Here is a 44,886-nt window from a genome sequence, read left to right as displayed (position 1 = left end):
TCACCGAGCTGCCTGTCCAGCTCCCGCTGCGGAACCGACAGATACTCCAGCATCAGCTTCGGATCCAGATTCGGCATCTCCGAACCCGTCAGCACGAGGAACAGACCATTCAGCTCATCCGAAACCATGCGAAAACCGCGCCCCATCCTCTCGAAGCACCCGCGTCAGGACCTCCGCCGTCACCGGCCCGTACCGACCGACCGGACACGGCCCGTGCCCGGACAGCTCTCAGTCCCGCGGACACGGGGGAGTTGCCGGAACAGTTGCAGACGGATGCTCCGCTCTCTGCCTGCCAGCCCTCCAAGGCTAGTTCCGTGACCAACCGGCACAGGCCACGACCGCGGTGTCGGTGACAACGGGCAGCGTCTCTGCATTTCCGGGTAGTTCCCATGTGCACATCTATGAAGCAACTATGTTCAGAGACAGCAAAGTTGATGGGGTGTCATCGGCGGGCAGTCCAGCCGCACCACAGTCCCGGAGCCAGCGGCACCGCGTCCGCCGGACCTGGTGGGCCGACGGTTCGCCGCGCCCGTCCGAAGTCTCTTGTGAATATGGGTAGTTGGTGGATCAGTCGATGTGGTGGTTTGAGGTCTGCTGCTCTGCCTGTGGGCGGATTGGGGCGTGATTCTGGGGCGGGGCGGCGTATCCGTCGTCCTGCGCGCAGTGCGGGCGATCCCGCAACCTGTGAAGGAGTAGACATGGCGACGTACAACACGGAGTTCCACACCGGTGGGGGCGGATGGCAGGCGGACCGGCCGCTGACCCTCTCGATCGCCAATCGCGGCGATGTCGTTCCCGTCCACGGGGCTCCCTCGACCGGCACGACGGTGACCTGGTCCGGCGAGGAGGGCAAGGGCAGCGTGACGTTCTTCGACGACGGCAACTCGTTCTCGGGGACGGCCCAGTTCCCGGGTGAGGGGCCGGTCGAATACCGGGGGACGCTGGCTTCCTGATCCGCTGACACGGGCCGTGCGCGGCGGACCGCTCCACCGAGGGCGGGGCGCCGGTCTCGCGCGGGCCTTTCGTCATGGCGAAGCCCCGGCCGGTGTCCCGGTCCGGGGCTTCGCGCGTGTCTGGTGTGCGCCCCCGACCGCCAGAGGCGCCGGCAGCCCAATCCCGCTGCCCCGGCAGGACGCCTCCGAAGAACCGCGCGAAGAAAGTCGACGACCGCTCGGGCGACATTCTCCGCCACGTACAGCCCAGTCCACATACGAACGGCCGGACCACACCCCAGCCCTCCCCAGCCCTCCCCTGCGAGGCCAGGGCGGCGCGCCCGCCCGACGCCCCGCGACGGCCGCCGACATTTCAGGACACGAAGGCAGACAGGTCGACCCCATCCGATTTCGGCAGGGACTGATCAGCGCAACTCCGGGAAAGACTGGTCGAGATACCTGAGGCCGAGCGGCCGGCGACCCTGATCCCGCTCTCAGGAAGCAAAGGGACCACGCGTTGCCCGACGGCACCCGGCGACCGACAACGCCCGGTTCCTGAACCCTCCGTACGCGCTCGAAGTGAAGGAGCCAGGATGACCACCTCAGAGGAAACGTCCTTACCGGCGGCGGATCACGCGACAGACGAGGAGCGCGTCGAGGTGGACGCCGTCATTCTCGGCGCCGGCGTCGCCGGGCTCCACCAACTGCACCTGCTGCGCCGCCGGGGACTGCGCGTGCTGGTCTTCGACAAGGCCGGTGACGTGGGCGGGACCTGGTGGTGGAACCGCTATCCCGGTGCCCGCTTCGACAGCGAGTCCCACGTCTACCAGTACATGTTCGACGAGGAGCTCTACAAGGGCTGGAACTGGACCGAGAGGTTCCCCGGACAGCCCGAGATCCAACGCTGGACCCGGTACGTCGCGGACCGGCTGGACCTGCGGGGCCACATCCGGTTCTCGACGACGATCACCAGCGCGGTGTTCGACGAGGACCGCAGCCGCTGGACGGTGCGCACCGACCGCGGTGACATCGTCGACACGCAGTTCTTCGTCAGTTGCGCCGGACCGCTCTCCGCACCCCTGGACCATGTCTTCGAGGGACAGAACAGCTTCTCCGGCGACATCCTGCACACCGCGAAATGGCCGGCCGAGGGCGCCGACCTGACCGGCAAACGCATCGGAGTCGTCGGCACCGGCGCCACCGGCATCCAGGTGATCCAGACCATCGCCGGAAGGGGCCGGCACCTCACCGTCTTCGCACGTACGCCGCAGTACGTGATCCCGATGAAGAACCGCGTCTACGGCGAGGAGCAGCAGACCGCCTACAAGGCCCGCTTCGACGAAGTCAGCTCGGCCGTCCGGCAGACCTTCGCCGGATTCGACTTCGACTTCGCACACGTCTGGGCCGAGTACACCCCGCAACGGCGCCGCGAGGTGCTGGAAGAGCTCTACGCGGACGGCTCGCTGAGGCTCTGGGTGGGCGGATTCGCCGACCTCTTCTTCCAGCGCGAGGTCAACGACGAGATCTCGGAGTTCGTCCGCAACAAGATGCGCGCCCGCCTCGGAGACGACCGGCTCGCCGACATCCTGGTCCCCTCCGACTACGGCTTCGGCACCCGCCGGGTCCCCCTCGAGGACAACTACCTCGAGGTCTACCACCGCCCGGACGTCGAACTGGTCAGCATCCGGGACAACCCGATCGCACGCATCGTCCCGGAGGGCATCGTCCTCAGCGACGGCACCGTCCACGAACTCGACATCATCGTGCTGGCCACGGGCTTCGACGCCGCCACCGGCTCGCTGACCCGCATCGACGTGCGGGGACGGGACAACCGCAGCCTCGCCGAGGACTGGGGCCGCGACATCCACACCCTGATGGGCCTGGGCATTCACGGCTACCCGAACCTGTTCACCATCGGAGCCCCCCTGGCACCGTCGGCCGCGCTGTGCAACATGCCGACCTGCACACAGCAACAGGCCGAATGGATCAGCGACGCCATCACACACGTCAGAACCCAGGGCGCCGCCACGATCGAGGCCACCAAGGAAGCCGAGGACGCCTGGATCGAACATCACGAGCAGACCGCCGCCGCGACACTCATCCCCAGCACCGATAGCTGGTACACGGGATCCAACGTGACCGGCAAACCACGGCGCTTCCTCTCCTACACCGGCGGCGCGGGGGCCTATCGGCAGAAGTGCCACGAGGTCGCCACCAGCGGCTACCCCGGATTCACCATCACCTGACCGGCAACCGAAGCACCGAAGCACCGGAACCCGCTCACTCACCCGCTCGCCCACCGGCCGTCCGGTTGCGTTACCCACCCAGCCCCCACCGGCCGTCCGGTTGCGCTTCCCACCCGGCCGACGGCCGACCCTCCCCATCGCGGCCCGGTACCGGCTCCTCCACCGAGGCCGCGTGACCGTCAGACAGAACGAACCCAGATTCACCGCCCGCCCCCAGCAGCGCCGTGCGCGCCCGGACCGGGGGCGGGCCGCGTCGTCGCTATCCCCTTCAGGGATCTCGCACCAGAGCTGTCAGACATGGCCGAGGGGTGCTTCCACGCACTCTCACGAGGAAGCGTTCGCCGTCCGGGCCGTGATCAGGTCGGCCAGCCGCAGCCCGTGCTCGTCGGCCAGGACCACCGTGGTCATCTCGGGTCCTGCCTCGACCGTGCGGACCCGGATGCGGTGAACGGCACGCAGGCTCACGTCGATCGCCCGGGGGTCCACTCCCAGCAGCGCCGCCAGACCCGCGGCCGAGCCAGGGTCCATCCGCACCCGGACAGCACGCCGCGGAGCCTGGTCCACCACCGCCGCCAGACCGGCCTCGCCGAGCGCCCATCGCAGCATGATCACCGGCTCGTTCGTCATACCGGCTGTCCCTTCCTGGGTTCCCCGACCGCCGAAGCCGAGGACCGCACCCGCTGTACGTCCCTCCGAGTGGCTCTCCGGCCCGGATGTCGCTCCACCGAGCCTACCGGCCTCAGCCAAGGGACCGACTGGCGGATCGATCATCGATCCCAGGGCGCGTTCCAGATTGCCACGATGAAATGCACCGCGAACTCCGCCAGAAGCAGCCCCAGTTGGAGCACGATCTTCTGCTCAGGTTGCCGGTGGGGAAGCACCAGGTGCTCGCACATAAACACCGCTTCCAGGGAGGGCATCTGATGACCCGTCAGTGGCAGTAACACGCCCGGCTCCGGATGGGCGGCCTTGCCCGTGCCGCGCACCGCTCAGAGGGCGGCGGGCGCCTGGGTGCGCGCCGGGTTCCCCTCGTAGGGCACTTCGCAGCTCAGCCGCCAGGGCTTGTGGCCGGACGCCTCGCAGGTCGCCCACAGCCGCAGGGGTCTGCCCTCGTGCTCGGTCCGCCAGCGTCGTTCGCCGTCCGCGCCCTCGTACCATTCGGGCCTCATGCTGGGATCGATCGCCAGCCGGGTCCGGTCGTCGGCGTCGAAGGTGACCGGGCCGGCGTCCCGGCCGTGCCGGAACTGGAACGGGCCCCAGATGACCCGGTCCCGCATCTCGCGCGTGTAGCTTCCCGCCAGGATGGCGTCCTGGGAGCGGTCGCGGTCGTCGCGGACCGTCAGCCGCACCTGGAGCAGGCCCAGTTCGGCGGGTCCCAGGAACCGGGCGTGGAGAATCTGGTTGTCCGCGTCGACCCGGAATTCCAGACGTGGTGTCAGCTCGCGGTGCCAGCGGTCGCGTTCGATCTGGGCGACGGAGGCCGCCGTCCGGTTGGCGTCCCGCGAGGAGCGCCACGACGCGACGGCCGCAGCGCCACTGAGGGCCGCCGCGATGGCTGCTATGGATGTGTCTGCGATACCCATGCCCGACTGTAGCGGGCGAGGGCGAGGGCGAGGCGGAGCTTGCCCCGGACGATGTTCGGGAGCCGCGCCCTGGACCGGCGCAGCACCGACGCGGCACCGATGCAGCGCATGGCCTGCCACTCGCTTCCGGTCACTCATATCCAACTGACCCGTCACCCACCGTCAACGACATCCGCCGTCCGGCTCGGGATGCTTGGCACAAGCGAACGCCCTTGACCGGCGAACCGGACTGGTCAGGATCTGGGCGGCTCACTCGGACCACAGCCAAGGAGAATCGATGCGTACACGAAGCCGGCTCGCCAGTGTTCTTCTGGGAACCGCGCTGCTGGTCGGTGGCGTTGTCACCACCTCGCAGGCGGCACCCGGAACGACGGCGCGCACCACAGGGGTCCAGGCGTGGATTCCCTTCGCGACCTACCGTACCTGGGCCGCCTGCCAGGCGGCCGGCAGCGGCTCCGCCAACGAGTGGAAGTGCGAGCAGAACCCCAATGGCCGGTGGACCCTCTACCTGTGGGTCTAGGGGCGTGTCCGACGCCCTAGTCCGATGCCGAGCGCCTCGGCCCGTGCCGCGGTGCTCGGACCGGCCACCCGACCGGGACGCCTCGGTGAACCGCTGACCGACCGCCGAGGAAACACGCCGCGGGTTGGGGACTACTCGCGCCCGGTACGCGCGGATCGGCGTGTGCCGGGTGCGAGCGCGCAGCGCCGGTAGTCCCTGGGCGGCAGCCCGTAGGTGACACGGAACAGGCGGCTGAAGTGTGCCTGGTCCGTGAAGCCCCAGCGTCGTGCGATATCGCGGATCGTCTCGTTCCACAGGTAGGGATTGGCCAGGTCGACGCGGCACCTCTCCAGCCGCTGCCGACGAATCCACTCGGCGATACCGATGCCGTCGGCCGAGAACAGGCGGTGCAGGGAGCGGAGGGAGATGTGATGGGCATCGGCAACAGTCCGGGGAGTGAGCAAAGGGTCGCCGATGTGACGGGCCGTGAATTCGTAGACGGCGGTCCTCAGCGCCGCCTGCGCGGCATGGGGTGACAGCGAGTCGCAGGTGTCCGTCACCTGGCTGAGAACCGACGAGAGAAGGCTGACGGTGACCTCGGCGAGCGCCGGTGTGTCCGCGGGGGCGAATTCATCGCCACGGGCCATGACATCCCCCAGCCAGCGCGTGAGCGTCCCTCCCATGCCCTGGTCGACGGGGATCGCCGTGGCGAGCGTGCGCCGGACGACCTGCGTGGACAAGGGGATCAGACTGCGAGGTACCTGCACCACGAGGGGCTTGTGCACCTGGGCGGCGTCGGCGAAGACTCCCTGGAAGGGGACCGAACTGTCCACCAGCACCAGCTCTCCGGCACGTATGCGGGTGTCGTGTTTCCCGGAGGAAACACCCCCTTCGCCGCGGGTCATCAGCAGGGCGTAGAGAACCTCGGGGTCGTGCTGCCGGACGAGCCTCGCGGTGCGGGCGACCTCCAGGTGAGGGAACGTCAGCGCGGAGATCTGAAGGCTGCCGAGGTCGAGCGCACGCATCCTCGCGCTGAACGACTCCTCCTGATCACTGCGGAACTGATTGGGCACATGCCACTGACCGGCCACTTCCTGGAACTGGGCACGCCGCTCCCGGGGGTCGACGGCATCGGTGCTGAACTCGGTCACCAGGCGGCTCATCACACCGCCTCGTGATGAGCCAGCCTGATACAGAAACGATCGGTCACGGTGTCGTCCATGGATGACTCGGGCAGGCGGGGCAGTCCGTTCCTGGCGCCGCCGATGGGGCTCCCCACGGCCGACTGCGCCGTCACCGCCCCCGGGACGCGGACACGCGACCAGTGCCGTACGTCGCGGTGCCGGGTGCCAGTACCGGGTGCCAGTATCGGAAGGCGGGTGGGGCGCCACAAGATGCGCGCAGCAGGGTTGGCCGACATCGGACCGGGCATTCGAGCCATCCGCCACCAGCCCACCCCGATGCCGGCCCGTTCGCGTCAGCCGGGCCCGGGAGCCGGATCGCCGTGCCGAGGTCGGCTCGCCGGCGGCGGCCGGTCCTCCGCTAGAAGAAGTCGCAGCGGACCGACGACGCGGTGTCGTTCTCGCTGGGGAGCAGGTTGACGCGATAGCCGTTGCGCATCTCGTGACCGCCGCCGGAATCCAGCCCGTTGTTCCACCACATGCAGGTCACGCCGCTGTTATTGGACCAGGACGACAACTGGTCGTTGAAGCCGTAGTTCGCCAGCGAGTACAGCTCGGTGCGCGACGACAGGGCGATGCCGCCGCCGGAGAAGTCATAGTCCCGGAACAGGCACAGGCGCCCTGCCGGGCAGTCCGAGCCGGAGAAGGTGGTGACGGGCGCGGCGTGCGCCGGCGCGGTGCCGGTCGCGAGGGCCGCCAGGGCCAGCGAAGCAGTGAGAAGGGCGGAACGGAGCACAAGTGTCCTCTGGTGGGCGCGGGCTGAGCGGGCAGCCGCCAGCATCGCGCGACGCCTCACCCGCACCGGCACGCCACGCCTGGTCACCCGGCCGGGGCGCCTGCCCTGTCACCCTTCCGGCGGGCGGCCGGAGCCAGGGCCGGGGCCTGTGCCGCCGGTCTCCCGCCCGGCCGACCTCACCCTCCGCTTCCGCGGCTGCCTGTGACTGAACCGGGCTCCGGCGCATCCGCTTCCGGCATCCTCACCTGCGGAAACGGCCCCTGAGCGTGAGGTGGCGCTCACCGAGCCATCCCCGGCCCCGTCCCTCACCTCTCTCCGCCCCCTCAGATGCACATTCGTTACACGTCTCCACGAACCAGTAGATCAGCAGAGTTAAAAGTTAGGTTAACCTCAGCTACCTTACTTCTTTATTGGAAAGGCTTTGCCATGTCATGGTCCAGTCCCGGTCGTGCCCGCGTGCTTGCCGTCACGGCGCTCTCCCTCCCCTTCCTCGCCGCCTGTGGCGGGGAGTCGGAGAGTGAGGGGACCGGTGCGGGTGGCGGGGCCGAGACGTCGGGGGCGGAGAGTTCCAGCCTTGTCGTCTACTCGGGGCGCAGTGAAGAGCTGATCGCTCCCCTGCTGAAGGACCTGGAGAAGGCCACCGGGGCCGAGGTGGAGGTGCGCTACGGCGACAGTGCCGAACTCGCCGCCCAGCTCCTTGAGGAGGGGGACCGGACGAAGGCCGATCTCTTCTTCTCGCAGGACGCCGGTGCCCTGGGCGCACTCGGCGCGAGCGGGCGCCTCGCGGAGCTGCCGCAGAAGTCCCTGGACGAGGTGGCCGACGTGTTCCGGGCCGAGGACGGCACCTGGGTCGGTGTCTCGGGCCGCGCCCGGGTGATCGCGTACAACGCCGACAAGGTCAAGGACGCGCCCGTCTCCGTGGACGAGCTGACGAAGCCGGAGTGGAAGGGCAAGGTCGCGTACGCCCCGACGAACGCCTCGTTCCAGGCGTTCGTCACCGGGATGCGGGTCATCAAGGGCGACGACGCCACCCGCACCTGGCTCAAGGACTTCAAGGCCAACGATCCGCAGGTGTTCGAGAAGAACGGCGCGGTCCTCGACGCCGTCGACGCGGGTGACGCGGAACTCGGCCTCATCAACCACTACTACTGGTACGAGAAGGCCGCCGAGGTCGGCGAGGACAAGCTGAAGGCCAAGCTCAGCTTCCCCACCAAGGGTGACCCCGGCGCGCTCGTGAACGTCGCCGGAGTCGGCGTCCTCAAGGGCACGGACGCCGCGGCCACCGCCCAGAAGGCCGTGGACTTCCTGCTGTCGAAGCAGGGGCAGACCTACTTCGCCGACGAGACGCACGAGTACCCGCTCGCCGCGGGCGTCGCCGGCAACAGCGAGCTGCCCGTGCTCGCCTCGATCGGCACCCCCGAGATCGACCTCAGCAAGCTCGAATCCCTCGATGTGACCCTGGAGATGCTCCAGGAAGCCGGGATGGTCTGACCGACGTGAAAGCACCCGGTTCCCGGGCGCGCGACGGCCGGGTCCCCCTCACGGCCCCCCGCGGCAGCGGGACCCGGCAGACAGGGCGGACCCGGCGGCGCGGCGGGGCGCGGCGCCGCCCTCCCGTGGCGCTGCTCCTCGCCGCCTCCCTCGCCGTCGTCGTCGCCCTGCTGCCGCTGCTCTACCTCGGCATCCGCGCCCTCGAACGCGGCCCCGCCTTCGCCTGGGACATCGTCACCGGGGAGCGCGTCGCCGCACTGCTGCTGCGCAGCCTGGGCCTGGCGGCGGTGGTCGTCACGGCGAGCCTGGTCATCGGCATCTCACTGGCCTGGCTGACCACCCGCACCGCGCTGCCCGGGGCCCGGCTGTGGGCCGTGCTGGCGACGCTGCCCCTGGCGGTGCCGAGCTATGTCGCCGGTTTCACCTGGATCTCGGCCAGCGACGCACTGGCCGGGTTCACGGGCGCCGCGCTCGTCCTCACCCTCGTGAGCTACCCCTACGTGTACCTGCCGGTCACCGCCGTGCTGCGGCGCATGGACCCCGCGCAGGAGGAGGCCGCCCGTTCCCTCGGCCACGGGCCCGTCGCCGTGTTCCGCCGGGTCGTCCTGCCGCAACTGCGGCCCGCGGCGGCGGGCGGTGGGCTGCTCGTCGCGCTGTATGTGCTCTCCGACTTCGGCGCGGTCTCGATCATGCGCTACGAGACCTTCACCCGCGCCATCCACACCTCGTACAAGGCGAGCTTCGACCGGACCCCGGCCGCCGCGCTCAGCGTCGTCCTCGTGCTGCTCACCGTCGCTCTGGTGGCGGGCGAGTCACGGACCCGCGGCCGGGGCGTGCACTTCCGTACCGGCGGTGGCGCGGCCCGTACCGCGCGGCGGGTCCCCCTCGGAGCCTGGCGGTGGCCCGCGCTGGCCTGGTCCGCGGCGGTCGCCGCCGCCGGTGTCGCCTTCCCGGTCGGCACCCTCGGATACTGGCTGACGGTGGGCAACTCACGCACCTGGGAGCCCGGTCTCCTCCTGGAGACCACCGGCAACACCGTCCTCGTCGCCTCCCTGGGCGCCGCCGCGACCGTCCTCCTCGCCCTGCCGGTCGGCGTGCTCGCCGCCCGCCACCGCACCCGGGGCGCCCGGCTGCTGGAACAGGCCGCCTACGCGGGCCACGCCATCCCCGGCATCACGGTCGCCCTCGCCATGGTCTTCCTCGCCGTCCGCTACGCCTACCCCCTCTACCAGGAACTGCCGCTGCTGGTCGCCGCCTACACCGTGCTCTTCCTGCCCGTCGCCGTCGCGAGCACCCGCGCGGCCGTCCTCCAGGCGCCGCCTGTCCTGGAGGACGTGGCCCGCTCGCTGGGCTCAGGACCGTTCACCGCGCTGCGCCGGGTCACCGTGCCCCTGGCCACCCCGGGCATCGCCGCGGGCGCCGCTCTCACCTTCGTCGTCGGCATGAAGGAACTGCCCGCGACGCTGCTGCTCCGCCCGACCGGCATGGACACCCTCGCCACCCGCCTGTGGACCGAGACCGCGACCGCCTCCTACGCCGCCGCCGCTCCCTACGCCGCGGTACTGATCGCGGTCGCCGCCGTCCCCTCCTACCTGCTCGGAAGGCACCGCCCATGACCGACCTGCGCATCACCGGGCTGACCGTCTCCTACGACCCGCAGCGACCGGTGATCGACGGGCTCGACCTGACCGTGCCGGCCGGCTGTCTGGCCGCCGTGCTCGGGCCGTCCGGCTGCGGGAAGACCACCATGCTGCGGGTCGTCGCCGGGTTTCTGCGCCCCGACTCCGGCACCGTGGACATCCGCTCCCGGACCATGACCGGGCCGGGTCACCATGTGCCCCCCGAGAAGCGGCGCGTCGGCATCGTTCCGCAGGAGGGCGCGCTCTTCCCCCATCTGAGCGTCGCCCGCAACATCGCCTTCGGCCTGCCGCGCGGCGCGTCGGCGGCCCGCCGGAGCCGGGTCGGCGAACTGCTGGAACTGGTCGGCCTCAGCGGATACGGCGACCGGATGCCGCACGAACTCTCCGGCGGCCAGCAGCAGCGCATCGCCCTGGCGCGGGCCCTGGCACCGAGCCCGGCGATCGTGCTCCTCGACGAACCGTTCAACGCCCTGGACAGTGCCCTGCGGGCCGGTATCCGTGACGATGTGCGCGCCGCGCTGGCCGCCGCCGGCGCCACGGGCGTCCTCGTCACCCACGACCAGGAGGAGGCTCTCTCCAGCGCGGACCTGGTCGCGGTGATGCGCGACGGCCGGGTCGTGCAGTGCGGCACACCCCAGGAGGTCTACCGCAGGCCCGCCGACCTGTGGACGGCCTCCTTCGTCGGCGACGCCGTCCGGATGCCGGGTACGGCACGAGGAGTGACGGCGGCCACGGCGCTGGGCGACATACCGCTGCACACACCCGTCTCCGGCGGTGCGGGCGTCGCCGTCCTGCGGCCCGAGCAACTCACCCTGACACCCGGCGCCGACGACCCCGGCGGCATCACGGCGACCGTCCGGTCCGTCGCCTTCCACGGGCACCACAGCATGGTGAGCGTCTCGGTGCCGGGGATCGAAGGAGCGGTGACGGCACGCGTCCTCGGGCCCGCGACGGCGGCGCCGGGGGAGAGCGTCACCGTCACGGTGTCCGGCGGGGCCATGTGGCAGCCGCAGCCGCAGCCGCAGCCGCGCCCGCAGGAGCACGAGCACTGACCGGGACGGGAGGGGGCGATACCGGAGGCAACGCCACAGTCGTTCCGCGGCCCCTCGGACGCCCTCGTCCAGTGCCCCGCACACGTCCTCGCCCTGTGTCCGTCACACCGCCCTCGTCCAGCGCCCCGCGCACCTCCTCACCCAGCCCCCGTCATCCCTCCTCGTCCAGCGCCCGGTACCGGCCGGGACGGCTCCGCCGCAGCCGTTCCGCGACGGCGACCCCCAGGGCGAACGTCACGGCGATGACCCCGCCCAGCACGATCGCGTTGGTGGTGCTTCCGACCAGCAGCGGGAAGTTCTTGATGACCAGCACCATGATCACGACGAGCCCGACGAACGCCAGCCCCGGTGCGATCACCGCCTGCCACAGGCTGGGCCTCCGGGCCTTCGTCAGGAAGAACACGATCACGGCCAGGCTGGTCATCGCCATCAGCGCTATCAGACCGAGCGTCGACGCGCCGGAGAACCACAGGTAGATCTGCGCGATCGGATCCCAGCCCAGCACCGCGACCGCCACCATCGCGGTCAGGGAGACCGTGCTGAAGGCCAGCGACGACCGTGACGGGGTGCGGTGCCGGGCGTCGACCTCGGCCATGGCGCGCGGCAGCAGACCCTTGCCCGCCAGCGTGAACTGGTAGCGGGTGATGACATTGTGGAACGACAGCACACAGGCGAAGAAGCTGGTCACCAGCAGTACCTGGATCACATCGGTCAGGATCGGAGAGACATAGCTGACCGCCAGGTCCTGCACGACACTCTCCGGTTCCGCCGAGGCCCTCTCGACGGCGTTGCCGATGCCGAGTCCCTGCACCACCGCCCACGCCGAGATCGCGTAGAACACACCGATGAACAGCACCGCGATGTAGGTGGCGCGCGGAATGGTGCGGTCGGGATCCCGTGCCTCGTTGCGGAACACCGCGGTCGCCTCGAAGCCGATGAAACAGAAGAACGCGAACATCAGACCGAGACTCGGCGCCCCCGCCGCGAACTCGGACGGCGACAGCGGCGCGGAGCTGAACCCGCCGTCCCCACCACGGCTGATGATCCCGACGTTGACGATCACCACGGCGAGCGTCTCCGCGACCAGCAGCAGCCCCAGCACCTTCGAACTCAGCTCGATGTCCCGATAGCCGAGGAACCCGACGATCAGCACCCACCCGATGGCGCAGCCCCACCACGGCACATCCAGGTGAACGGAGGCCAGCAGCTTGGCCGTGGCCACCCCGAGATAGGCGTAGAGCCCGATGAGCATCACGCCGTACGACCCCAGTGCCAGCGCAGCCGCACCGACGCCGACATGTCTGCCCAGTCCGCGCTGGATGTAGGAGTAGAAGGCGCCGGCGTTCGGTACGTAGGTGCTCATCGAGGTGAAGCCGACGGAGAACAGCGCCAGGATGATCGTCGCCAGGAGGAAGAACTGCGGTGCGGCGGTGCTGCCGCTGACCGAGACGATGATCGGCACACTGGCGGTCACCACGGCCAGGGGTGCCGCGGCGGCGACGACCATGAACACGATGGAACCGACGCCGAGCCCGCGGTGCAGCCCGGCCGCGCCATCGGGCGGGGGAACCATGGCGGTGGCCTGGGGCGGGGAATTCGGTGAGGTGGTCATGTGGGTGACTTCCTGACGAAGGGGGTGGGGTGAGGAGGACTCCGGGGCCGATGCGATCGGGCGATCGATACTGTTGACTCTGTTGAGTCTGGTCAGTCCTGGGTCATGACTCCGCGGAGCACGATGCTCTTGACCTGGGTGAATTCGTCCAGGGTGTAGGCGATGCCCTCCCTGCCGATGCCGCTCTTCTTGTATCCGCCGAACGCGGCCACGTCCGGACGGTAGGCGTTGCCCCCGTTGACCGAGACGATGCCCGCCTTGATACGGCGCCCGGCCCTGATGGCCTGCTTGAGATCGGCGGTGAACACCGCGGCATTGAGCCCGAACTGCGAGGCATTGGCGATCTCGATCGCCTCGTCGAGCCCGTCGACCGCCAGCACCGAGAACACCGGGCCGAAGATCTCCTCGTCGGTGGCGATACCGACACTCGTGTCGATCTCCAGCAGCGCGGGCGTGATGAACGCGCCGTCGCGGGTGCCGCCGACCAGCAGGCGCGCGCCCTGCGCCACCGCCTCCTGGATCTGCCGCTCCACCTCACGGGCGGCGTCGACGCTGATCAGCGGCCCGACATCGGTGTTCTCGTCGGTCTGGTCACCCACCCGCAGGGCCGCCACCCTCGCGCGCAGGGCGGTGAGGAAGGCGTCGTAGCGGGAGCGCGCCACCATGATGCGCTTGGTGGCGACACACACCTGCCCGTTGGCGTAGATCCGCCCCGCGACGGCATGCTCGACCGCCGCGTCCAGGTCGGCGTCGTCGCAGACGATGAAGGCGTCGTTGCCGCTCAGCTCCAGGAACACCCGCACCACATTGCGGCCGGCGTTGGCCGCGATGACCGAGCCGACCTCGGTGCTGCCCGTGAAGGTGACCGCGGCGATGGCGGGGCTCTTCGACAGATGGTCACCGACCACGGCGCCGTACCCGGTCACCAACTGGAGCGCGGCGCCGGGGACGCCCGCCCGGTGCAGGATCCCGGTCAGCAGGATCGTGGTGACGGGGTCGTCCTCCGGCGGCTTCACCACGATCGCGTTGCCCGCCGCCAGGGCGGCGCCGACCTTGTGGGCGAACAGTTCGGCGGGGAAGTTGAACGGCAGGATGCCCACCAGGACACCGAGCGGCTCCCGGACGGTGATCATCAGGTCGGACTGGAGGCCCTGCTGGATGTCGAGGGGGACGGTCTGCCCGAACAGCCGCAGTGACTCCTCGGCGAAGCCCTCGAAGATCCGGGCGGTGGTGTCGATCTCCAGGGTGGCGTGGGCGAGGGTCTTGCCGTTCTCGGCGGACAGCACCGCGCTGAGTTCCTCGCGCCGGGCGCGGATCTGCGCCGCCGCGGCCTTGAGGATCGCCGCCCGCTCGAACGCCGGGGTGGCGGACCAGACCTCGGCGCCGTCCCGCGCCGCGTCGAGAGCGGCCTGCGCGTCGGCCGCGGTGCCGGCGGGGACAGTGCCGATGACGGCGCCGTCGTACTTGTCGCGGACCTCGATGACCTCGCCGGACGCGCTGTCGCGGTCCTGTCCCGCGATCGACATCCGGTACCGGACGAGGGTCTCTGTCTCGGTGCTCATGGGTGGGTGGGCTCCTCTCGGGGGCGCGGCGCGGCGCCGCGTGGGTTCGGTGGGGGATGAGTGGGGTGGGAAGGTGGTGCTGGGGATGGTTTCGTGATCCCTCGCGGCATGTGTGCCGACTATGATGCAGATCACTTTTGTCCGGCGAGCGATATCCGAAGATCGTGCCGAGGGTGGTCGGGAATCTTCGATGATCTTCGGTCCCCCGCTGACGCGGATCCGCTCCGCTCCGAACGTTCTTCGGTCCGGGTCCCGCCGACAGCGGAAGCCGGGAGCGGCGGGACGCCCGTGGGGGAGTGCGGGGAATCCGGGGAGCCCGGGGAATCCGGCCGGGTCGGTCAGAACACGATCACCTGCCGGACGGCCAGCCCGTCCGCGAGCAGGTCCATCGCCTCGTTGATCCGGCCCAACTCGATCCGCGACGAGATGAGCTTCTCCACCGGCAGTCTCCCCTCCCGCCACATCTGCGCGTAGCGGGGTATGTCGCGGGACGGCACGGCGGAGCCGAGATAGCTGCCGACGACGGTCCTGGCCTCGGCGGTGACGGTCAGCGGGGACAGGGTCGCGCGCGCGGCCGGGGAAGGCAGCCCGACGGTGATCGTCGTGCCGCCCGGCCGGGTGGCGGTGAAGGCGGTCTCGAACGCGCTGGGGTGTCCGGCGCATTCGATGACGTACCGGGCCTTGATGCCCAGCCGCTCGACCTGCGCCGGGGTGTAGGTCTCGGTGGCGCCGAGATCGGTCGCCCGGTCGAGCTTCGCGTCGAGGGTGTCGACGGCGACGATCCGTTCGACGCCCAGTGCCTTCGCCGTGATGAGCGCGGCCATCCCCACGCCGCCGAGCCCGACGACCATCACCGGGTCCGACGGCGCCGGTTTCGCGACGTTGAGCACGGCGCCGCCGCCCGTGAGGACCGCGCACCCGAGCACCGCGGCGACCTCGGGCGGGATGTCGTCCCCGACCGCGACGACCGACGCCCGGTCGACCACGGCATGCGTCGCGAACGCGGACACACCCAGGTGATGGTGGACGGTCCCGGCGCCCCGGCGCAGAGGGCGCGACCCGTGCAGCAGGGTGCCCGCGCCATTGGCGGCCGTGCCCGCCGAGCAGGGCAGGCGGCCGTCCTCCGCGCACGCCTCGCACCGCTCGCAGCGGGGCATGAACGTCATCACCACCCGCCGGCCCGGCACGATGTCGGTGACCGCCGCACCCGTGGCCACGACGGTGCCGGCGGCCTCGTGGCCGAGCAGCATCGGGGTGGGCCGCGGGCGATGCCCCTCGACCACGCTCAGATCCGAATGGCACACACCCGCCGCCGCGACCTTGACGAGCAGCTCGGTCGGCCCCGGTTCACCGAGGTCGACGTCGCCGACCGTGATCGGCCGGGACTCCGCGAACGGCCGCGCCCGCCCGGATTCCTCCAGTACCGCCCCGGTGATCCTCATCGGCGGGTGAGCGCCGCGAACGCCCCGTCGGTGCGCTCCAGGGCCTCGTCGATGTCGGCATCGGTGTGGGAGGCCCCGACGAACCAGTTGTGGTACGGGTGCACATACACCCCGCGCGCACCGGCCTCGTCGGTCCAGCGCCGGGTCAGGGTGAAGTCGTCGTCACCGGCGAACCGCAGCAGCGGCATCTGCACCGGACCCGACTGGATCACCTCGAAGCCATGCGCCGACGCCTGTGCGGCGAGCCCCTCGCGCAGCCGCAGCCCGGCCCGCGCGATCCGCTCCAGCGCGTCGGTCTCGCGCAGCTCGGTGAGCGTGGCGACGGCCGCCGCCATCGAGGCCGCGGAGAACCAGAACGAGCCCGTCGCGTAGATCCGGCTCGCCGCGTCCCGCAGCGCGTCGGTGCCGGTGACCGCCGCCAGCGCGTACCCGTTGGCGATGGCCTTCGACCAGGCCGACAGGTCGGGCCGCACCCCCATCGGCTCCCAGCTCCCCGCGAGGTCGAGGCGGAAGCCGCACCGCACGTCGTCCAGGATCAGAGCGGCACCCGTACGGTCGCACAGCTCCCGCAGCCCGCGGGCGAACCGGGGGTCGGTCAGCTCCTGGTCGCGGTGCACATCCTGCCGGTGCGGGCAGACGATCACGGCGGCCAGGTCGTCACCGGCCCGCGCCGCGGCGGCCCGCACCGACTCCAGGTCGTTGAACTCGAAGTAGTCGAGATGCGCGCGGTCCTCGGGGGTGACCCCTTCGGTGACGGGCGTGCACCACGGCGCCGCACCGTGATAGGCGCCCCTGGCCATCAGCACCCTGCGCCGTCCGGTCGCCGCCCGCGCGATCGTCACCGACATGGTGGTGGCGTCGGTGCCGTTCTTGGCCAGCAGCGCCCAGTCGGCGTGGGCGACGGTGTCGACCAGCAGCTCGGCGAGTTCCACCATCACCGGCGCCGCGCCGTTGAGGCAGTCACCCCGCCCGAGCTGCTCGGCCACCGCCCGCTGCACCGCGGGATGGCGGTGCCCGAGCACGACCGGGCCCCACCCGCACAGGAAGTCGAGATAGGTGGTGCCGTCGGTGTCGGTGACCCGGCAGCCGTCGCCGGAGGCCATGTACTGCGGCAGCGTGTCCGAGAAGCCCCGCACGGCCATGTGCCCGTAGATCCCGCCGGGGACCACCGCCCGCGCCCGCGCGGCCAGACCGGCGTCATTCCCGCCCATCGCCCCGCTCATCGTCCTGGTCGCCTTCATCGTCTGCGTCTGCGTCTGCGTCTGCGTCTTCTGCGTCGGTGTCTTCGTCGTCTTCGTCATCGGAGCAACTCCTTGGCGACCTCCGCGATACCGGGGGCGTCGAGACGGTACGTGGCGTACAGCGCGGCGGGCGGACCGACGGGGATGTACTCGTCGGGCACACCGTGCTTGCGGAACGGCACCGCGCGCGCCCCGGCCTCGAACAGCGCCTCCGCGACGGCCGTGCCGAGCCCGTTGGTGACGTTGTGCTCCTCGACGGTCAGGACGGCGCCGGTCTCGCAGGCCGCGGCCAGCACCTCCTCGACGTCCAGCGGGGCCACGGTGTGCATGTCGACGACACGGGCGTCGATGCCCTCCGCCGCGAGGGACTCCGCCGCGTCCAGGGCGGGCTTGACCTCGCTGCCGGTGGCCACGATCGTCAGGTCCGTGCCCTCACGGAGCCGGATCGCCCTGCCCAGGGTGAGATCGGGGACATCGGCGTAGACCTCGGGATCGCGCCCGCGGCCGAGCCGGATGTACATGGCGCCGGGATGGTCCACCGACGCCCGCAGCACCGCCCGCAGATGGTTCTCGTCGGTCGCGCACACCACCGTCAGATCGGCGAACGTGCGCAGGACACCGAGGTCCTCCAGGGCATGGTGACTGGTGCCGTAGAACCCCATCGACATACCGGAGTGGTGGCCGACGATACGCACCGGCATCCGCGGATAGGCGCAGTCGGTGCGGATCTGCTCCGCGCACAGCAGCGCCGAGAACGAGGCGAACGTCGCGGCGAACGGCACATAGCCGCAGGACGCGATGCCCGCCGCGGTGGTGATCATGCCCTTCTCGGCGATGCCCAGATTGAAGAAGCGCGCCGGGTGCCGCGCGGCGAAGTCGGTGGCCCGGTTCGCACTGGCGAGATCGGCGGTGAGCACGACGATCCGGGGGTCGCTGTCGGCGAGTTCGGCCAGCTCCTCGCCGAAGACGAACGCCGGTATGGAGCTGGTGTCGCTGCCGTCGAAGGAGCGCTTGTCGCGCAGCTCGGTGGCGCCGCCGCCGAAGATCTCCGCCTGGTCCTGGGTCGTGGTCACTGTGCTGCCTCCAGCGGTCGCAGGCCCGCCTGTAGTTCCGCGATCACGTTGTCGTAGTCGGCGCCGACGAGATTGCCGACGTGCCAGTCGGGGTTGTACTCCATGAGCCGCACACCACGGCCCTTCACCGTGTCCGCCACGATGAGCTGTGGCGGGCCGTCCTGCGCGTCGGGCAGCGCGTCGAAGACATCGAGCACGGCGTCGGGGTCATGGCCGTCGACCCGGTGGGTCTCCCAGCCGAACGCGCGGAACCGGTCCTCGATCGGCTCGACGCTCATCACATCGTCGGTGAAGCCGTCGATGCACAGCTTGTTCCGGTCGACGATCGCGACGAGCCGGCCGAGCCGGTAGTGACCGGCGGCGTTGGCCGCCTCCCACACCTGGCCCTCGTGCAGCTCACCGTCGCCGAGCATGCAGAAGGTCCGGTACGGACGGCCGCCGACCCGCCCGCCCAGCGCCATGCCGACGGCGATCGACAGCCCATGGCCGAGCGAACCCGAACTGAAGTCGATGCCCGGGATCTTCTTCATGTCGGGGTGGTCGCCGAACGGGCTGCCCAGGCGGGTGTAGGTGTCGAGTGCGGACGGGGCGAAGAAGCCCACGTCGGCCAGCACCGGGTACAGCCCGATCGCGGCGTGCCCCTTGCTGAGCACGAACCGGTCCCGGTCCGCCCACCCGGGCTCCCCCGGCCTGTAGTTGAGCACGCCGTAGTAGAGGGCGGCGAACAGCTCCGCGGCCGAGAACGACGAGGTGTAGTGGCCCGCCCCGGCGATCCTGGACAGCCGCACCGTTTCCAGCCGGATGAACTTCGCGCGGTCGGCCAACCGGTCGAGCCACGCCTTCCGTTCGGACGTGCCCTTTGCCGGAATCGCTGGAGTCGCTGGAATCTCCGGAATCGCTGGAGTCGCTGAAGTCACTGGACTTGCTGGACTTGCTGGAGTTGCTGGGATTGCAGGAATCACTGGCTTGCTGCTCCCTTGCAGGGTTGTGACGGCTCCGGGGTGAGGGTGACCGGTGGCGGCCTCACCGCATCGCGGCCCGGCGTGGTGCGGCCCGGCACGGGTGGGCCCGCCGACCACCCGTCCCGGGGTGACCTGACACCATGCTGGGAGAACGTTCGCCGGAGCGCCGCAAGGTCTGAACATTCTTCGGACACACGCTTGACTCGGGCAGATTCTTCACCCAGGGTCGACGTTGCCTGGGCGCCTCCGAATGTTCTGCCGCCTCGCGGACGGACCGCGACCCGTCGGCCCAGGCTCCGCACAAGGAGGTCACCCATGCCGGGCTACGCGAACGAACGGTCCAGAGAGATAAAGATCGACGAGATCGACGAGATCCTGCTCTGGGAACTGACCACGGACGGGCGGATATCCAACAGCGACCTGTCCCGCAGGGCCGGCATCGCCCCGTCCACCTGCCACGCCCGGATCAAGCGGCTCGAAAAGCTGGGTGTCATCAAGTCGATCAACACCTTCGTGAACTACGAGGCGCTCGGTTTTCCGATCCAGGCCATCGTGTTCGTACGGCTCCAGGCCCAGGCCCGGGACCAGGTGAAGGCATACGCGGGCCGTGTCATTCGCTTCCCGCAGGTGCTCAATGTGTTCTTCATGGGCGGCCCGGACGACTTCCTGATCCATGTCGCGTGCACATCGAGCGCGCAGTTGCGGGACTTCGTCGCCACGAGACTCAGCACGGGCCCGGTGGCCGCGACCACCACCAGCATCGTCTTCGACCACTTCATCGGCGTGCAGCACATGGAGTACGTGAGCGGCTACGAGGAGATGCGCCGCCCGATTCCCCCGCGGGAGTCCGGGGGGACGGCGGGGGCGTTCCGTGATTGATGCCGTGCCGCAGTAGTGAGTCCCGCGGCAGGTCCCGCGCCGTGCATCCGGCCCGGAGCGGACCGCGGCCGACGAGCATGGGAGACGCGATGGTGCGGGCGAACGAGACGACGGTGCCGGTGATGCCCTGTGTGTCGGTGGCGCAGACGCTGGAGTTCTATCAGGCGCTCGGCTTCGAGGTCACCTACCGGCAGACCCGGCCCTACATCTATCTGGTGCTGGAGTGGAACGGCTTCGCGCCGCCTACGGCAAGGTCCTGGCCAAGGGCAGGCCGCGCATCACCCGGTACAGGCCCGGGGCGAGCCGGTTCACCGTCGTCGACCCGTCCGGCAACTCCATCATCTTCATTCAGCGGGACGAACCGGCGGAGCTGGAGTACGGCGGCTCCAGGAGCCTCACCGGCCTGGCCAGGGCATGGGACAACGCCAGGATCTTCAGCGAGTTCAAGAACGACGACCGCATCGCCCTGCGCGTCCTCACCACGGCCCTGCGTCGGCACGGGGACACCGCCCCGCCCCTGGACGTGGCCCGCGCACTCGCCACCCTCATCGAACTCGCCACCGCCCTGGAGGACACCGGCGACATCGAGGACTGGCGCCACCGGCTGAACGCCCTCACCCTCACCGACACCGAACGGCATCGGGTCACCGAGGGGCTCCGTGACTCCGGTGCACTCCACCTGTGGCGTACCGGGGACGCCCCGGAGGCCGGGGTGGCGGATCCGTCCTGACCTCGGCGCGGGGCGCCCGCCCGCTTCCGGCGACACTCGCGAGCTAAATTGACACTGGATGCCACACAAGTCACCCTGTGAAGGGATCGATGGATCCATTCGGATGCGAGAAGGGCTGATCGTCGTGGGCAAGACATGGTTCATCACCGGTGCCGGGCGCGGGTTCGGCAAGGAGTTCGCGCGGGCGGCCCTGGGGCGCGGCGACCGGGTCGCGGCGACGGCGCGCGACATCGGCGCGCTGGCCGATCTCGCCGATGAGTACGGTGCCGGGTTCCTCCCGCTGGCGCTCGACGTGACCGAGCGCGAGGCGGTTTTCGCCGCCGTCGCCGACGCGTACGGGGCCTTCGGCGGGCTCGATGTGGTCGTCAACAATGCCGGATACGGGCTGTTCGGCGCCGTCGAGGAGGTCGGTGCCGAGGAGTTGCGGCAGCAGTTGGAGGTCAATGTCCTGGGGCCGTTCCATGTCACCCAGGCGGTGCTGCCGATCCTGCGTGAGCAGGGCCGCGGGCACATCATCCAGATCTCGTCGTCGGGCGGTGTGGTCGCCTTCCCGCTGCTCGGCGCGTATCACGCTTCCAAGTGGGCGCTTGAGGGGCTCAGTGAGTCGCTCGCCCAGGAGACCGCTCACCTCGGCATCAAGGTGAGCCTGGTCGAGCCCGGCGGCTACCGGACCGACTGGGGCGGAGCGAGCGCGGTGCGGGCCGCGGGGCAGCCGCCGTACCAGCCGGTGCGTGAGGCGCTGGCGGTCGCGGCGGCCCGTAACCCCAGCTACGACCCGGCCGACGCGGGCGCCGCGATCCTCGCACTGGCCGACGCCGAGCAGCCGCCGCTGCGGGTCTTCTTCGGCACCTCTCCCTACGCCCAGGTGGAGAAGACCTACCAGGCACGCCTGGAGACATGGCAGCAGGGCCGGGACATCGCCGAACTGGCCGCCGGGAACCGCTGACCCCGGCACCGGCGCGCCGCACAGGTGGGGTGCGCGAGGGAGGGGGCGGACCCGGACCGGGCCCGCCCCCTCCCTCGCGCTCGCGTCCGCCTACACCCGCGCCGGTGTCTCGGCCAGGACGCTGCGCAGCCGCCGGGTCTGCTGGTCGATGGCCTGCGGGCCGTTGCCCGTGAGCAGCCGCAGGGCCGGATCGTAGACGACCCTGACGCTGCTGGGGTTGAGGGTGCCCGAGACCGGGAAACCGGCTTCCTCCAGCGCCTCGTCCACGTGGTAGTGCAGCCGGGTGCGCTTTCCCGGGACGCTGGGGTAGCCGATCCTGAGCATCAGGTTGCCCGCGCGTTTGCCGGCGGCGGCGATCTTCGTCCCCCGGAACGGGTTGTCACCGACCGGCACGGGCCAGCCCCGCTCGTCGACCCGCTGCGCGGTGGAGGTCAGGGCGATCGGGGCGTGGCAGATGAGGGACATCGGGACGCCCTTCTCACGGGCGAGGTGCAGGATCTCGCCGAACCACGGATTGTCGCGGAAGTCGACCATCGGGGCGTGACCGCCGGGGACGTGCACGAAGTCGAATCCGCCCAGGTCGAAAGGGTCGTCCGGCGCGCGATGGCGGGCCAGGACCTCCTCGAAGGAGGGGAAGGTCTTCTCCTCCAGCCGGGACAGGCGCTCCACCAGCCCGGGACGGAAGTCGGCCACCTCCTTGTCGGTCTTCGGCAGCGCCTCGGACACGGGCACGCGCCCCAGGTGGCCTTCGAGCAGCCTCAGCTCCTGCTCCCGGCGCTCGGCCAGGGGCACCCGGCGGGCGCGGAAGCGGTGGGGGTCGAAGGAACCCCGGTGCTGGGCCAGCGACGCGGACGCCTGGGCGTTGCCGATCTTCTCAATGGCGTGGATGGACAGCGCCAGGCCGTTGACGTCGAGCTGCGGCACCTTCCCGTCCGGGGTGGTGAAGACGAAGTCATGGGTGTCCTCGAACTCCTTCAGAACCTGGGCGAGTTCGACCAGGAAGAACCCGGTGGAGATCGACGGGACCTCCACGGGCTCGGCCAGCGGAAGCTCGCGGGCCGACGAGATCGGGATGAGCGCCTTGCGCCTGGTGGTCATGGCGGATGCCTCCTTGCGGACGGACAGGGCGGGTGGAACACCCCCCGCTGCAACTGTATGCCTAAAGTGTCACCCAGTGTCAAAGCTGGCGCTCGGTGGTAGGGTGGGGCCATGAAGCAGAGCACCACGGCCGTACCCGTGCGGGAGCGGGCCCGCCGGGCCATGCGCGAGGAACTGGTGACCCTCGCGCAGTCCCTGTTCGCCGAGCACGGCTACGAGTCGGTGACGGTCGAGGAGATCGCGCAGGCCGCGGGCATGTCCCGGCGCACCTTCTTCCGCTACTTCGCCTCGAAGGAGGAGCTGATGCTCGGCAAGTACGACCTCCTTGCCGACCAACTCGTGGAGCAGCTCACCGCCCGTCCGGGCGACGAGCCGCTGTGGACCTCGTTCCGGCGCTGCTTCGACACCGTGGCCGAGTACTTCGACGACCCGGAACGCACCGCCCAGGCCGCCGGGAACGTACGCCTCATCCACGCGCACCCCGCCCTGCACGCCGGTCTGTACGAGCGTCTGGCCCGGCTCCAGGAGCGCTGGGTCGACATCGTCCGCGAACGCACCGGGGACCACGACCGGAACGACCCCCGCACCCCGGCCCTCGTGGGCGCCGCGGTCGCCTGCCTGGCCGCAGCCAAGACCACCTGGGCCCGGGGCGACCAGTCCCGCAGCCTCGCCCAGCTCATCGACGACGCCATGGAGGCGGTCACCCCCGCCTGAGCGGTGATGAGCCACCGAGGAGGCCGCACGGCACCCTCACCCCGCCCTCGTGCTACCGCGCCCCTGTTCCTCCGAAACCAGGTGAATCCGCCCCCAATCCCTCGCGCGGCGCTCCCGGCACCCCGGCCCGCCCTCCGCGAGAGTCAGTGCATGACCCCGGCACAGGACCCTCCGCGGTACCCCCAGCGGCTCATCGGCCTCGAAGCGGCGCGGGCCGCACATGGCGAGACGGCCGACACCATGGCCAGGATGCTCACTGCGGGCGATCCGCTCGCCGACGCGGTGATCACGGAACTGGACGCGCTCGGAAAGGACGCCCGCCACCTCCTCAACCGTGGCCTCGCCGAGGGCCTGGACAGCCTCGACAGCCCGCCGCCGGCCGTCGCGGCCCTGCTGCGCCGACTCGAATCCGCCCCCGAGTGGGTCGACCACGAGGCGCTGGCCGCCGGGGACTCCGTCTCCCTGTCGGTTCCTCCGCACTGGAACCTCCTGGCGTTCGTCGCCGGCTCGCTCACCCACACCTACCGCTCACCGAGTATCGCCAAGCTCCTCGTCCAGACCGGACAGTTCGACAGGATGGCCCCGCGCCGACTGGCCGAGACCGGGGTGTGGCGGGCGAACGCCATCCTCCCGGGCGGACTGCTGCACGGCGCTCCCGGGTATGTGCAGACGGCTCAGGTCCGGCTGCTGCACGCCCGCGTCCGCTCGACAGCCATCGAGCACGGGTGGGACACCGCGCGGTGGGGCGTGCCCATCAACCAGGTCGACACCGCCCGGACCTGGCTCGCCTTCACCACCGTCCCCTTCCTCCTCCTGGAGCGCGTGGGCTTCGCACTCGACGACAGGGAGCAGCGGCGGCTGTACCGGTACTGGTGGTACATCGCCCATCTGCTCGGCCTGGACGAGGACCTCTTCCTCGGCATCGAGGACCACGCCGGCGCATCGCCGCTCCTGGACCTGCTCGATTCCACCATCGCACCTCCCGACGACAACAGCCGCGCCCTGGTATCGGCCCTGTACGACGCCGCCGTGCAGGTCATGGCGGCGGGGCCCGGCTCCTTCGTGACCGAGGCGGGGGCACGGGCGATGCTGCTCGCGCTGGCGCGCGACTTCCACGGCGACACCCTCGCCGACGCCCTGGGCATTCCCCCCTCCCCGGCAGCCGACCTCCTGCCCGTCATGGCGATCGGCAACACCCAGCTACGGCACTACCAGAGCGCCGCCCCCGGACCCGCGGCACAGGAGCGTGAGCTGATCGGCGCGTACTACCGCGACCTCGTCGCCGACCTGCCCGGCCGCACGGCCTATCAGACGTAGGCGCACTCCGCCCGAGCCGACCGGACCGATCCCCCCCGAGCCGACCGGACCGATCCCCCTGAGCCGTCCGGGCCGATCCCCCCCCCCGAGCCAAGCGGACCGATCCCCCTGAGCCGACGGGGCCGATCCCCCGAGCTGGCAGTAGCTTGCCCCCCGGAACGGAGCCGCAGGGATCCGCCCCGGTGTTCCTGCCCGCCCCGATCACCCCCCCGGGGCGGGCAGGACAGGCGCATGTCAGCCCCCGCTCGATCGCGGTGCTTGAATGGACCGTCGTTCGTTCCTGGTCTGGCAAGGAGAACCGCTGTGCCCCTGGTGTCAGTCGTGATGCCCGTGTACAACTCGGCAACCACCCTCGGCGCGGCCGTCCGGTCGGTGCTCACACAGACCCACACCGATCTGGAGCTGCTGATCACCGACGACCGGTCTTCCGACGGCTCCATGGACCTGCTGCGCGAGTTCGCCGCCCGGGACGAGCGGGTCCTGCCGGAGCGCGCGGCCGAACAGGGCGGCGCGGGCCGGGCCCGCAACCTGGCGATCGCGCGGGCCCGCGGCGACTACATCGCCTTCCTCGACAGCGACGACATGTGGCTTCCCGAGAAGACCGAGAAGCAGCTCGCCTTCGCCGCCGAGGGCACCGCGCCCCTGACGTTCACCTCCTACTACAAGATGGACGCCGACTACGACGGCGAGAGCACCGGCTGGGTTCCGAACGGGCGGGTGGTCCGGGCCCGGGAGCATGTGGACTACCGCGCGATGCTGGTCCGCGACTACATCGGCGCCCTGACCGCCATGTACGACCGCGCGGCCCTCGGCACCCGGCTGATGCCGGAGATGCGCAAGCGCCAGGACTACGCCCTGTGGCTGTCGATCATGCGGGACGGCGCCGACGCCCGGGGGCTGGCCGAGCCGCTCGCGGTGTACCGGGCCCACCAGGCGGGATCACTGTCCTCCAACAAGCTGTCACTCGTGCAGTACAACTGGGCCCTGTACCGCGAGCACGAGCATCTGTCCGTCCCGCGGGCGACGCGCGCGCTGGCCGGTGCCGTGTGGCAGTCCGTGCGCAACTCGCGGATCTAGTGCGCGTATTGAGTCGTGATCAATCTGTGGGGTTCGGCCCTCGTGGTCGCGGCTGATCCGATAGACCGTGTTGCGTGACACGACGGTCCGCAACCGCTTCCGGCAGTGGCGGGACGCCGGGGTCTTCGAGGCCCTGCTGGAGGGTGCGATCGCGGAGGCCGCGAAGCCGGGGTGAGGTGGACCTGTCGCTGGTCGGCGTGGATTCCACCACCGTCCGCGCCCACCACGACGCCGCCGGGATGCGCCTCGACCCGGACGCGCGGGCCGACCTGGAGATGGCGGCCGAAGAGGCGGGCAGGGCCCGGCAGAAGGGGGAGTCCCGGAGGAAGAAGCCGGGCAGGACATCGCAGGCGGCCCGGACTGGGACGAGCGGAGGCGTGTCCGGCGCCGGCGCGGGCTCCGTCTGGAGGCCGTCCTGCTCGGGCGCTCCGGGGGCGGGCGGACCGGCAGGGTCCACGTCGCCGGCGGGCGCACGTGCCGCCCGCCGGCCATCGTCCTGACCGGGGGGCGGGCCGCTGGCAGGCCGCAGTTCATCCCATCAACAGGCTGAAGGCCCGGCGGGGCATCGCCACCCGCTTCGACAAGAAGCCCGAGATCAAGTGCTTGGCGTTACTGACTGTTCCGCTGGTCCCCAAGGCCGAACCCAAAGGCAGGACACCAGAACAGGACCGCCACAATCCCTGAAGATCACTGCTCCATCATCGCGGTGCGGGTGAGCGACGACGGGGACGGTATGGACGCCAACCGCCCCCGCACGGGTACGGGCTGGCGGGAATGCGCAGAAGGACCGGGAAGCTCGGCGGGAGCAGGCAGCTTAGGAGCAGCACGCCGGGCGAGGGGACCACGATCCCGGTGGAGGTACCTCAATGACGGAACCCGAACCGATCACCGTGCCCATCGTCGACGACCATCCGGTCGTGCGGGCCGGGCTGCGGCGGGATGCCGGCGAACGAGGCCGACATCCACGTGGTCGGCGAGGCGGGCAGCGACTGCGGTCAGCCGCGGTCCGATCACCGTCGAGGACTGATCAGGTCATCGCTCTCGGGCGGCTTCCACGGGGATCTCCCTGCGCATCGACGCGAGCGACAGGGCATTGGTCCACCCACTGTCCGACGGGCCGACGGCATGGCGACCGACTCTGCCGCCGCCGCTCACCGGTACCCCTGCCCGCCTCCACCGAGCCCGTGATGGACACCATGACGGCCCGGCCGATACCCCGCCACCGATGGACCTCCTGTGAAAGTCGGCCATACGTGAGGTGTGTCAGGAACTCCGCGCCCCCTGGGAAACTCGCCAATTCCCCCACGGGCCGCACCTTCCCGCCCGGGTCCCGTCCGCTCCTCGGTCCCCTTCCTCCTCACACTCCGTGGAGTGCGCGGATACCGATCGAACGGTACGTGACGACGCCTCCACACCGTCTTCACGCATCGCACACTTTCGGCCGCGGGGCACGTTCGAGGGGCGTCGCGGGGCAGACGCTGCGCGTCCGATCTGCCTAGCCTCCCTGGCCATGCGATCAACTCTGCTCAGACGCTTCGGGCTCACCTCCGTTCTCGCCGTCGCGCTCGCCGTCTTCGGCTTCACGCCGTCCGCGAGCGCCGCCCAGGCCGACCTCACGTTCAGCACGAGCGCCGCCACCACCACGCCCGGCGGCTCGGTGAGCCTGTCGATGACGCTCACCAACAACCACACCTACGACATCTGGTTCGTCTACCAGACGATCGACCCGACGTGGCTGACCACCCAGCGGCCCGACCTGCTGTACAGCTTCACCGGCTGCACGCTGGCCACCCCGGGCGGCGGCTCCGTCCCGTGTTCGGGTACCGGTCCCGCGAATCTCGGCTCCAACTACGGCGCCACGATCCCGCCCGGCCAGAGCCGGACCGTGACCCTCACGCTGTCGGTCGACGCCGCCTCCGGCTGCAACGGCAACATCGGCTTCTACTCGTACAACTACATCGAGTTCAGCGACAGCACGAGCATCAGCGGCGGTCCGGTCTACACCCCCGAGACCCGGGTGCTCTGCGCCTGACGCACAGGCGGTTCACAGGGCGGCCGACTCCGGGGGACGGCCGCCATCCGCATACCGAGATCCACATGGGATGTAACCAGACGAAAAACGGGGACGTATACGGCCCTGTCGAGGATGTGCGGTCATGGCGGAGCAAAGACAGCGGGGCCGACAGCGACCGGGGGCAGGACCCTGACCTGCGAACATATAATCCGCCTGGGTCCGGACCTGGCGAGAACGCACCTTCCGGACGGGCCGCGCGGGCCGATTCGTCCCCCAACCCGTCGCCCGCACTTTTCCGCCACGTTCCGCTTCTGGACCACAAAAGCTACACAAGAACATCACCATGGATGCTGCGAGTGCGTCAGCGAACGTCTTAGGGGGGCGTGGCGCGGCGCATCGGGGGGGTGCGTCCGCTCTGTGCAGGAGCGGTGACCCACCCCTGCCAGGGGAGGGAAATTCACCGCATGAAGCGATCCATACGCACGGCCGCGCTCACCGTGGGCGCGGCCATCGCCGCGCTGTTGGCCCCGGCCACAGCACACGCCGACACCGTCACGCCCCGCATCGATCTGCGGGTCCTGATCGTCAGCGACGGTGGCCCGGCCACCGACGCCATCGCGTCCGAACTCGGGACCGCCGGAACGCCGTACACCGAGATCGATCTCACCGATCCCGCGAGACCCGTGATCAACGCGGCCTTCCTCGCGGACACGGCCGGCAGCGTGCCGCGCGCCAAGTACCAGGCGGTCGTGCTGCCCAACGACAATCCGTTCGCGGCCGGCAGTGCCGAGATGGCGGCGCTGGTCTCCTACGAGCAGACGTACGCGATTCCGCAGGTCGACGCCTACACCTACGCCCGTCCCCAGGCCGGACTTCAGTACCCGGTCTACGGCGGCTACTCGGGCAGCCTGGACGGGGTCACCGCGCAGGTGACCACTGCCGGTGCGGCGGGGCCGTTCGGGTATCTCGAAGGAGCCGTGCCGTTCGAGAACAACTCACCGACCGTGGGTGAGAGTTACGGCTATCTGTCGACTCCCGCGCCCGGCGCCGACTTCACCAGCTACGTGGACGCCCCGATCCCGGGGCGGACGACCCGTGGGTCGCTGGTCGGCGAGTACCGGCACGACGGGCGGCGCGAACTTGTCGTCACCTTCGTCTACAACCAGTACCAGCAGCAGTTCCGGCTGCTGGCGCGCGGCATCGTGGAGTGGATGACGGGCGGGGTGCACCTCGGCGCCTCCCGCAACTACTTCGGTGTGCATGTCGACGATGTGTTCGCGGCGGACGACCGCTGGGACTCCACACTCAACTGCACGCCGGGCGACATCGACTGTGCCCCGGGGCAGGGCGTGTCCGATCCGATCCGGATGACCCCGGCGGATGTCGACGCCGCCGTCACCTGGCAGCAGGAGCAGGGCATCACCCTCGACATGGTCTACAACGGCGCAGGAAGCGTGAACCAGCGCGAGGACAACGGTGGCGTGGATCTGCTCGCCGACGAGTTCATCGAGGACAAGAGCAGCTTCCGCTGGGTCAACCACACCTACTCGCACCCCTATCTCGGCTGTGTGCAGAACGTGACCGTGGTGCCGTGGGTGTGCGCCACCAACGCGAACGGCAGTACCCAGTGGGTCAGCGAGGCCACCATCTCCGACGAGATCGCCACCAACCGGGTCTGGGGCGAGTCCGTCGGACTGGAGCTGGACAACGAGGAGTTGGTGACCGGCGAGCACTCCGGTCTGCAGATCTCTCCGCAGCAGCCGGTGGACAACCCCAATCTCGCTCCCGCGCTCGCCGCCAACGGTATCGAGTGGCTCGCCTCGGACAGCTCCCGTGACCCCGTACAGCGTGCGGCCGGCCCCGCGACGACCGTCCCGCGCTACCCGATGAACATCTTCTACAACGCCGGGCGGGCCGCCGAGCAGGTCGACGAGTACAACTGGATCTACACCAGCCGCGCCCAGGGCGGCAGTGGCATCTGCGAGGACAATCCGGCGACCACCACCTGCCTCGCGGCGCCGCTCGACACCGCGACCGGCTACGCCGAATACATCGTGCCGCTGGAGACCAGGACCGCACTCGGGCATGTGCTCGCCAACGATCCCAAGCCGCACTTCATCCACCAGTCGAACCTGGCCGAGGACCGGATCGCCTACCCCGTCCTCGACGGTGTCCTCGACGGCTATGACGCCCTGTTCGCGGCGAGCACGCCCGTGGTGAACCTTCCGATGAAGGACCTCGGCATCGAGATGCAGCGGCGCGCCGACTGGGCCGCGGCGCTCGCCGCCGGTCAGGTCACCGCCTACCGCGTCGGCGACACGGTGACCGTCGAGGCGCCGAACGGCGTGGCCGTCACCGCGACCCTGCCCACCGGCACCACCCTGGGCGGCTCGGCGTTCGGCGGCGCCTACGCGGGCGCGGTGTCCGGCTGGACCGCCTCGGCGGGGCAGCCACTCACCTTCACCCTGCCGTCGGCCCCGGCCGCCCCGGCCGCGATCGACGACACCGCGGGGGCGGCCACCTCCACCGCACCCGCGACCACGGTGCCCCCCGGCGCGAGCCGGCAGGTGCCGTACCTCCCGGAGACCTGAGCGCGGCCTCTGCCCCGGCCGCACCGAGTGCGGCCGGGGTCGCTGCACCCACCACCGACCTCAGCCGTGGAGCCCATCCATGCACGCTTCCGATGGCGCGCGCCGTCTCGCAGCGACGCGCGTCACCCTGCTCACCGAAGGCACATACCCGCACAGTCACGGCGGGGTGAGCGTCTGGTGCGACCAGCTCGTCACCGGAATGCCCGATCTCGACTTCAAGGTGATCGCCGTGACCGGCACCGGACGCGAACCCCTCGTCTGGGATGTCCCCGCCCATGTCACCCATGTCGACTCCGTCCCCATGTGGGGTCCCGCGCCCGACGGCCGCCCGCCGCGCGGCCGGAGCCGTAACCAACTCGCCCTCGCCTACGAGCAGTTCCTCGCGGCCCTGCTCGACCCGCGCGCCGAGCACGGCTTCGCCCCCGCCCTCTACACCATGGCCCGGGCCGCGGCGGCGGGCACGCTCAGCCCCTTCCTCCGCGACGACCAGGCGATCGGCCTGCTGACCGCGGTGTGGAACCGGCCGGGCCTGACCGTACGGGAGGCCCGCCCGACGCTGCATGACGCGATCACCGCGACGGGCCTGCTGGAACACGCCCTGCGCCCGCTGGCCACACCGCTGCCCCGGGACGGGGTGTCGCACGCGGTCAGCGGCGGGGTCGCCGCGCTGCCGGGGCTCGCCGCGCTGGAACAGCACGGTGTGCCACTGCTGCTGACCGAGCACGGTGTCTATCTGCGGGAGCGCTACCTCGGCTACCGCACCGCCCCCTACCGCTGGCCCGTCAAGGCCGTCGTCCTCGGATTCTTCCGGCTGCTGGCCGAGGAGACCTACCGGCGTGCGGCGCTGATCACCCCGGGCAACCGGTACAACCGGCTGTGGGAGGAGGAGGGCGGGGCCGCACCCGAGTCGATCCGCACCGTCTACAACGGCGTCGACCCCAGCGCCTTCCCCCCGGCCGGGCCCGAACCGGTCGCACCCACCCTGAGCTGGGCCGGCCGGGTCGACCCGATCAAGGACCTGGAGACCCTGATACGCGCCTTCGCCCTGGTCCGGGGCAAGATCCCCAATGCCACCCTCCGGCTGTTCGGCGGTACACCGCGCGGCGGCGAGTCCTACCGCGAGCGCTGCGAAGCCCTCGCCGCGGACCTCGGTCACGGTGACGCGGTCACCTTCGAGGGACGGGTCGACGACATCAAGGACGCCTACGCCGCCGGGAACGTCGTGATGCTCTCCAGCATCAGCGAGGGCTTCCCGTTCACCCTGATCGAGGCCATGTCGTGCGGGCGGGCCACTGTCTCCACCGATGTCGGCGGTGTGCGCGAAGCCGTCGGCAGCGCCGGTCTGGTGGTCCCGCCACGCGATCCCGAGCTGATGGCGGACGCCGCGCTGGAGCTGCTGGGCGATCCGCAGCGCCGCCGCCAGATGGGCGAGGCGGCGCGGGCGCGTGTGATCGAGCAGTTCACCCTGCGCCAGACCGTCGACACCTTTCGCTCGATCTATCTGGAACTGGCCTCGGCCGCCCGGGTGTGGAGCCCGGCCGCCCACCGGCCGGAGCCGGTCGTGGGCGCGGCCGTCATCAGCACGAGGAGCATGGCCGGATGAGCGGACCGATGCCTCTCGACCCCGACGGCAGCCAGGGCGAGACCCTCGCCCTGCGCATGGTCAAAGCCCCGCTTCGTAAGGCCCTGCGATGGGACGAGACGATGACGCTGCGCCGGCCCAGGTTCGAGATAGACCACGCGGCGGTCGACGAACTGGCGGCCGAGCTGGCCGATCGGATCGGTCCCGCCGTGCACCCCTACGAGGTCGCCGCGCTACTGGAGTCGGAGGGCCTGACCGGTGAGCTGATCAAGGAGCGGTACGGCCACCGCAACCTCTTCTCCCTGGCCGCCGCGCTCTACGAGAAGGTGCCGCGCACCTTCCCGGAACCCGAGTCGCCACCCGACCCCTGGCGCCCGGACCATGTCCGTTCCGCCCTGCGCGGGGCCCTGTTCGCGCTGCCGGGGCTGGCGTATGTGCTCACCTCGCCCCTGTGGGACGCCGACCGTGCCCTCGCCGTACTGGTGGTGGCCGGTCTCGTCTCCTGGGCGTGGGGGCAGGCGCTCGGCCACCGGGCCTTCGCCCGGATGGTCGCCGGCCGCCGGGAAGCGGCCGTCACCCTGCTCAAGGGCGCTCCCCTCGGCGCGACTGCGGCGACCGGGGCCGGCATCCTGCTCTCCGGCTCGGGCGCCGCGATGGTCGCCGCGGCGGCCCAGTCGATGTATCTCGCGGCGGCGGGTGTGCTGCTGGTGCTGGGCAGGGAGCGGCTGCTGCTGGCCTCCCTCGCGCCGCTGGTCGCCGGGGCGGCGGTACTGCCGTGGTGGGAGCCGGGCGATGTGCTGCGCGCCGGGCTGCCGCTGCTGGCCCTGGTGGGTACGGTCGGTGCCGCCGCGGTGGTGCTGCGCACCGCCCTCGACGGCACCGCCCCGGCGGCGGACACCGTACGGCCTCCGCTCGGCCGGTCACTGCCGTACGGCCTGTTCGGGCTGGCGGCGGGCACGCTGGTGCTGCTGCTCGGGCGGGAGGAGCCCTGGGCGGTGATCGTGCTGACCGTGAGCATGGGGCTCGCCGAATGGCTGCTGTACCGCTTCCGGGGGCTGTCCGTGGCGGCGCTGCGGGCGAGTGCGACACCGGCCGGGTTCCGGCTGCGTTCGGCGGGCGTCCTCGCCCTGTGTCTCGGCTGCTATCTGCTGCCGCTGCTGCCGCTGGCGCTGCTCACCGGTTCCCCGCCCGTTCCGCTGCTGCTGCTCGCGGCGGCCCTGTGGATCGCCCTGCTGCTCCAGGCGTTCGGGGTGGCGTGGCCTCCGGCCGTGCTGTCCCTGGCCGCCGCCGCGGTGGCCGGCGCGCTCACCCTGGCCGACCCGCCCATCGCCCTGGACGCCCTGTCGGTCTGTACCGGGGCGGCGACGCTGGGCCTGCTCGGCTGGGCGCTGCGCCTGCTGGGACGACCCGCACCCCACGCATGAGTCCACCCGCCGGGCGCGGCACGCGCCACGCGCCACGCCCGGCGGGACGACGTACCGCCCCCAGCCCATCGAACCCGGCCCACACAAGACACATCACCCCGCACCATCAGCCGAAAGGAAGTACGCGTTGACCACCGCACCACTCGCCGCCGTCACCGGAGCCGAGGGTTTCATCGGCTCCCACCTCACCGAGGCGCTGGTCGCCTCGGGGCACCGGGTGAGGGCCATGGCGCAGTACAACTCGTTCTCCTCCTACGGCTGGCTGGAGACCCTGCCGAAGGACGTCCTCGACCAGGTCGAGATCGTCCTCGGCGATGTCCGCGACCCCGGATCGGTGCGCTCCCTGCTCGAAGGCGCCGAGTGTGCCTACCACCTGGCCGCGCTCATCGCGATCCCGTACTCGTACCAGGCGCCGCACAGCTACGTCGACACCAATGTCACCGGCACGCTCAATGTGCTGGAGGCGGTGCGCGCCCTCGGTACGCCCCGGCTGGTGCACACCTCGACCAGCGAGACGTACGGCACCGCGCAGACGGTGCCGATCACCGAGGACCACCCGATCAACACCCAGTCCCCGTACGCCGCTTCGAAGGCGGGCGGTGACCGGCTGGCGGACAGCTACCACGCCAGTTTCGACACGCCCGTGGTGACGCTGCGGCCGTTCAACACCTTCGGTCCGCGTCAGTCGATGCGGGCCGTGATCCCGACCGTGATCGGCCAGATCGCGGCCGGGGAACGCATCATCACCCTCGGCGATCTGCGTCCGACCCGGGACTTCTGCTACGTCAAGGACACCGCGCAGGCGTTCCTCGCCGTGGGCGGTGCGCCCGCCGGGCAGGTGGTGGGGCGCACCTTCAACGCCGGTACCGGCGGGGAGATCTCGGTCGGCGACCTGGTCGCGCTGATCGGCAAGGTGATGGACACCGGCCTCGACGTACGTGAGGACTCCGCGCGCATCCGGCCCGCGAACTCCGAGGTGATGCGGTTGGTCGCCGACGCGAGCCGACTGACCGCGGCGACCGGCTGGCGGCCGGCGCACTCCCTGGAGGAGGGCCTCGCGCGCACCGTGGAATTCTTCCGCGACCCCGCGAACCTCGCCCGGTACAAGACCGGCATCTACAACATCTGACGGACAGCACGTCCACGAGAGCCCGAAGCACACTACGGACACCAAGAAGGAGTCCCATGCACGCTGTGATCCTGGCAGGAGGCAAGGGCGTCCGGTTGCGGCCCTACACCACCGCGCTGCCCAAGCCGCTCGTGCCGATCGGAGACCAGCACGCCATCCTGGAGATCGTGCTGCGGCAACTCGCGGCGGCGGGGTTCAGACGAGCCACCCTCGCCATCGGTCATCTCGGCGAGATAATCCGCGCCTACGTGGGTGACGGCAGCCAGTGGGGCATGGCCGTCGACTATGTCTCCGAGGAGAGCCCCCTGGGCACCATGGGACCGCTGGTCACCATGCTGGACAAGCTGCCCGAGAGTTTTCTCGTCATGAACGGGGACATCCTCACCGACCTCGACTACGCGGGCGTCCTGGGCGCCCACCGCGCTTCCGGTGCGCCCCTCACCATCGCGACGTACGCCCGCAAGGTGCACATCGATTTCGGGGTGCTGACCACCACCGAGGGCCGGGTCGTCGCCTTCACCGAGAAGCCCAGCATGGACTACCGCGTCTCCATGGGCGTGTACGGGCTGTCCCGGTCCACGCTGGACGGTTACACGCCCGGGCTGCCGCTGGGCTTCGACGAGTTGGTGCTCGACCTGCTCGGCCGCGGCGATCCACCGCACGCCTACGAGTTCGACGGGTACTGGCTGGACATCGGCCGCCCGGACGACTACGACCAGGCCAACGCCGAGTTCACCACCCGCAAGTCGCTGTTGCTCAAGGGAGCCTGACCAACCGATGCGCATTCTCGTCCTCGGCCTCACCGGCTATCTGGGCGGCCATGTGGCCGGGCATCTGCGCGCCCTGGAGGGCGTGCGGGTGCTCGGCGGCGGCCGGTCCTCCGCCGCCGGGTTCGGCATCGACCTCGCCACGGTCCACCCGGACGACCTGGCGAACACCCTCAAGGAAGCAGCGCCGGACGCGGTGATCAACTGCGCGGGTGCCACCGGGGGCGACGCGGTGACCCTCGCCGAGGTCAACGCCCGGGGCCCGGCGGTACTGTGCGCCGCCCTGCGCGACGCGGCGCCGTCGGCGCGGCTGGTCCATCTGGGCTCGGCCGCCGAGTACGGCCCCGGCGTACCGCACTCCACAGTGACGGAGTCGGCGGCCACCCGCCCGCTGTCCGTCTACGGGGCCACCAAGCTCGCCGGTACGGTCGCCGTCTCCACATCGGGGCTGGACGCGGTGGTGCTGCGGGTCGGGAACCCGCTCGGGGCCGGTGCGCCGGTCACCGGGCTGCCGGGCCGGCTCGCCGGACTGCTGCGCGCGGCCGGCAACGACCCCGACGCGGTTCTGCGGCTGGGCGATCTGTCGGCGTACCGTGACTTCGTGGACGCGCGGGACGTGGCGCGGGCGGCGGTGCTCGCGGCGCGGGCGCCGGGGCCGCTGCCGGCGGTGCTCAATATCGGCGGCGGTCGGGCGACCCCGGTACGGGACCTGGTGCGGGCGCTGGCCCGGATCGCCGGGTTCCGGGGGCGAATCGAGGAGAACGGCGGCGGATCGGCCCGGTCCGGAGAGGTCTCGTGGCAGTGTTCGGACATCACGGCCGCGGGGTCCGCGCTCGGCTGGCGGCCCTCGTACACCCTCGACGACTCCCTGGGCGCGCTGTGGGCCCAGGTGGCACGGCCGGAAGGTGTCCGGATTCCGTGAGCCTGCTCGTTCCGCTGTACGTCCATCCGGCCGAGGACCCCGGCGCGTGGCATCGCCTGATCGAGGCGGCCTCGCACACCTATGGCGTGGTGCTGAACCCGGCGAACGGCCCCGGTACGGAACCCGACCCCGCGTTCACGGCGGTGGCCGGGGCGCTGCGGGAGGCCGGCGCGCGGCTGCTCGGTTATGTCGACACCGACTACGGCACCCGCCCGCAGTCCGAGGTGATGCGCGATGTGCTGCGCCACCACGAGTGGTACGGCACCGAGGGCTGCTTCCTCGACCAGGTGACGGCCGCGCCGCAGGAACTGTCCGCGTGCCGACGCCTGGTACGCGGGGTACGCCGCCTCGGTGCCTCGCCCATCGTGCTCAACCCGGGCGCGCATCCGGCGCCGGGGTACGCGCGGATCGCGGATCTGGTGGTGACGTTCGAAGGGCACTGGTCGACCTATGTGTCGGCGTTCAGCAGACCGACCTGGACGGCCAGGCACCCGCCGGAGCGGTTCTGTCATCTGGTCTACGGCGTACCCGAGGCGCTGGTGCCGCTCGCCGTGCGGACCGCGCACGCGCGCGGCGCCGCGGTCGCCGGCCCGGTCACGGGGGAACTGCCCAATCCCTGGGCGGGGTTGTCACCCGCGCTCAGGGAAGCGGAGCGCTGACACAGCACTGGCCGCGGTCCCCTGGGCTCTCAGCCGGTCGAGGCCGGGGAACCCGAGAGCCCGGAGCGAGGGCACGAGCCCGTAGGGGCGGACCCCTACGGCCTCATCAGTACGGACGTCCATCAGTACGGACGTCCCGCCCTGGGACGGACTAGGGAGCGTATTCGGTCATGACCGAGGAAGGGTCTTGGTGAGGTCCTCGATCCAGATCATCGAGGCGCGGAGGTGGAGGCCGGCGAGGTGGCTCTCGGGCTTCTTGTCGAAGCGGGTGGCGATGCCCCGCCGGGCCTTCAGCCTGTTGATCGGGTGCTCGACGGTGTTGCGCTCTTCGTGGAGTTCGGCGTCGTGGCCGACAGGCCGGCCACCCCGGCTGCCCTTCTTCTTCCTCCGGGACTCCCCCTTCTGCCGGGCCCTGCCCCCCTCTTCGGCCGCCATCTCCACGTCGGCCCGCGTGTCCGGGTCGAGGCGCATCCCGGCGGCGTCGTGGTGAGCGCGGACCGTGGTGGAATCCACGCCGACCAGCGACAGGTCCACCTCACCCCGCTTCGCGGCCTCCGCGATCGCACCCTCCAGCAGGGCCTCGAAGACCCCGGCGTCCCGCCACTGCCGGAAGCGGTTGCGGACCGTCGTGTCACGCAACACGATCTATCGGATCAGGCGCGACCACGAGGGCGAACCCCACAGATTGATCACGACTCAATACGCGCACTAGATCCGTGACCCGGCGGGGCGCGGGACGCGGAAGGTCCTGACATCACCGGACCGGCGCCGACCTGACCCGCCCCGCCCCGTCCCGCTCCACCGCCCGGCTGACCGTGACACCGCCCCTCGCCCACTTCAGCCCCGGCCACCGTCCCCCGCCCCCTTTCCGTTATCCAGCGCCAAGAGCCCTGGTCTCCACTACGGAAACCCCCGCCGACCGCACCGCATTGCCTCGCACGGCAGTGCATCGCGGCGCGGCGGAACCGGATGTGGAGCGGACAGGAGTGTGGTGACATGCATCGTGGCCCAAAGCCCATGCGCCGACGAGGGCACGCGCGAGGTGTGCCGGGTCGGCATCGTGTCTCCGGGGGGCGGCGGCGCTCACCGGGACGCCGTGGCCGGGCCGTCCTGGCCGCCGCGGTGTTCCTCACCTGCCTCGCCGTGGCGGCCGGTCTGCTGATCAACCGTCAGCAGACGGGAGACGACGCCATAGCGGCACCGTCGTCGTCCACATCCCCCTCCACGCCCCGTACGCCGGAGGCCGACCCCACCTCCGTCCCGAGCCCCTCGGCGACGACCTCGCCGCGGACCGGGTCGCCGTCGCCCTCGGCCTCGCCCGGGGCGCGGAAACCGAGCCCCGCCACCCCCTCGCCGTCCCGGACCGCCGGGCAGCCCGCGGATCCGGGCCCCGGCCAGCGGACCATGACACTGGTCAACCGCCTCGACGAGACGATCTGGCCCGCGGTCGCCGAAGACCCCGATCGTCCGGTGGGCGTGACGACCACGGGATGGGAGCTGCGCCCGGGGGCCAGCGTCAGTTTCACCATCCCCGACCACTGGGAGGCCCGGGTGTGGGCGCGCGCCGGTTGCGACTTCGACGGCGCAGGCGAGGGGCGCTGTCTGTCCGGGGACTGCGGCGCGTTCGAGTGCGGACGGACCTGGGGAGAATTCCCCTCCACCCTGGGCGAGTTCAATCTGAACGCCTGGAACGGCATGGACTTCTACAACGTCAGCCTGGTCGAGGGCAACAACCTGCCCATGTGGATCAACAGTGACGGTGGTTCCACCCCCGACAGGATCGACGAGAACGGATGCTCCGACCTGGGATGCACCCGGGACGCCAACGCCATGTGCCCCGACGAACTGCAACGCGTCCGGGACGGTCGTGTGGTGGCCTGTCTGAGCGCCTGCCTGGTGTACGGCACGGACCAGACCTGCTGCACGGGTGAGTACGCCGAGCGGTCGAAGTGCGTGCCTTCGTCGTGGCCGGTCGACTCCGCGGCCGTGTTCGAGAAGGCCGAACCCTTCGCCTACTCCTATGTCAACGACGACGAGACGGGCGTACTCACCTGCTCCGGAGACTGCGACTACCGCATCACCTGGGGTGTGAGCCCATGACCGCACGGCTGCCCCCGGCCGCCGGGCCCTGTTGCCGGTGGCCGGGGGCAGCCGCGCGGCCGGTCAGCGCGCGGCCCGGAAGGCGCGGCCGGCCGCCGTCGCCGTCGTCCCGTCCGTGAACAGCCCGCTGCTCGGCTTCGCCGGGTCCGCGCCCAGCCCGAACCACGCGTAACGCTGCACGTAGGAAAGGTCGTTGAGCGCCTCCGTGGACGCGGTGACGAAATCGGCCTGCTGCTCGGCGGAGGGGAAACGGGTCCCCTGGGAGAAGTCGATCAGCGCGTACTCGGTCAGCCAGATCGGCTTGCGGTAGCGCTCGTACACCGCGGCCAGGTAGGACGTCAGTTGGTCCACGGCCTGCGCGGTGCGGAAGTCACCCCCGTACCAGTGGACCGTGATGAAGTCCACGCGGTAACCCTTCGCCTCGGCGCCCGACATGAACCGGTCCAGCCAGCCGCCCGGGGTGTCCGCCCCCGTCGCGACGGCGGGGCTGCCCAGAACCCGCCCCGCCGCCATGAGCCTGGGCCACAGCTCCAGCGCCCTGTCCACCGACATGTTCGACTGTTCCGCCATGTCGGGTTCGTTGAAGCCCAGCAGATAGGGGCCGTTCGCGCGGGCCTGGGTGAGCTGGGCGTCGGTGACGGACGCCTCGCCCCAGATCATGGGGACGAAGGAGGCCGACGCGGGGGTCGAGACGCCCGGATGCTGACTGTTCCAGTTGTAGTACCAGCGCGCCCCGCTCGCGCCGAGCGCCTGGCTCACTCCATTGAAGTCCCACACCCCGACGCCCTTCTTGTCCCCGGCCGCGACGGGCACGGGCGCCGCCGCGGACTGCTGCGGCGGAGCCGACTCCGCCGAGGGTCTTGGCGACGGGCTGGGGCCGGAGGACACGGACGGAGACGGAGAGGGAGAGGGGGAAGGGGTGGGAGTCGGGGTGGGGGTGGAGGTGGTGGGGATCGGTGCGGGCGGGGTTCTCGTGTCGGCCGGGGTCGAGGAGTCCGCGTTGAAGTGGGTCACGATCAGCGCGGTCACCGTGACGACGACCGCCACCGCTCCCGCCGAGCCGGCGATGGTCCGCCCCCGTGTGCCGCGCGGGCGCGGACCACGGCGGCGGTGCGCTCCCGCGAGACCGTGACCCTCCGTCGCCGAGTGCGCGGAGACCGAGGGCGGCGCGCCGACGCCCGGGGCGGGGTCCAGGACCGAGCCGCCGCCCTCGCCCTCCGGGCCGGAGTCCATGTCCCCCGGCCCGGAGGGCGTCGCACCCCCGTCGGTGACAGCGGTCAGCACCCGGCCCGGGTCGAGACTGGACGGCAGAGCCACCAGCGGCAGCCCGCTCAGCAGCCCGCCCATCGGCAGCAGATCCTCGTCCCGTCCCGCACACACCGGGCAGTCGCGGACGTGACGGGCGAACCGCTTGCGCCAGAGCGGGCTCGGGGTACCGCCCCAGGTGGCGGCGGTCTCGTCGAGCACCGTGCACCGCGGCACGGCCGCCAGCGCCCGCACCACCAGCCTGGACACCTCCATCTGCTGCTTCATCCGCTGCACCCGAACCGCGGCGTGCCGGTCGGACAGGCCCAGCGCGGTGGCGAGTTCCGCCCGCTCCAGCTCGCCGGTCTCCTCCAGCCACCACAGGGACAGCAGTTCCTGGTCGTCCGGGTCGAGCCAGCGCGTGGCCTCGGCGACCTCGCGGCGCTGCTCGGTGAGTCCCAGGCGCAGGATGGTCAGACCGACGAAGTCGAGGGCCGGGCTGGGTATGGCCTCCGCGTCCTCGAGGTGCGCCCGGCGGTCGCGGTCCGACGCCCGCAGGTTCTCCCGGTTCCGTACCTGCCGGATCGTGATGGACACCAGCCAGGACCGGAACGCGGACGGGTCCCGCAGTTTCGGCAGCCCCCGCACCATGCGCAACAGCGTCTCCTGTACGACGTCGTCGACATCGGCGTGACCGTTCAGGGCCCTGCCGACGATGTTGTAGACCAGTGGCAGGCACTGCCTCACCAGTTGCTCCAGGGACTGTCTGTCGCCCGAGCGTGCGGCCGTCACCACGCCGGGGTCGGGTCCACCCCTGTGGGTGTTGTGCATGTGGGCCTCTTCTTCCGCTTGCGGTCCGGCAGTGCCGGGTCCGGCACCGGACCCGTGAGCACTCTCCCTGAATCGGAGACCCGCCGACGCCGCCGACGACAACAGAAATGAGCAGGACGGAAGAATCGGCGGTTCGGCGACGGAAATGTGTTGTCCGGCCGTCCTCGGCGTGGTCACCGATGTGTAGGGACGGATCCGAAGACCACGAGGAAGGCGCCGGCATGGCACGACGACGACGCAGCAGGCACAGCACGAGACGACCGCGACGCGGCTGGTGGTACGCGGGGACGGTCGCCCTCACGGTCGCCGGGGTCCTGATCGCCTACGGGGCCTGGTCGCCGTCCGGCAGCGACGGGGCCCGCACGCAGGACCGCGAGGCCGCCGCACTCCCGTCCGCGCCGCGCCCCGCCCCGCCCGCCTCCCCGAGCGGCACGGCCTCCCCGTCCGCCTCCCCGTCCGCCTCCGGCTCCGCCGAGCCCGAGCCGTCGGCGACCAGGACACGGAAGCAGGAGCCGGACAAGGAGCAGCGGGAGCCGACCGCCGAGCCGGGCGACCCCTCGGTCGCGCAGCCGTCGACGGCGCCCGCCGGGCGGCGACTGATCACCGTCGTCAACGAGACCCAGAAGACGATCTGGGCGGTCGTGACCAACACCCCCGTCTACCCGGAGGGCCGCAAGCTCACCCCGGGCCAGAGCATGTCGGTGACCGTGGAGAACGACTGGGGCGGACGCATCTGGGGCCGCACCGGATGCGCCTCGACGGCGGCGGGGAAGTGCGCGACCGGCCACTGCACCAGCGTGTGCGGCGGCTACAACCCGCCCACCACACTGGGGGAGTTCACCTTCGACGCCTACGCGGGCATGGACTTCTACGACGTGAGCATGGTCGACGGCTCCAACCTGCCCATGTACATCAACGTCTCCCACACCACGACCGTCGACCCCGTCAGCTCCTCGGGCTGCTACCAGGGCGTCTGCACCTCGGAGGTCGACTGCCCCACCGAGATGCAGGCCGTCTCGGGCGGCCAGGTCATCGGCTGCAAGCCGCCCTGTGAGGCGTTCGGCGGCAACACCTACTGCTGCCTCGCCGAGTGGGCGGGCCGCGAGAACTGCATCCCCTCCAAATGGCCGGTCGACTACACCCAGGTCTTCAAACGCGCCGCTCCCTACGCCTACTCCTACGCCTTCGACGACTCGGCGACGATGTCGTGCAAGGGGGCCTGCTACTACCGGGTGACATTCGGGACGACCGGTACCTAGCCGGAGCGGCGCGGCAGGCCGGAGCGGGTCGACGTGAGTCGATCCGCGCTGTTGCGATACGAAAGACGCGAACGGAAGTTGCCCCTGATCCCGGAGAGCCGCACGGGACTCGCCGGGCCGTCCGGGGCGGCATCCGACCGCCCTCGCACCCGCTCCGCCCCTGCCGAGGATCGCCCGCCAACCCAGCAATATCCCCAACTGCACCTGTTTACTTGCTCTTTGAGAGAGAGTCTTGGATCGGCTCGAGGGCCTCCGTCATATGGCCGGACATTGATTGTGATCCGGCCCTGCCCGATGGATCATGGATGTCCCGAGACCGAAGGGCAGGTCGAACCTTTGCTTGCACCTGCACAACCCGGACCCCTGACCGTCGTCTGGATCACAGCCAGTTATCCCCCCGAGGTCACCGGCGTGGCACTGGGGAACGCGGAACGCGCCCGCTGGTTCGCGGCCCGTCCGGACGTACGGCTGTGTCTGCTGGTCCCCGATTCCGCTGTCGGAGTCAGCCCGGTCACCGCGGCCGTCGCGCCCGCCCCGGAGCTGTACCCCTATGCCTCCAAGCCCTGGCTGCCCTACCCGGTACTGCGCGTACCGCGCCGGGCGGCCCTCGCGCAGATCGACGCGGCACTGGAGCGGATCGCGCCGGACCTGGTGGTCGTCACCGACCCCGAACGCTCCTACATGTTCGCCTCGTGGGGGATGCCGGGACACGCCCACGCCCGGCGGCACGGCGTGCCGTACGTGGCCCAGTACCAGAGCGACTACCTCAACTTCGCCGCCAGCTACCCGCTCTGGCGCCATCTGCGCACACCGGTGTTCCGGCCGGTCATGCGCCATGTGTACCGCCACTTCGACGCCGCCCTCTGCGCGACCCCGCACGCCGCCGCGACCCTGGGTGGGCTCAGTGACGTACCGACCCGGCACATCCCCTTCGTCGGTGTCGACATCGGCGACTTCGGCGCGGACCGGGCCGACCCCACCGTCCTCACCAGGCTGGCACCGCGCTACGACGGCCGCGGCCGGCGCGTGCTCTACCTGGGCCGTCTCGCCCGGGAGAAACGGCTGGACCTGGTCATCGGAGCCTTCCTCAGGCTCAGCGCCCTCCCGGGCAACGAGGACCTCTCCCTGTTCATCGCCGGGGAGGGCCCTCGGGACATCACCACCCGGATCAGGAAACTGGCCGCGGCCTCACCCCGCATCCACCTCCTCGGCTTCGTCCACGGCACCGACCGCAGCGCCCTGTACGCCGCCAGCCATGCGTTCTGCACCGGCTCGCCGTACGAGACATTCGGCCGTACCGTCGTCGAGGCGATGGCGTCCGGGGTCCCGGTGGTCACCCCCTCCAGCGGAGGCATCAGCGACACCCTCGCCGACGGGCACCACGCCTATCTCTTCCCGCCCGGGGACGCCGGCGCCCTGGTCGAAGCCCTGCGCGCGGCGCTCGCCGACGAAGGGAAGGTCACCGGCCGGGCCCGCACGGCCGCCGCCCGGTTCGCCACCGAGAGGGGCTGCGCGCAGCTCCTCGCCGGCTATCGGCGCCTCACCCATGCGTACGTCCCGCACAGGCCGGTCGATGACACCGGCTCAAGGAGGCTTTCGTGACGCGACAGGAGTCAGCCCCGGCAGCAGGCACCATGGAGTCGTCGCCGACACGGCATCCCCTGAACCGCTCAGCCGTACAGACCGGCCGGACCGAGTGGACCGGGCGGACCGGCCGGACCGGGCGAAGCGGGCTGAAGGGCCTCGACTGGTGGCGGCCCCGATCCGTCCGGTTCGTCGCGAACGACCCGCCGAGCAGCGCGCTGTCCGCGTTCCTCGCGTCGATGGAGGCGGCCTTCGAGCGCGACGGACATCGCGTGGGACACGCGGCGGAGTCGGCGACCTCGGCTGCCTCGGCGACCGATCTGGCGCTGGCCGTCGTCCGCGTACCGGAGGGCGGCTCCCCCCTGAGCGAGCGGGTCGAAGAGGCACCGATGCCGCTGCTCCTCAGGGTGCGACGCGCACACGGCTCACTCGGAAACGTCGCCCACTCGGTCGCCGTGGTCGAGGTGCCCGAGCGGATGAGCACCATGGGCCACGCCGAGGCGGTCCACACCGGACGAGTCCTGATGGCGCGTCTCGGGGCACCCAAGGTCGTGGTCGTGACCGTCGACGCGGCGACGGACGAAGTGATCGAGGCGACCCTGTGCACGATGGAGGGCGGGCACCCCTCCGAGACTTCGGGGACGGGGACGGGGACGGGGACGGGGACGGGGACGGGGACGGGGACGGGGACGGGGACGGGGACGGGGACGGGGACTGTGTCCGGGCCGTGGCCACCGGCTCCGGCCTCTGGATCCTGTCGTGGAAC

37 protein-coding genes and 3 pseudogenes are annotated in these 44,886 nt (G+C 70.9%); 25 read left to right on the top strand and 15 right to left on the bottom strand.

What is annotated here, in order from left to right; all coding sequences use genetic code 11:
• Window positions 1–698: 698 nt before the first annotated feature.
• Together AB0O01_RS36050 and AB0O01_RS36045 are read left to right on the top strand one after the other, a co-directional pair.
• Window positions 699–953, top strand: a complete 255-nt coding sequence (locus tag AB0O01_RS36050; RefSeq protein ID WP_365320288.1) for a hypothetical protein — start codon at window positions 699–701, stop codon at window positions 951–953.
• Between the two features lie 572 nt (window positions 954–1,525).
• Window positions 1,526–3,178, top strand: coding sequence for an NAD(P)/FAD-dependent oxidoreductase (locus AB0O01_RS36045; RefSeq protein WP_365320287.1), 1,653 nt, complete (start codon window positions 1,526–1,528; stop codon window positions 3,176–3,178).
• Window positions 3,179–3,502: 324 nt separating this feature from the next.
• Here the strand turns inward: AB0O01_RS36045 and AB0O01_RS36040 are convergent, their stop codons facing one another.
• The 3 genes from AB0O01_RS36040 to AB0O01_RS36030 form a co-directional block, all read right to left on the bottom strand.
• Complete coding sequence (locus AB0O01_RS36040; RefSeq protein WP_365320285.1) at window positions 3,503–3,805, bottom strand: hypothetical protein; 303 nt, start codon at window positions 3,803–3,805, stop codon at window positions 3,503–3,505.
• A gap of 140 nt (window positions 3,806–3,945) precedes the next feature.
• Window positions 3,946–4,164 (bottom strand): hypothetical protein, encoded by a 219-nt coding sequence (locus AB0O01_RS36035; protein WP_365320283.1) that lies wholly within the window; start codon window positions 4,162–4,164, stop codon window positions 3,946–3,948.
• Between the two features lie 3 nt (window positions 4,165–4,167).
• On the bottom strand, window positions 4,168–4,761 hold the full coding sequence (locus AB0O01_RS36030) for a hypothetical protein (protein WP_365320281.1): 594 nt from the start codon (window positions 4,759–4,761) through the stop codon (window positions 4,168–4,170).
• 277 nt (window positions 4,762–5,038) lie between these two features.
• Here AB0O01_RS36030 and AB0O01_RS36025 point away from each other — a divergent pair, with 277 nt between their 5' ends.
• A complete protein-coding gene (locus tag AB0O01_RS36025) occupies window positions 5,039–5,281 on the top strand; it encodes a hypothetical protein (RefSeq protein ID WP_365320279.1) in 243 nt (80 codons plus the stop codon).
• A gap of 131 nt (window positions 5,282–5,412) precedes the next feature.
• Here the strand turns inward: AB0O01_RS36025 and AB0O01_RS36020 are convergent, their stop codons facing one another.
• Together AB0O01_RS36020 and AB0O01_RS36015 are read right to left on the bottom strand one after the other, a co-directional pair.
• The gene (locus tag AB0O01_RS36020) at window positions 5,413–6,423 is read right to left on the bottom strand and encodes a helix-turn-helix domain-containing protein (protein ID WP_365320277.1); all 1,011 of its coding nucleotides are present in this window, start codon (window positions 6,421–6,423) and stop codon (window positions 5,413–5,415) included.
• A 379-nt stretch (window positions 6,424–6,802) separates the two neighbouring features.
• Window positions 6,803–7,177 carry a peptidase inhibitor family I36 protein gene (locus AB0O01_RS36015; protein ID WP_365320275.1) on the bottom strand — a complete coding sequence of 125 codons (375 nt, stop codon included), beginning with the start codon at window positions 7,175–7,177 and terminating at the stop codon, window positions 6,803–6,805.
• Between the two features lie 456 nt (window positions 7,178–7,633).
• Here AB0O01_RS36015 and AB0O01_RS36010 point away from each other — a divergent pair, with 456 nt between their 5' ends.
• The 3 genes from AB0O01_RS36010 to AB0O01_RS36000 all read left to right on the top strand — a co-directional run bounded on the left by AB0O01_RS36010 (window position 7,634) and on the right by AB0O01_RS36000 (window position 11,360).
• Window positions 7,634–8,668 carry an iron ABC transporter substrate-binding protein gene (locus tag AB0O01_RS36010; RefSeq protein WP_365320274.1) on the top strand — a complete coding sequence of 345 codons (1,035 nt, stop codon included), beginning with the start codon at window positions 7,634–7,636 and terminating at the stop codon, window positions 8,666–8,668.
• Between the two features lie 125 nt (window positions 8,669–8,793).
• Window positions 8,794–10,284 (top strand): iron ABC transporter permease, encoded by a 1,491-nt coding sequence (locus AB0O01_RS36005; RefSeq protein ID WP_365320290.1) that lies wholly within the window; start codon window positions 8,794–8,796, stop codon window positions 10,282–10,284.
• Window positions 10,281–11,360 carry an ABC transporter ATP-binding protein gene (locus tag AB0O01_RS36000; RefSeq protein WP_365320272.1) on the top strand — a complete coding sequence of 360 codons (1,080 nt, stop codon included), beginning with the start codon at window positions 10,281–10,283 and terminating at the stop codon, window positions 11,358–11,360. Before AB0O01_RS36005 ends, AB0O01_RS36000 begins: the two co-directional genes overlap by 4 nt.
• 151 nt (window positions 11,361–11,511) lie before the next feature.
• On the opposite strand, the gene AB0O01_RS35995 is transcribed toward AB0O01_RS36000, so the two are convergent.
• The 6 genes from AB0O01_RS35995 to AB0O01_RS35970 form a co-directional block, all read right to left on the bottom strand.
• Window positions 11,512–12,972 carry an APC family permease gene (locus tag AB0O01_RS35995; RefSeq protein WP_365320270.1) on the bottom strand — a complete coding sequence of 487 codons (1,461 nt, stop codon included), beginning with the start codon at window positions 12,970–12,972 and terminating at the stop codon, window positions 11,512–11,514.
• A 92-nt stretch (window positions 12,973–13,064) separates the two neighbouring features.
• A complete protein-coding gene (locus tag AB0O01_RS35990) occupies window positions 13,065–14,534 on the bottom strand; it encodes an aldehyde dehydrogenase family protein (protein ID WP_365320269.1) in 1,470 nt (489 codons plus the stop codon).
• Window positions 14,535–14,872: 338 nt separating this feature from the next.
• Complete coding sequence (locus AB0O01_RS35985) at window positions 14,873–15,976, bottom strand: zinc-binding dehydrogenase (RefSeq protein WP_365320268.1); 1,104 nt, start codon at window positions 15,974–15,976, stop codon at window positions 14,873–14,875.
• Window positions 15,973–17,277, bottom strand: a complete 1,305-nt coding sequence (locus AB0O01_RS35980) for an aminotransferase class III-fold pyridoxal phosphate-dependent enzyme (RefSeq protein ID WP_365320266.1) — start codon at window positions 17,275–17,277, stop codon at window positions 15,973–15,975. The genes AB0O01_RS35985 and AB0O01_RS35980 overlap by 4 nt, the downstream gene beginning before the upstream one ends.
• Window positions 17,274–18,290: a transketolase C-terminal domain-containing protein gene (locus AB0O01_RS35975; protein WP_365320264.1), complete on the bottom strand. Its 1,017-nt coding sequence runs from the start codon at window positions 18,288–18,290 to the stop codon at window positions 17,274–17,276. Before AB0O01_RS35975 ends, AB0O01_RS35980 begins: the two co-directional genes overlap by 4 nt.
• A complete protein-coding gene (locus AB0O01_RS35970; RefSeq protein WP_365320263.1) occupies window positions 18,287–19,114 on the bottom strand; it encodes a transketolase in 828 nt (275 codons plus the stop codon). The genes AB0O01_RS35975 and AB0O01_RS35970 overlap by 4 nt, the downstream gene beginning before the upstream one ends.
• A 453-nt stretch (window positions 19,115–19,567) precedes the next feature.
• Here AB0O01_RS35970 and AB0O01_RS35965 point away from each other — a divergent pair, with 453 nt between their 5' ends.
• From AB0O01_RS35965 to AB0O01_RS35955, 3 genes are all read left to right on the top strand, one after another.
• Window positions 19,568–20,131, top strand: coding sequence for an Lrp/AsnC family transcriptional regulator (locus AB0O01_RS35965; RefSeq protein ID WP_365320261.1), 564 nt, complete (start codon window positions 19,568–19,570; stop codon window positions 20,129–20,131).
• 223 nt (window positions 20,132–20,354) lie between these two features.
• The gene (locus AB0O01_RS35960) at window positions 20,355–20,861 is read left to right on the top strand and encodes a hypothetical protein (protein ID WP_365320260.1); all 507 of its coding nucleotides are present in this window, start codon (window positions 20,355–20,357) and stop codon (window positions 20,859–20,861) included.
• Window positions 20,862–20,964: 103 nt separating this feature from the next.
• Window positions 20,965–21,807 carry an SDR family NAD(P)-dependent oxidoreductase gene (locus AB0O01_RS35955; RefSeq protein ID WP_365320258.1) on the top strand — a complete coding sequence of 281 codons (843 nt, stop codon included), beginning with the start codon at window positions 20,965–20,967 and terminating at the stop codon, window positions 21,805–21,807.
• A 90-nt stretch (window positions 21,808–21,897) separates the two neighbouring features.
• On the opposite strand, the gene AB0O01_RS35950 is transcribed toward AB0O01_RS35955, so the two are convergent.
• Complete coding sequence (locus tag AB0O01_RS35950) at window positions 21,898–22,905, bottom strand: hypothetical protein (protein ID WP_365320257.1); 1,008 nt, start codon at window positions 22,903–22,905, stop codon at window positions 21,898–21,900.
• 111 nt (window positions 22,906–23,016) lie between these two features.
• Here AB0O01_RS35950 and AB0O01_RS35945 point away from each other — a divergent pair, with 111 nt between their 5' ends.
• The 12 genes and pseudogenes from AB0O01_RS35945 (at window position 23,017) to AB0O01_RS35890 (ending at window position 37,101) form a co-directional block, all read left to right on the top strand.
• Window positions 23,017–23,619: a TetR family transcriptional regulator gene (locus tag AB0O01_RS35945; protein WP_365320256.1), complete on the top strand. Its 603-nt coding sequence runs from the start codon at window positions 23,017–23,019 to the stop codon at window positions 23,617–23,619.
• A 150-nt stretch (window positions 23,620–23,769) separates the two neighbouring features.
• Window positions 23,770–24,936, top strand: a complete 1,167-nt coding sequence (locus AB0O01_RS35940) for an oxygenase MpaB family protein (RefSeq protein WP_365320254.1) — start codon at window positions 23,770–23,772, stop codon at window positions 24,934–24,936.
• 303 nt (window positions 24,937–25,239) lie between these two features.
• Window positions 25,240–26,013 carry a glycosyltransferase family 2 protein gene (locus AB0O01_RS35935; RefSeq protein WP_365320252.1) on the top strand — a complete coding sequence of 258 codons (774 nt, stop codon included), beginning with the start codon at window positions 25,240–25,242 and terminating at the stop codon, window positions 26,011–26,013.
• Window positions 26,014–26,095: 82 nt separating this feature from the next.
• Window positions 26,096–26,551, top strand: a pseudogene (locus tag AB0O01_RS35930) (hypothetical protein); the annotation flags it as partial.
• Window positions 26,552–27,523: 972 nt separating this feature from the next.
• On the top strand, window positions 27,524–28,045 hold the full coding sequence (locus tag AB0O01_RS35925; protein ID WP_365320251.1) for a hypothetical protein: 522 nt from the start codon (window positions 27,524–27,526) through the stop codon (window positions 28,043–28,045).
• 446 nt (window positions 28,046–28,491) lie between these two features.
• Window positions 28,492–30,618: a hypothetical protein gene (locus tag AB0O01_RS35920; protein ID WP_365320249.1), complete on the top strand. Its 2,127-nt coding sequence runs from the start codon at window positions 28,492–28,494 to the stop codon at window positions 30,616–30,618.
• Between the two features lie 79 nt (window positions 30,619–30,697).
• Window positions 30,698–32,221, top strand: a complete 1,524-nt coding sequence (gene pelF, locus AB0O01_RS35915) for a GT4 family glycosyltransferase PelF (RefSeq protein ID WP_365320247.1) — start codon at window positions 30,698–30,700, stop codon at window positions 32,219–32,221.
• Window positions 32,218–33,624: a hypothetical protein gene (locus AB0O01_RS35910; protein WP_365320246.1), complete on the top strand. Its 1,407-nt coding sequence runs from the start codon at window positions 32,218–32,220 to the stop codon at window positions 33,622–33,624. Before pelF ends, AB0O01_RS35910 begins: the two co-directional genes overlap by 4 nt.
• 127 nt (window positions 33,625–33,751) lie before the next feature.
• Complete coding sequence (locus AB0O01_RS35905; RefSeq protein ID WP_365320244.1) at window positions 33,752–34,753, top strand: GDP-mannose 4,6-dehydratase; 1,002 nt, start codon at window positions 33,752–33,754, stop codon at window positions 34,751–34,753.
• Window positions 34,754–34,809: 56 nt separating this feature from the next.
• Window positions 34,810–35,523, top strand: a complete 714-nt coding sequence (locus tag AB0O01_RS35900; RefSeq protein ID WP_365320242.1) for a sugar phosphate nucleotidyltransferase — start codon at window positions 34,810–34,812, stop codon at window positions 35,521–35,523.
• A 7-nt stretch (window positions 35,524–35,530) separates the two neighbouring features.
• Window positions 35,531–36,442, top strand: coding sequence for an NAD(P)-dependent oxidoreductase (locus AB0O01_RS35895; RefSeq protein ID WP_365320240.1), 912 nt, complete (start codon window positions 35,531–35,533; stop codon window positions 36,440–36,442).
• Window positions 36,439–37,101, top strand: a complete 663-nt coding sequence (locus AB0O01_RS35890; RefSeq protein WP_365320238.1) for a spherulation-specific family 4 protein — start codon at window positions 36,439–36,441, stop codon at window positions 37,099–37,101. Before AB0O01_RS35895 ends, AB0O01_RS35890 begins: the two co-directional genes overlap by 4 nt.
• Before the next feature lie 168 nt (window positions 37,102–37,269).
• On the opposite strand, the pseudogene AB0O01_RS35885 reads toward AB0O01_RS35890, so the two are convergent.
• Window positions 37,270–37,728: pseudogene (locus AB0O01_RS35885) on the bottom strand (hypothetical protein); the annotation flags it as partial.
• 542 nt (window positions 37,729–38,270) lie between these two features.
• Entirely contained in the window at window positions 38,271–38,519 is a 249-nt protein-coding gene (locus AB0O01_RS35880) for a hypothetical protein (protein WP_365320237.1), read from the bottom strand.
• Here AB0O01_RS35880 and AB0O01_RS35875 point away from each other — a divergent pair.
• Window positions 38,506–39,201, top strand: coding sequence for a thaumatin family protein (locus tag AB0O01_RS35875; protein WP_365320236.1), 696 nt, complete (start codon window positions 38,506–38,508; stop codon window positions 39,199–39,201). The two genes, AB0O01_RS35880 and AB0O01_RS35875, sit on opposite strands and share 14 nt — an antisense overlap.
• Window positions 39,202–39,264: 63 nt before the next feature.
• Here AB0O01_RS35875 and AB0O01_RS35870 read toward each other — a convergent pair whose 3' ends face one another.
• Entirely contained in the window at window positions 39,265–41,277 is a 2,013-nt protein-coding gene (locus AB0O01_RS35870; protein ID WP_365320234.1) for a sigma-70 family RNA polymerase sigma factor, read from the bottom strand.
• 221 nt (window positions 41,278–41,498) lie between these two features.
• On the opposite strand from AB0O01_RS35870, the gene AB0O01_RS35865 reads away from it, so the two are divergent.
• The 3 genes and pseudogenes from AB0O01_RS35865 to AB0O01_RS35855 form a co-directional block, all read left to right on the top strand.
• Entirely contained in the window at window positions 41,499–42,536 is a 1,038-nt protein-coding gene (locus AB0O01_RS35865) for a thaumatin family protein (protein ID WP_365320232.1), read from the top strand.
• Window positions 42,537–42,947: 411 nt separating this feature from the next.
• On the top strand, window positions 42,948–44,138 hold the full coding sequence (locus AB0O01_RS35860; protein WP_365320231.1) for a glycosyltransferase: 1,191 nt from the start codon (window positions 42,948–42,950) through the stop codon (window positions 44,136–44,138).
• Window positions 44,135–44,886, top strand: a pseudogene (locus tag AB0O01_RS35855) (hypothetical protein); the annotation flags it as partial. The gene AB0O01_RS35860 and the pseudogene AB0O01_RS35855, both read left to right, overlap by 4 nt.

Origin of the sequence: Streptomyces sp. NPDC093252 (assembly GCF_040683675.1) — a bacterium.
Classification (GTDB): Bacteria; Actinomycetota; Actinomycetes; order Streptomycetales; family Streptomycetaceae; genus Streptomyces.
Note: the sequence above shows the minus strand (reverse complement) of the source record. Positions and strands in the feature narration are given on the sequence as shown.

Excerpts from the sequence above, each read along its gene's own strand:
- AB0O01_RS35900 (WP_365320242.1), top strand. The coding sequence starts at position 34,810 with ATGCACGCTGTGATCCTGGCAGGAGGCAAGGGCGTCCGGTTGCGGCCC.
- AB0O01_RS36030 (WP_365320281.1), bottom strand. The coding sequence starts at position 4,761 with ATGGGTATCGCAGACACATCCATAGCAGCCATCGCGGCGGCCCTCAGT.
- AB0O01_RS35940 (WP_365320254.1), top strand. The coding sequence starts at position 23,770 with ATGACCCCGGCACAGGACCCTCCGCGGTACCCCCAGCGGCTCATCGGC.
- AB0O01_RS35920 (WP_365320249.1), top strand. The coding sequence starts at position 28,492 with ATGAAGCGATCCATACGCACGGCCGCGCTCACCGTGGGCGCGGCCATC.
- AB0O01_RS35870 (WP_365320234.1), bottom strand. The coding sequence starts at position 41,277 with ATGCACAACACCCACAGGGGTGGACCCGACCCCGGCGTGGTGACGGCC.
- pelF (WP_365320247.1), top strand. The coding sequence starts at position 30,698 with ATGCACGCTTCCGATGGCGCGCGCCGTCTCGCAGCGACGCGCGTCACC.
- AB0O01_RS35955 (WP_365320258.1), top strand. The coding sequence starts at position 20,965 with ATGCGAGAAGGGCTGATCGTCGTGGGCAAGACATGGTTCATCACCGGT.
- AB0O01_RS35910 (WP_365320246.1), top strand. The coding sequence starts at position 32,218 with ATGAGCGGACCGATGCCTCTCGACCCCGACGGCAGCCAGGGCGAGACC.
- AB0O01_RS36050 (WP_365320288.1), top strand. The coding sequence starts at position 699 with ATGGCGACGTACAACACGGAGTTCCACACCGGTGGGGGCGGATGGCAG.
- AB0O01_RS35895 (WP_365320240.1), top strand. The coding sequence starts at position 35,531 with ATGCGCATTCTCGTCCTCGGCCTCACCGGCTATCTGGGCGGCCATGTG.
- AB0O01_RS35990 (WP_365320269.1), bottom strand. The coding sequence starts at position 14,534 with ATGAGCACCGAGACAGAGACCCTCGTCCGGTACCGGATGTCGATCGCG.
- AB0O01_RS35865 (WP_365320232.1), top strand. The coding sequence starts at position 41,499 with ATGGCACGACGACGACGCAGCAGGCACAGCACGAGACGACCGCGACGC.
- AB0O01_RS35950 (WP_365320257.1), bottom strand. The coding sequence starts at position 22,905 with ATGACCACCAGGCGCAAGGCGCTCATCCCGATCTCGTCGGCCCGCGAG.
- AB0O01_RS35945 (WP_365320256.1), top strand. The coding sequence starts at position 23,017 with ATGAAGCAGAGCACCACGGCCGTACCCGTGCGGGAGCGGGCCCGCCGG.
- AB0O01_RS36045 (WP_365320287.1), top strand. The coding sequence starts at position 1,526 with ATGACCACCTCAGAGGAAACGTCCTTACCGGCGGCGGATCACGCGACA.
- AB0O01_RS35925 (WP_365320251.1), top strand. The coding sequence starts at position 27,524 with ATGCGATCAACTCTGCTCAGACGCTTCGGGCTCACCTCCGTTCTCGCC.
- AB0O01_RS35980 (WP_365320266.1), bottom strand. The coding sequence starts at position 17,277 with ATGACGAAGACGACGAAGACACCGACGCAGAAGACGCAGACGCAGACG.
- AB0O01_RS35965 (WP_365320261.1), top strand. The coding sequence starts at position 19,568 with ATGCCGGGCTACGCGAACGAACGGTCCAGAGAGATAAAGATCGACGAG.
- AB0O01_RS36020 (WP_365320277.1), bottom strand. The coding sequence starts at position 6,423 with ATGAGCCGCCTGGTGACCGAGTTCAGCACCGATGCCGTCGACCCCCGG.
- AB0O01_RS35985 (WP_365320268.1), bottom strand. The coding sequence starts at position 15,976 with ATGAGGATCACCGGGGCGGTACTGGAGGAATCCGGGCGGGCGCGGCCG.
- AB0O01_RS35995 (WP_365320270.1), bottom strand. The coding sequence starts at position 12,972 with ATGACCACCTCACCGAATTCCCCGCCCCAGGCCACCGCCATGGTTCCC.
- AB0O01_RS35875 (WP_365320236.1), top strand. The coding sequence starts at position 38,506 with ATGACACTGGTCAACCGCCTCGACGAGACGATCTGGCCCGCGGTCGCC.
- AB0O01_RS36040 (WP_365320285.1), bottom strand. The coding sequence starts at position 3,805 with ATGACGAACGAGCCGGTGATCATGCTGCGATGGGCGCTCGGCGAGGCC.
- AB0O01_RS36000 (WP_365320272.1), top strand. The coding sequence starts at position 10,281 with ATGACCGACCTGCGCATCACCGGGCTGACCGTCTCCTACGACCCGCAG.
- AB0O01_RS36025 (WP_365320279.1), top strand. The coding sequence starts at position 5,039 with ATGCGTACACGAAGCCGGCTCGCCAGTGTTCTTCTGGGAACCGCGCTG.